Here is a 57,671-nt window from a genome sequence, read left to right as displayed (position 1 = left end):
CAAACGCTTTGAACCAACGATGGAAGCGGAAACAAGCGAAGAGCTATATGCTGGATGGAAAAAAGCAATTGAAGCAACAAAAGCTTTCAAATAATCATAAACAGTGTTATAATGGTGACAAGTTAATAATTCGGTAGGAGATTTGGAGAGACCACAACACGCTATAGAGGCGAAATCTATAGCGGAGTTTGTGGTCTCTTTTTTCGTTATCAAAGGGAGGAATTACCATGAAATTTTCAAGTAAACAACGTAAAGACGTATTAAACGGAGTAAATAAACAAGAATTAGATGTGATCGTAATTGGTGGAGGTATTACTGGTTCTGGTATTGCATTAGATGGAGCAACACGCGGGTTATCAACAATTGTGTTTGAAATGCAGGACTTTGCAGCAGGTACATCAAGTCGTTCAACGAAGCTTGTACACGGTGGTCTACGTTATTTAAAACAACTTGAAGTGAAAATGGTAGCAGAGGTGGGGAAAGAGCGTGCGATCGTATATGAGAACGGTCCCCATGTAACAACACCAGAGTGGATGTTACTTCCGTTCCATACAGGAGGTACGTTCGGATCATTCAGTACATCAATTGGTCTTCGTGTATACGACTTCTTAGCAGGTGTAAAACGAAGCGAGCGCAGAAAAATGTTTAACCGTGAAGAAACGCTGAAGAAAGAGCCTCTTGTAAAACAAGAAGGATTAAAAGGCGGCGGTTACTACGTAGAATATCGCACTGATGATGCGCGTCTTACAATTGAAGTAATGAAAGAAGCAATTGAGCACGGCGCAAAAGCTGTTAACTACGCAAAAGTAGATAGTTTCTTATATAAAGATGGAAAAGTATGTGGTGTACGTGTAATCGATTTACTAGACGGAGAAGTATACGAAGTTTACGGTAAGAAAATTGTAAACGCAGCTGGCCCTTGGGTAGATACACTTCGTGAAAAAGATAACTCGAAAAAAGGAAAAGTACTTCAGTTATCAAAAGGTGTTCACTTAGTAATTGACCAAAAACGTTTCCCATTAGGTCAAGCGATTTACTTCGATACACCAGATAAACGTATGGTATTCGCGATTCCGCGCGGCGGAAAAACATATGTAGGTACAACAGATACGTTCTATGATAAAGACGCAGCTGTACCACAAATGACAACAGAAGATCGCACATACATCATTAATGCGATTAACTACATGTTCCCAAGCGTAAAAATTACGGAAAAAGACATCGAATCAAGTTGGGCTGGTGTACGTCCGTTAATTTACGAAGAAGGTAAGAGTGCATCTGAAATTTCTCGTAAAGATGAAATTTGGACTTCTGAATCTGGTTTAATTACAATCGCAGGTGGTAAATTAACAGGATACCGCAAAATGGCTGAAATGGTAGTAGACTACGTAACGAACTTACTACAAAAAGAAGGCCATAGTGCATATCCGAAGAGCTCAACGAAACATATGCCAATCTCTGGTGGACATGTAGATGGCTCTAAAGGACTACCAGCATTTATCGCGAAAAAAGCAGGAGAAGGTACGAAATACGGTTTAACAACAGCACAAGCAGAAGAATTCGCGAAATTCTACGGCTCTAACGTTGACGTACTGTTCGAATTAGCGAAAAAACATAAAGACGAAGCGAAAGAATACAACATGCCGCTAGACGTTCTAATCCCACTTGTATACGCAATGGATTACGAAATGACAGCAAAACCAGTCGACTTCTTCGTACGCCGCAGAGGTGCTGTATTCTTCAACATCCACTGGGTATACGAGTGGAAAGAAGCAGTAATCAACTACATGGCTGCAAAACTAGGCTGGAGCAAAGAAGAGCAAATGAAATACACAGCAGAACTAGAAAAAGCATTAACAGACGCTGTCATTCCTGTAGATCAACAAGAACATGCAGCTGCATTAGCATAAAATAGAAAACCACCTGAAGGGGAGCCTTTAGGTGGTTTTTATTGTATCGCATTTTAATTTGTCTAGTTTTGAAGTTTATTTTTTCTTCTTAATAGACAACTTTGTAACAAATGGATGGTGATCTAGTTGAGCATTTGAAATGCATTTATTTAAGCAACTATCATTTTCAGAAACATATGTAGTGAATTTGGTTTCAGCATCAGTTAATTTATGGAGCCTATTAAATACAGTTTCTAATTTATATAATCTTTTATCTTTAATTGTATAGTCATTAATTCCGTGTTTATACTCAGATAAAATGGATATGAAAGAATTATCTATCTTATTCCGTTTTAAACGAGAAATGGTAAATGGATTTGGTCTTTTAGTGTAAGAGTCATGAAAAAACTTTTCAATGTATGCCACCCCGCGCCTACAGTCTTCGGTAGTTTCATTTTTAATATAATAATCTTTTTGAATTTTCTTGCCCTCTGGATTGATATAACAATAATCAATTCTAATAATATATGATTCTTTTCTATAGTGTTTGCTTCTGTTAATCCCGTTGTTGGAAAAATAAACCTGAAGATGGCAAGTGTTTACAGGGGGATCTTCTTTATCTATCTTTAATGAAATAGTATTAGGTTTGTCCTGTAAGGAAAAAGGTCTAAATTCACATATAGGAAAGATTAATTGATACCTTTTATGCAATAGTATTTTCTGTTCTGTGTTATAAGCTTTACGGTGGAACATCAACTCAGTTCTTTTTTGAGATACTATGTGCTCAAGTTTTTTTTCTTTTTGATTGAATAGGCCTATGTTTTTTAGGAAGCTCATAATAATTCCTGTAGGTCGTTGGTTTAATAAATCTTCATATTGTTCTTTGACCATTAGGTAATCTTTATGGCGTGCATCCAATTCTTGAACTGCATGTATTTCATTTTCGAGATTATAACGGCTGAATACTTGGTGAATATTAGAATTTACCTCTTTGCATTTTAATAGGGTTACATCATCTAATTCTTCTGTTCTCTTTAATAAGGGAATAATATCCCTATTAAATGCATGTTCAAAATTGAATTGTGTAAATCCATATTCATAATAAGAATATATATTATCTATATCCTTCTGACATAGGTCTAAAAAATTACTTATTTCTAATTTAGTTAATCTATCTCGTTTAAATTTAAACTTAATATTAGCAAGAAAAGAATTTAATTGATTAAAACCAAAAAATGAGGGTAATAACTTTTGGAAGTATTCTTGTTCCTTTCTTTCTAAATCCGTTTCATCAGCCTCTTCTAAAATAATCATACGAAAGTCTTGTAATGTACAGTTGTTTTCTAGCATATATTTGAAAATTTTACAGGTTTTAAATTTCCCTTCGTAGTATGATCCGAACTCGGAGAAGAAGTATTCATAATACTTTTCATAAGAAATTCTATTTAAAGAAAGTATTTCGCAGAGATGCTCTTTATATCTTCTTTGTATATCTTTCGACTGTCCTATGTATATCGGAACAAATTTATCACTATCGAAGTTATCTATATATATCATATATATGCCGGAAACTTTATACTTTGTTTCGGGTGTAACCTCTCTATATGCATTATCTTGTATGAGTTGTTTTACTCGTTCCTTTACATGATCTATTGTTATTGTGTTACTTGCCACGATGTACCTCCCAAATAAAGCATTAATAATTTTATTTATTAAGTTTACCAGTTTTTTAACAGGTAACGTATGTTTTATATTATTTGTTTTGAATTAATCCATATTATGAGTGGAAAATCTCGATAAAGTAGTGAGAAAGAGGAGAGTTTCTAAATATTTGAATTACCGCATCGGTATCTTACAAGCCTTTGGAAACCGCATATGGAAGAGGACTCAATTAAATAGGTTCTCTTTTTAATTTAGCGATGAGGGGAATCTTGAAGACAAAATCCGTATTACAAACCTAAAAAGCGCCTTGGGAGAAAGGCGCTCTTTCGGTGAATGTATTGTAACGACTATTCGGTTTATTATATGTAAGTAGCTGGAAAGTGTTTTATAAAACTTTTCCATACAGTGCGTCGTCTAATATATGGGAAGGAGGAAATGATGTGGATGAATTAACGGTAGAAGCGTTTGAAATAGAGGATAAGGAACTCCTTATCGATGAAATTATGAACAAGTATGGGCAAGAAGTCCTGCAACTTGTGTATTCATATGTAAACAATAAAGAGGTTGCTGAGGATGTAACGCAAGATATATTTGTGAAATGTTATAAATCTCTTCATACATACAAAGGGAAGTCGAATGTGAAAACGTGGTTATGGAGAATTGCGATTAATCAATGTAAGGACTATATAAAAAGTTGGTATAACAAAAAGGTCGTCGTGACAGAGGATGAATCTGCTTATATAGGGGTTCAAAATGATAGTGTCGAACAAACTGTTATGCAAAATGCGGAGGACCGTGAGCTCGCGTCTGCGGTAATGAATTTACCGATAAAATACCGAGAAGTCATTTATCTATTTTATTATGAAGAATTATCAATTAAAGAGATTGCGATTGTAATAGATGTGAAGGAAAACACGATAAAAACGAGGCTGAAAAAAGCGAAGGAACTTTTGAAGAAAGGATTGGAGGAATAATCACATGGAAGATCGATTAAAAGGTTTGCGAAAATCAATGGAGAACACAACGTTTAAACATTTGAGTTTTTCTGATCAGCACCAAAAGCGGGTGCGCGAAAAAATCAATCAATCGTCCGAAAAAGAAGAAGATATCCTTTTAGCAGTGTTGCAACTTCTTATGAATGAAAAAACAGGTTATGAATTGATGCAGCTGTTGCGGGGGAGAGGGATTCAAAAATTCGAAGGTGATGAAGGGTCTCTATACACTTTATTACATCGGCTAGAGCAGAATCGCTTTATCCAATCTAGCTGGGACCACGCGGGAGCTAAATATTATCAATTAAATGATAAAGGAAACAAGATGGTACGAAAGGCAGAGAAGAATGCTACGAAGGCACGATTTATATTAAAAGGATTAGTACAGGAGTGAGAACAAATTGAACAAAAAAGGGGAGCATTTTTTAAAAGAGGTTACGAACCATATTAAATCAAAAGAAGCGAAGGACTTGGTGGCAACGGAACTAGACTTTCACTTAAAACAGGCGAAGAATATGTGGATAGAAAAAGGGTTAAGTGAGGAAGTTGCTGAAGATAAGGCCGTTGAACAAATGGGGAGTCCGATTAAACTGGGGCAGGAACTTAACAAACTTCATAAGCCAAAGGTTGATTGGTTTTTAATTGGTTTATTAGTGGCTGCGATGGGGTTAGGGTTTTTGCCGGTTATAGCCTTTGGATACATGAATGATTTACTAATGGATAAGGTGATAGCTGTTGTTCTTGGTATTGCAACAGCGTTAGGGATGATGCTGATTGATTACCGAAAATTAGAAAGACTCGGATGGCTGTTTTATACAATTGGGGTACTGATCTTGTTAATGATATACTGTTTTCCGAACGCTTCGATACTTGGAGAACGGATAATAAAAGTTGGTCCTATTGCAATTGATCGTTTAATGTCAGTACCGTTCTTTTTTCTAGCTTGGGCTTCTTTTTTTCAATAACAATAGATTGAAAGTTAGGTATCTTGTAGTGTTGTATTTATTTTCTTTGTATCTATTCTTAATTGGCGCAGCTTTTTCAGTGATTTTTATTTATATCACGATGGTATTCGTTATGCTTTGGTGGAGTAAGTTAGGGAAGAAAAAGGCATTAATTATTACAATTGTACCAATCTGTTTATTGATTATAGGGGCCTATTTTTCCTGGGCCACAGTAAAAGGAGTTTATTTGGATAGATTTTTAGGGTATTTGAATCCAGAGCGTGATGCACAGGGCGCAGGATTTATGTATATACGTTTAAAAGAGGTAATGTCGTCAGCAGGGTGGTTTGGTACATCTGGAGATACAAAATTCATCCCTGCTCCGGATACTGATTTTGTATTTGCGAGTTTGACTTACTATTATGGGTATTGGCTTGCGTTAATTCTTGTCTTCGTTCTTTCTCTTTTTGTAGCAAGATTAATAGTCATCTCTTATAAAGTAAATGATCGGTACGGTAAATTGCTGCTCGTTGGTGGATTGACTCTTTTTGTATTCCAGTTCATTTATAATGTTGGGATGATACTAGGATTATTGCCGCTTGCTGCTATATCCTTACCTTTTATTAGTTATGGATTAACGCCGACTGTATTTCATGCGCTTATAATGGGGATTGTGCTGAGTGTGTATAGACGTAAGGGTGTTTCATTCAGAATGAGAAAAACACCTTGATACTTATATAAGTTGCATATAAAAGAATGCATTATTATGATCAAGTGCAAACGTAAATAGATAGCAAAAGGGGGGGGAAATAACCCTCTTTTCGTGTTTAAATAAGTGCACTTGCTTTTATAGAAGTGCATAATTCAGAACGAGATATCGATTCAGCTAGTTGTTGTAAATAAGTGTATTCTTCTTCATCTTTTTCGGAAGTGTCAGGATCTAATAAAGGTGAGGATAGAAGTACGTCAATCGTAAGAATGTCTGCATCGTGAGAAGTGATGTGATAACCTGCAAAAACAGGTTGTTTTAAGTCTTTTACTTTTTGAATCATCTGATGGAATTTCGTAACACTTATATGGATTTGTGCGAATGGAAAGCATTTTTGGGTAGGATTCCCGATGGTCTTTCTAATTTTATAATCGTATACATAGTAGTACTTTTCTTGCTGTTTGAGTGTTTGCAACTCTTTCGTTAATAAGTGGTATTTGTCTGTAAGTCCAGTTGTAAGTGCATCGTGTTCTTCGCCAACTAATAATGTGAAAGGTCTTGGTGAGGAGATTGCAATGGTGCGGACGTTTAGGTCAGTAAAAGTGTGCTTAGATTGTAAAATGGTATGTAATTTTTCGGTAGGAAACTCACCGTCATAAATAGCAATAAAATAGTGGTTCATCTTTTCACTCCTTAACTTTTTTCTAAACTGATATATTCTACTTTAAAGGTGTAAGTCCTGCATAAAAAAGAAAACACCTTGATTGTTATCAAGGTGTTGTAATAAGCTCAAAACTCTCCGAATCAGCCTCAAGAATAAAAGGACTAACCTCGCCAACGCTATAAAGTTGTAATTCATGCATTGCGCGCGTACAAGCAGTGTAGAATAATCTACGAACGCTCTCATCGCTGTATACATCTTTAGAAGCATTGTAAATAATAACGGCATCAAATTCGATACCTTTCGCTAAGTAAGCTGGGATCACGACGATGCCTTGCTCATACTCGGCTGAGTTACTCTTCACGAGTTTAATATTCTCGATATGATTAAGTGCTTCGTAAGCAGCGGCACTTTCAGCTGCAGATTTACATATAATTGCGATCGTATTGTGCTGCTCTGTTTGTAGTTCAGCAATTTTGGCAGTAATATGTTCGTGCAGTTCGCTCTCATTTAATACTTTCGTCACTGTAGGTTTCTCTCCGTCACGTTCAAAGGCGTGAATGTTCTTGCCTTCCGGTACGAGAGCACGTGTAAATTCAATAATTGGTTTTGTTGAGCGGTAGCTACGGGTTAAGTTAATGCCGTTCGTTTCGTCTGGTCCGTATAAGCTAGTAAGTGTATTGAAATTCACTGCTTCACTCGCATGGGCAAAGATCGCTTGGTTAAAGTCTCCGAGTACAGTCATTCTTGCAGCAGGGAAGAGACGTTTTAAAAACTCGAACTGAAACGGTGAATAATCTTGCGCTTCGTCTACGAGTACGTGTTTAATTGATCGGTTCGTTTGGAAGCCTTCAATTAACTCTTTTAAAAGTAAAAATGGAGTTGCATCCTCGTAATATAATTTTCCTTCATCGAGCATGTTCACCGTTACAGAACAAATGTCATCCCAGTCTTTCGGCTTTTCTCCCGTAACCCATGATGCATCTGTGAATAGCTGTTTATATATGCCTGTGAAATTGATAAAGCGCAATGTTTGAACACCTTTGCGAAGTGGTTTTAATTTTTTACGGACAATCATACGTCCAAGTACTTTCGCTTCTTTCTCAAAATCGTTAAAGGAGTTGTCGTCAAACTCACCTTTTTTCTGTAAATATTTATAAGCCTTTTGATATTCATCTTTACTAAGTAGTTCAATTTCTTCTTCTACCCAAGGCTTTTTCAGTTCTGCTTTTTCAAGTGCATCTATTTGCTTATTTAGCCAATCCGTTAACTTCTCAATACGGCTATGGAAGCGGAGGGAGGAGTCGGTATTGTAAAACTGCTCTGTAATTTCTTTAGCAGAGACAATTAACTTTCCTCTAAATTTCATTCCTCTAAATAGCATGCCTGATGATTCAAGAGATTGTCTGTACGCTCTAATCATCTCGAAAAATTGAGTAGATGCTTTAAATCGAATGCTCGCATTTCTCGTTTTATAGATAGGGCTATTCGTTTCAGTTAACATATATTCTAATTGTTCATAAGGATCTTCAATATCAAATGACTTGCTTAGTCTATGGTTTAAATATTCTTGGAACGTCACTTGCTGCATATTTTCTTCACCGAGTTCAGGTAGTACGTTAGAAACGTAGCTATTGAACATAGAGTTAGGGGAGAAGAGAATAATTTGATCCGCTTTTAACCATTCGCGATATTTATATAATAAGTAGGCGATTCGTTGCAGGGCAGCTGACGTTTTACCGCTACCAGCAGCTCCTTGCACGATAAGGAGTCGGCCTTCATCGTGACGAATAATTTCATTTTGCTCGCGCTGAATCGTAGCGACGATACTTTGCATATGTTTGTTTGTACCTTTTCCGAGCGCTTGTTGCAAGATTTCATCGCCAATTGTAAGGCTCGTATCGAACATAGAATCAATCTCGCCATTTTGAATAATGTATTGTAATTTTTTCTCCACATTACCGTGAATTATGCCTCCTGGTGTACTGTATTCAGCTGGTCCTGGTGGATAATCGTAGTACACACTTGAAATGGGTGCGCGCCAGTCATATATAAGAAAGTTTTCTCCGCTTGCATCAGTAAGCGTGGCTACACCGATATAAATTTGCTCCGCAGCAGATTCTCCTTCTTCTTTAAAATCAATTCGTCCAAAATAAGGTGCTTTATGCATGCGTCTTAATGCGGCAAGTCGATTAAAGGTGTGCTTATGAGTAATTTGTGTGACAGCTAGTGACTGAGCTTGTTGCCTTAAGTTGATAACTGTTTCAAGATAATCATCAAAAGTATCAGTATTCACTTTCACATCATCCCAAAAGTGTTTACGAATATTGATTACTTCTGCCCGGCGTCTGCCAGTTTCGTTTTCCAGTTTATCAATTTGCTCCGTAATCGTTTCTATTACGGTATCCAATCGTTTTTGCTCTAAATCAAGTTTTTTGTTCATACGGTAAGCACTCCTTTAAAAGTGAAAAATAGGGGTTGACTGAAGATGTATTTTGGTGTAAAATTAAGATACGGATAAATACGTACCTTCAATTTCGGAAAACGTGTTTCTGTACTAATTTAACATAGTTTTTTAATTTAATCAATGATAATAAGATAGACCTTGGTTCCGTGCGTGATGGAATCAAGGTTTTTTTGTGTTTCTTGAAGAGAGGGGCGCAATCATTGTCAGTTTTTGTCGGTAAGTCGATATATTTCGAGAATCGCCGATATAATTGGGGTTGCGCTGATATAATTGAAAAATCGCCGATATAATTAGAGTTGCGCTGATATAATTAAAAAATCGCTGATATAATTTCACTTGCCGAATCTGAACGTAGACCTAAAGTATCGAGAAGAGGGCAAACAAAAAAGCTCGGGCTAATCCCGAGCTTTTCATTATTTCTTTTCGTCTTTCTTAGCGTCAGCTTTTTTCTCTTCGAAAAGATCTTTTAAATCTTTATCTTCAACTTTTACGTCAGCTTTTTTGATTTCTTTCATCATAAGTTCGTTCATGAATTCGCCATCTTGTGCTTTCTTTTGAACGATTTCTTTTTTGATGTCAGCTTTAGATTGTTCGAATGATTTTTCCGGCTCTTTAATGTCTGTTACTTTAATGATATGGTAACCGAATTGTGATTTCACAGGTTCGCTTACTTCATCTTTTTTCAGTTTATAAGCAGCCTCTTCGAATTCTTTAACCATTTTACCAGGTCCGAAGAATCCTAAGTCGCCACCTTTTTCTTTTGAACCAGTGTCTTCAGAGTATTGTTTCGCTAACTCGTCGAAAGATTTACCTTGTCCAAGTTCTTCTTTAACTTTTTTAGCAGTTGCTTCATCTTTTACAAGAATGTGGCTTGCTTTAATTTCAGGCTTGTAGTTATCTTTTAATTCTTTATCAGTGATTGTTTTCTCGATAGCTTTTTCTTGCGCTAATTGAGCACGCACACCAGTTTTTAACGTTTCTTCTTTAATACCTTGTTGTTTTAATAGTGTATCGAATTGATCACCGTATTGTTTTTTCATTTCATCGAACTTTTTGTCTACTTCTTTGTCTTCAACTTTGTAGTTTTTAATAAGTACTTTTTCCATAACCATGTTATTTAGTACTTGTTTACCAGCTTGTGTCTTCATTTGCTCGTAGAATTCTTCTTTTGTAATGTCACCAGCTTTAGATGTAACGATTTTGTCTGATGATGATGTTCCACATGCTGATAATGCGATTACACTTGTTGCGGCTAAGGCAAGCATAGCTTTCTTCATTCGATAAACACTCCTACTATTATGTATTTTTAATTTATCCTATACCAATGAATTTTAGTTCATCAGAGCCCGGTTAAGTCTCACTGATACTTTTGCTTTTTATGTTGGTAAAGCGCGCTTAACAGGGCTTACCGTGGCTTAAGGATAAAGTTAAGATGCGTGTCATTTATTTCATAGTATAAGCAATATGTACAAAATTTAATATATCATATTTCGACGTGTTTTCATATTGATAAAGAAAAATTAACCAGTACGTGTCAGATTTTGAAGGTGTTCCATATTGGGCGTATGCCGCATATACAGAAAAGAGGAGGGGATGGGGATGAATTCTCAACTTATTTTATTACTTGTACTGTTTATTTTATTGGTTATAGTAGGTATAATTTGCTTATAGAGGAAAAAAGTGAGGAAGGGGCTTTCCTTCCTCACTTTCCATGAAATATAATTTCTATATAACTAGAAATTAATAAAATTGTTATACATACATTAATAACCCGAAAGACACCGGGTTGGCGGCTCGCAGATATTTGTTTTCGTTCACACAGTGTATGTGTCATGAAATTCGTGTAAAATATAACAAGAAGTGCGAATGCGACAAAAACAACTGTTATAAGTGTCATGAGGCGAGACCTCCTTTTGGCTAAAATACATATACTTTATATATTGTATCATACGATATTTTGTTCGTGTTATAAAATTCAGAAATAGAAGACTTTGTGTTAGAAAGTGAGGGAGAAAATGGACGTTGTTAGAAGATTAGAACAAGCTGAATACTATGTAGACCTACTATTTAAAATGATTGATGAAGAAAAGTGTCCATTTTATTCTTTGATCATAAAGAAAAAAGCTCGTAAAAAAGATATTGAACGTATACTAAATCTTTGTGAAATACTGAACGAGCAATATGTAGTGGAGAAAGCAGAAGGGCTTCTTTTGTTCGATGCGCTGTTGGATCAATTTGAAAAAGCGCTTCCACATCAGCTCGAAGTACACGAAACTGCGGAAGCGCTAGCAAAACAAGGTTTATTCAAACCGCTTATGAATGAATTCTTAAGCATGATTGCGAAAAAGTAAATAGATTACTTCTTAACTAACTTTTGATCGGATTCTGTAAAGTTCTCTTCAATATCTTCTAATGATTTCTCAAAAATATCGATGAAGTCTTGTCCGTAAATGTTACGCAAGATAGCAATCAGTTCGATATTTTCTGGGAACTTCCCATAAAAATTACGAAGTGCAAGAGCCCCATTAAACACTGAATTATTTTCAGGGTCATACTCCTCCATTAAGCGAAGTAGTAATTCTTCCCCTTTGTCTGTAATTTCGATGTACGTATTTCGTTTATCATCTTCTTTTTTCGAGAATACAAGATAGCCGCGTTCTTCTAACTTTTTCGAGAAGTTAAACGCCGTTGATACGTGCATAACTCCAAACTTAGCAATCTCAGAAATAGAAGCCCCTTTTAAATGATAAGCGATTGTTAAAATATGATGCTCATTAATGTTTAAATCATAAGGTTTAATCCACATCTGCCAATCTTTCTCTACACATTTCCATAACGCTTTCGATAATTGAGCAATGCGTTGGCTGAAAATCATCGCTTCTTTTACCGAGTAATCTTTTTCTCCACTTTTCATATACTCACCCACTTTAACATTCTTTTTCATTACTATCTATTATGCCAGTAAAATAAAAATTAATAAAGTCTTTTTGTGAGAATTGTGAAAATTTTTTAAAAAAATGACATTCTATACAAATCATGCATAACTATGGAAGCGGTTTATGAGTCGTGAATACATGTGTTGTCCATACATGTTAAGTGATAACATATATTGTAAATGCATAAAAACACGGCATATCTATGTGATATGCCGTATTAAGGTCAATTTATATAAAAAATATTTGTTATATGCAAAAAACTAAGCAGGAATTTGTTTACGCTTTTTCTGGAACAGCTTCTTGTAGTTTCTCAATTGATTTTTGAATGTCCAAAATCTCTTGCTCAATATGTCGTTTGTTTTGGGAAATATCTTGCTTCCAGTTAGAAAGTGTATCGTGCATGTCGTCTTTTAATTCTTGGAACACTTCTTTACCTTCTGAAGCAGTTTCAACGATTTGACGTTTTAATAATTTTGTATCAGCTGTAATATCAGCTAAAGTCTTTTTAATATCATTTCCTTTTTCTTTTAACTTACCGCGCATGTCTTTGCCAGAAGAAGGAGTTGAGAAAAGAACAGCTAGTCCAGCAACTGCTCCGCCGCAAATGACACCTGTAATAAAGGATTTAGCTTTTGACATAAAAGGAGACCTCCTTATTTTTTGTTCGTATTCATGATGTGAAAAAATATGCATATCTTTAAGAAGAGGGAAAGGAAAGTGTGCAGTCCCTGGCATCTTAAGTGGAGAAACAAGCCTTGCCATATTTAATCACTTTAGGAAAGTGGCTTGTTATGTATGACTACTTATTATAGTGTCACTATTTCACGCTATTTGCAATTGTACTTGCGATGTTTTGTAAATTTTCCATAGTGTATTCATTTTGATGTGATTTCCAAACAGCACCGAAACCATCGTTTTCACCGTAGCGTGGAATTAAATGAAGGTGGAAGTGGAACACAGTTTGTCCAGCTTTTTCACCGTTATTGTTAAGTAGGTTAAAGCCAACTGGATTAAACTCTGCTTTAATCGCATTTGCGATTTTTGGAACGACAGAAAAAATATGTGATGCGATTTCTGGCGTTAACGCAAAAATGTCTTGTTTGTGAACTTTTGGAATAACAAGAGTATGTCCTTTTGTTACTTGACTAATATCTAAAAATGCAAGCACATGTTCATCTTCGTATACTTTTGAGCAAGGGATTTGCCCGTCAATGATTTTGCAAAAAATACAATTATCCGCTGTATGATTCATTGATCTCATCCTTTCAAATATCCTTAGCCGTATTTTACCATAATTACATAAGAGAACAAACACGAAAAACAGGAAGCTGACTCAGCTTCCTGTTTTCTGAAGAGGGATTGAAAAAGCATTATCGTAATTTACGTTTCGCAGACACCTCATTTATTTTAAGAAATGCACGGTAAATCGGCTAAAGTTTCTGCCGTAGACACCCCATTTTCAAGTGAAATGAATTGCAATCTTTTTAAATGAAATTGTTTACTTTTTAAAACAGTATATGCTCTTTCGGAGACACCCCGTTTCGAAAATAAAACAAATAATCTGGTTATGTGTAAATTTCTTTGTCCAACATGGACACCCCATTTCATGATGACTTCACTATGTTGTTGTACTCATCAATAGGTGGTCGCTTTTTCAATGTGTTCCTTCTTCCTTAATTATGATGTCCGCTTTCGGGAAAATATATGCGAACAAATTTTAATTTTTTTTAAGCCATCGATACTATGTAGTATAGCGCCATTTTTGGTAAGATGAATATAGAATGAATACTAATGAAGAAAGTGGTGTCGTATGAGCGAGTTATTGTGTGTAGAAAATGTTACAGGAGGATATACGAAACGACCTGTATTAAAAGATGTTTCGTTCTCTGTGAATAAAGGTGAACTTGTCGGCTTAATCGGTTTAAATGGAGCAGGTAAAAGTACGACGATTAAACATATTATCGGTTTAATGGAACCGAAAAAAGGGAATGTCACAATTAATGGGAAAACAATTCGTGATGATATGACAGCGTACCGTTCTAGTTTTTCGTTCATCCCAGAAACACCTGTATTATATGACGAGCTAACGTTAGAAGAACATTTGAAGTTGACGGCGATGGCGTACGGCGTTGATGAAAAACAATATGAAGAACGTGTAGGACAACTATTACAAGAATTTCGCATGAAAAATCGTTTAAAATGGTTTCCGTCTCATTTCTCAAAAGGGATGAAACAAAAAGTAATGATTATGAGTGCGTTTTTAGTGGAGCCATCTCTTTACATTGTGGACGAACCCTTTGTTGGGCTAGATCCGTTAGCGATTCAATCACTCCTTCAAATGATGGATCAAATGAAAAAGAGTGGTGCAGGTATTTTAATGAGTACACATATTTTAGCGACGGCAGAGCGTTATTGTGATTCGTTCATAATTTTGCATCAAGGCGAAGTAAGAGCAAAGGGAACATTATCTGAGCTGCAATCACAGTTTCATATGCCAGGTGCAACGTTAGATGATATTTATATTGCATTAACGAAGGAAGAAGATTATGAATAGCACAGCGTTATGGAAAGAACGATTTCGTCACTTTCTACAAGAAGTTCGTACATATAGTAAATACGTATTTAATGATCATTTAAAATTTATTTTCGTATTCATCATCGGCGCAGGAGCGTATTATTACCAGCAATGGTTACAAACGTTAACACCTTCATTTCCGACTGCGCTCGTTATGGCAGTGTTACTTGGACTTGTATTAACGGCCGGATCTATTCAAACGTTATTAAAAGAAGCGGATCTCGTTTACTTACTGCCAGTTGAAGAAAAGTTAAAACCGTACTTCACAAAGGCATTTCTTTTTACGTTTATGATTCAGTTGTACATAATCGCAATCGTAGCAGCAGCGCTTGCCCCGTTATACTTCCAGCAAATGAAGCAAACAGGAGCGGCTTACATATGGGTTGTAATCGCGTTTATCATTGTAAAAGCGTGGAATTTATTCGTCGCGTGGGAAAAGTCATTTTTAACAGATCAAAATATACAAAGAGCCGATTGGTTCATTCGATTTATTTTAAACGCCTTATTTGTGTTTTTCCTTGTAGAACGTACTTCCGTTATGTTTATTGGTGGAATCGTCATTCTCATGGTGTTATACCTTGCGATACTGCATCAAATGGTGAAGGGGAAACCACTAAACTGGGAGTATTTAATTTCTGAAGAAGGTAAGAAGATGATGCTGCTGTACCGCATCGCGAACATGTTCGTTGATGTACCAGCACTAAAAGAAAGAGTAGCACGTAGAAAATGGCTTGATTTCATTCTGGCGATGATTGGTGAAAAGCGTACCTATTTATACTTATATACGAGAACGTTTCTACGATCTGGTAACTATTTCGGTTTATATGTGCGTTTGCTTGCACTTGGAGGAGTTATTTTGTACTTCATTCCGTTTTTATATGGACGATTTATCGTAAGCCTTATTTTCCTATACTTAATCGGTTATCAGCTCTTAACTTTATGGAAGCATCACCGCATGAAAATTTGGCTTGATTTGTATCCGGTTGGGGGAGAAGAGAAGAAGAAAGACTTTCTTACTTTATTAAATGCAATTCTTCTTACAGGCAGCGTTGTATTTACAGTTATATTTGCCCTTGCGACGAAAGATTTCATGATGACGGGAATTTTACTAGTCGTAAGCATAGTATTTAGTATCGGTTTCGTTTATCAATACGGGGCGAAACGTATTGAGCGTTTAAATTGAAGGGAATGAACCTATGATTACATATGAAGAGAAGGTTATAATAGAAGTAGAGCAGTGGAAAGCTACATTCATGAAAGATTCTTCTATGATGACACGGTTCTCAAAGAAAGTGCAGACGAAAGTACAACAGCTTATTCCGGCGAAAGTACAAAAAGTATTAACAGAAACGATTCGGATGATGGTGCAAACAATTAGTGCCGGATCAAACTTTATAAAGCCGAAATTAAAAGAGACGAACTGGTCGTTGCAAAGACGAGATGATGAAGTACGTAAAAAAATGGATGAGTATAAAAAAATAGCAGCGGCAGAAGGAGCGGGGACGGGAGCAGGCGGTATTCTCCTTGGCCTTGCTGACTTTCCGCTTTTACTCGGCATTAAAATTAAATTTTTATTTGATGCAGCAACGTTGTACGGGTTTGATACGAGTAACAAAGAAGAGCGCCTTTTTATCCTTCACGTTTTCCAACTTGCCTTTTCAAGTGACGACCACCGAAAAGAAATATGGAAAGCAATCGAAACGTGGGACACAGAAAAAGAAAATCATATGGACTGGGAAAAGTTCCAAACAGAGTACCGAGACTATATCGATTTAGCCAAAATGCTTCAGCTCGTACCAATAATCGGTGCCCCAGTCGGCGCATATGCGAACTATCAACTACTACAAAGGCTTGGCGAAGTGACGATGAATTGTTATCGTATGCGATTGTTGAATAGGGATTAAAAAGAAAGCATCCTAAATTTTGATTTAGGATGCTTTTTTGTTTTCATGATTAATGCTTGAAAAGAAGAAGGTATAATTCAGATTGTCTTTTCAGCGTTTTAGGCTGAAATTAGTGGTTAAGTAATTATTACTCTAGCCGATCTAATCCCCATCCAACAATTGAATAATTTTGACGTTTACTAATTGAAACAAAGAATTTTCTGTTTTTCTGGTCTTTTACATGACCAGAAACTCGAATCATACCACCACTAACGGCAGGCCTGATATCAACTTTAGTCACTATAACATCAATATTTTCTTTTTTCTTAATATGTTCTATGGCAGCTATAGTAGCTTTTTCATTTTCTACATTTCTATCATGCATAACTTTTAGTGTACATCCTATAGTTAAAGTTATAATTGTGATCATGATTAAAATTATGATGTTTTTCTTTTTTAATTCCCTCATACAATCCCTCCTGGAATTAACTTGTAATTAATACTATCAATTATTTTTAAGAAGAGGGAAATATAAGTAATGGGGTTAGTGGTGAATTTCTTGTTCGTTTATCAAGAATAAGTTTGGAATTATAAAGAAACTTGGGAAGCTATTGAAATAACTAGTTCTGTATCATTACATAATTTTGTAAATAGTTGCATCAAAATAAATTGTTATTGTCTTTCGTAGTTTGCTTTATGATGCGGACACATTTGATGTAATAGGTGCCCTTACGTTTTTTAATAGTTTGTATGTTTCTCGACTGTACTTAAGTGTTTTTGATGGTATGGATTTATTTAGGCGTTCATTATAATCTTGTCTCGCCCCAAATTCGTCTGGAGCATAGAAGTTAGGTGGGGACGAACAAAACCCCCACTGAATAAAGTTTCACTTTATTCGTCGCCCCAATATTCGACTTTATAGTTTTGGGACTTGTTTATTACAACGTAAAGTTTTTTTTGGTTATTGTTTTTATCATACCCTCTAACTCTAATAAAGCCCGCAAGTTCTAATTGCTGAATTTTTACATCGGTTACCACAAAATCTATTTTTTTTTCTTTTTTCATAGTTTTTATTGCAACTTCAGCAGCTCTTTCTTTAGTTATATTTCTATTGTGAATAAAGGATGTAGTACAGCCTATGGCTAAAACTATAATTGCTAAAATAATTAAAATTATAATATTCTTTTTTTTGGAATTACTCATATTTTTCCTCCTTGAATTGTTTATAATTTACTTATACTATAAATCTTTTTTGAGGAGATGGAAACTATGGGTAGTTCTGTTAGTGATCAAGTACTTTCTCGTTTATCAGGTGAGAGTTATGATGATACGGTTTCCGTTGAAGTAAAAGTTGGGAATCATTTAGAAACTTGGGAACGTATTAAAATACCTACTTCTGTATCGTTACATAATCCTAATAATAGTTTTGATGCAACCATTTATAAAAATGATGAAACGAAACAAATCGTTATTGCTTATCGTGGTTCTTGGGAAGCGCCTGATTTTTATGATGCGGATTTATTTGATGTTATGGGGGGACGTGTTAGAAAAAATCAAGATAGTTTAGATAATTTAAATAAAATTGATACTTCATCACTGCCTTTAACTGAGCAATTTAATTTTGCCACAGCTAAAGAAAGGGCTAAAAAAGCAGTAGAAGAAAGTCAATTTACGAATGCGGATGACTTAGCAAAAGACGTGAAAAATTATATAGCAGATCCTAAAAATGATTTAGATGGGTATCGTCTTACATTAACCGGTCATTCTTTAGGTGGTGGTTTAGGTGAATATGCAGGGGTTATGAATGATGTACCAGTTGTAAGTTTTGAAGCACCTAATGTAATAGACTTATTACATAAAGATAAAAAAGAGAAGGCTTTAAGAGGAGATTATAAAAATCTAATCACGACTTATGGAAACCCTAATGATACAGTGTTTACAGGGTTTAGAGGGAATGATAATAAAAATAGAGGCCGTATAGGACATTTGTATTATACAGATAAACCAGATGCGAAAAATGATTCTAAGTTGCACGATGTAAGTGGCTATATTCCATATTCGTCATTTTTGATAAATGGTTATAATGCTGTTCGTTTTTTTATGGGATTTATGGGACCAAGTTTTCATTCCATGAAAAACTTTAGTTATGATAAATATGGTTACTTGAATATGCCAAATATGTATGATGGGGAAACTGGTCAAAGGGTTGTATCTTCACCTCGCGCTGGGGAAATAACTATTCGTTTATCAGTGGAAGAGGTAAAACAAATTGCAAAAGATTTAAAAAGAGAAATTGATGATATTAATCAAAAATTAGTACAAGCGAGTAACAAAATTATTAATATTTTACAGCAATCACCAGCTAGCGTAGAAGGGAATTTAATTAATACAGTTACATATAGCGTATACGGATTCCAAAGGGGATATATGGAGCGTATTCGTTCAGAAGCCGATTTTATTGAACAACGAGCAGATAACTTTAAAAATGTGGATGAACAAAATTAAGTGAGGGATTTTTTGTGAAAAATTATGACGTTATTGCACATGCTGTTGATGTGATAGGCGCAAAAAATGATTTAGAATCATGTATTTCAGATTTGGAGAATCATAGAAAAAACGTGAACTCAATTAAAGTATTATTGACACATAACTGGGAAGGGAATACAGCAAAAGAAATTGAAAGAAGATTAAGTGAAGTGGATAAAGAACTAGTCTATAGAATTGATGAGTTTAGAAAAATACAAGATGATTTAGAGAGATATAGAAAAGCAATGGAAGCTTTCTCAAATCAATTTATGATGATGGGTCCTAAATATTAAATTAAAAGAAGCGCTTATAAAAGTGCTTCTTTTGCTAATAATCAATGGGGAGGAACAAAATCTCCACTGATTAAAGTTTCACTTTATTCGTCGCCCAAATATTCGACTTTATAGTTTTGGGATTGATTTATTACAATGTAATGTTTTTTTTGTTTATTGTTTTTGTCGAATCCTAAGACAGTAATAAAGCCTGCACGTGCTAAGTGTTCGATTTTGACATCGGTTACCACGAAATCAATATTTTCTTCTTTTTTCATGTGCTGTATTGCAACCTCAGTAGCTTTTTCTTTTGTAATATTTCTATTATGAATAAATGATGCGGTACAACCTATAGCTAAAAATATAATTGCTAAAATGATTAAAATTATAAACCTTTTCTTTTTTGATTTATCCATATGTATCTCCTGAAATTTTTTTATATTATTTTTTATAAAGAAATAATATAAAACAAATCGTTAACTAATCGTGTTTTAGTTCAAAATTTTTCGTGGTTGAAATGGTACTGATATGATAGTTATTAGCGTATTCAACTGAAGCAGTAAATTCTTTCATTTTATCATTAGTCACATAGCCTGATATAGAGATAGTTTGAAAGTCTTTTGGTCCAAATTCATGATCAGTAATTGTTACATCTAAGCCCTCTGTTTTTTTGAAATATTGAATGGTTTCTTCTGTTGCTTTATTAACGATTTGTTGTTCCTCATTCTTTTGATCTATAGTGCATCCTCCTAAAAGGATAAGTGTAAAAATAAAGAATAATCTTATACCGTATTTTTTCATGAATAATCACTCCATAAATGTTGCGTTATATTCCTATTCACTAAATTTTATATCCACAGAACATTGTGTGGTGGGGGATAAAGAAAGGGCTCTTTAAAAGAGTGCCTTTTCTTTATTATTTTAAATGTAAATTTTCACTTGTAGAGATAGAACCTATTGTATATTCATCTCCACCATATTCTATTGTAATATTAAATGTTTTGCTTTCATCATTTTTTATATAGCCGGAGATAAAGATACCTTGTAAATCACTTGGACCAAATCTATAATCAGTGATTACTACATCTAAGTCTTGTTTTTCTTTGAAGTATTGGATTGTCCTTTCTTCTGCCTGTTCAACTATTTGTTGTTCAGTATTTTTTTGATCTATAGTACATCCCCCTAAAATACTTGAAATAAATATAAAGAATAGAAAAAAACTAATTTTTTTGATTTTAATATCCATATTTATCCTCCATGAATGTTATCTTAATTATAAGAATATATCAAATGTTGTAGGAGAAAAATGTTTTGAGTAACAAAAATGAAATTTTAGATTCTACTTTCTATCAATTAGCAGACACAACGTATAAATCTGATAAAGATATTGAAGAAGAAGTTGTTATTACCAATAAAGAAGGTCGAAGTTTACAAGCATAGGAAAAGGGAGGAACATTCCACGATAAATTGGGATAGACGCAGTAGTCTTTGTACGAGATGTGAATGGGGAAAAGCATGTTATGGTAGATTTCCGAGGAACAGAAGGGGATAAAATTATAGAGAAAAACTCTTTAGGCATTCCGGTGAAGCCAGGGGAAGGTATGAAGGATTTAAAAACAGATACAAATCATTTTGTTAAGAAAAAAATTCATATGCTAAAATATTTTACGTAAAAAAGACACTCTAGTGAGTGTCTAATGATTATTCTTTTAATTTTAGATTTTTAGAGTATGATCTAGAACTTATATTATACTCTCCACCCCCATATTCTACACCTACCCCAAACGTTTTGCTTTTATCTCCTTTAACGTGTCCATCTATAAATACAGTTTGAAAATCATTGGGGGAGAACTCATGTCCTGTAATTACTACATCTAGCTCCTCTCTTTCTTTAAAATATTTAATGGTTACCTCTTCTGCCTTTGCTACTATTTCTTTTTCTTCATTTGTTTTATTATTCATACTGCATCCTCCTAAAAGGATAAGTGTAAGGATAATGAATAATCTTATACCATTTTTTTTCAATCAAAACCCCTCCATTAATGTTATTCTATATTTAGAATATATTAAATTATCTGGGAGTGGGATGTTTTGAAGGAAAATGATAAAGTTTTAGATTCTAGTTATTATTAGCTGTCAAGGTTTGCTTATCGTGGTGATGAAAAAGCATGTTGGGAAGCGATGATACAAAAGGAAAAAATCTTGTTAGAAGATGGTGCAGTAGCTCCTTTCTATCAAACGGGACGCTCATACTTATAACAATTGTCTATTAAAGTGCTTGTGACGAATGATTTTGGGGGAGAATTTAATTTTAAATGGACTGAAGTTAAATAATGAAATGACATTGCTGTATGATGGTAACTAAAAAGAGCCTCTAGTGAGTATCTAATGACCTAGTTTTTTCATTCTAGACTTTCAGAATATGTTCTAGAAGTGACTCTATAATCACTATCTCCATATTCGACATGCAATGTAAATGCTTGAGTTTTATCGTCTTTAACATGTCCTTTTATAAAAACAGTTTGAAAATCACTCGGAGCAAATTCATATCCAGTAATTACTACATCTAGATTTTCTTTTTCCTTAAAATATTTAATGGTTGTTTCATTTGCTTTTTCAACTATTGGTTGTTCAGTATTTTTTTGATCCATAGTACATCCCCCTAAAGTACCTAAAATAAGTATAAATAATAAATGAAAACTAAATTTTTCAATTTTAATATCCATATTTGTGCTCCAATAATGACATCTTGATTATATAAAATATCGTGATAGAAGGAATGTTTTTAGTGAAAAAAGCACTCACTTTTTCTGGTAGCAGGTGTTTTTTAGTTTTTCTTTCTTATAAGGGACACTCCTGAATGAAAGAAACAAACTTAACTAGTTATGTTGAAGTGAAACCGTTAGATTTATTGTTTTAAATCAAAACCTTCAGATGTGGAAATGGAACCGATGTGATAATCATTAGCGTATTCAACATCTGCCGAGAATTTTTTATTTTTATCATCTTTCACATGTCCTGAAACCCAAACACTTTGAAAGTCCTTCGGGGCAAATTGATGTTTAGTAATCACTACGTCTAGATTTTCTTTTTCTTTAAAATACTGAATGGTTGTTTCTGTTGCTTTATTAACTATTTGTTGTTCCTCATTCTTTTGATCTACCGTACATCCACCTAAAAGGATAAGTGTAAAGATAAAGAATAATCTTATAGCATGTTTTTTCACGAATAATCACTCCATTAATAGTGCGTTATATTCCTCTTTACTAAATTTTATATTCACTGAACATTGTGTGGTGAAGCATAAAGAAAAGGCACTCTAAAGTGCCCAGATTATTAGTTTTTAAGCTCTAAATTTTTGGAGTGAGACATAGAGCTTATATGATATTCTCCTCCATCATATTCTTCGTCCATAGAAAAAATCTTATTTTTGTTATCTTTAACATGTCCGTTTATAAAAACTATTTAAAAATCCTTGGGAGCATATAGGAATGATTTAGATGAAAATTATGGGAAGTTAGTATTTTAATTTTAAACTTTTACTTTTAGAAATTGAACCTATCGTGTATTTATCTCCGCTATATTGAATAGTTATATTAAATGTTTTGTCTTTATCATCTTTGACATGCCCAGAGATATAAATGGATTGTAGGTCTTTAGGACCAAACTCATGCCCAGTAATTACTACGTCCAAATCTTGCTTTTCCTTAAAGTATGTAATGGTTGTCGCTTTTGCTTCTTTTACTACTTTTTCTTCATTGTTTTTTTGATCCATAGTACATCCTCCTAAAGTACTTAAAATAAGTATAAATAATAAACAAAAACTAAATTTTTTAATAGTAATATCCATATTTATCCTCCATAAATGTTATCTTAATTATAAGAATATATCAAATGTTGTAGGAGGGAAATGTTTTGAGTAATAAAAATGAAGTTTTAGATTCTACTTTCTATCAATTAGCAGACACTGCGTATAAATCTGATAAAGATATTGATGAAGAAGTTGTTATTACCAATAAAGATGGTCGAAGTTTACAAACATGGGAAAAGGGAGAAACATTCCACGACAAACAAACCGGAATGGACGCAGTAGTCTTTGAACGAGATGTGGATGGGAAAAAGCAAGTTATGGTAGCTTTCCGAGGAACAGAAGGGGATAAAATTATAGAGAAAAACTCTTTAGGCATTCCGATGAAGCCAGGGGAAGGTATGAAGGATTTAAAAACGGATACGAATCATTTTGTATTACGAGAAGGTGTTCATGAACCAGCAGCACCTCCAGTAGCAGGGACTGAGAATGAAGGTTCAAAGAAATATTGGAATGAAGAGAATCAGCGCTGGGAAACACATAATCAATTCGAACAAGCTGAAAGGGTCATGAAACAAGTAACGGATACATACAAGGACAGGGATGATGTAGAGATATATACGACGGGTCATTCGTTAGGGGGAGCTTTAGCGGAATATGCAGCGGCATCTAATGATAATGTAAGATGTATGTCATGGAATGCACCGAGTGCAAAACATTTGTTACCGCCTGATTTACAAGAAAGAGCTAATAATGGAGAATTTAAAGGTAGAATTGTCTCGATTGTTCACGGATCAGATTCAATCGGTTATGGTCCTTTTGGTCCATATGATGGTCATATAGGTTCAACTTATGCTGTTACACCACCTGTTACGAAAGAAGACCTTTCTAAATTACCATTGGAACAAAGAATATTGTTTGAAGCTAATCGCTTTTTGGACTCCGTAAAAGATAAACCTGGATTTCATTATCAAAATAATAAGTATTTCAAGATGGGGAAAGATGGGAATTTGTCGAGTTCATATCTTTTGAATTTAGATACAGGGGAAAGAGTATATGATTCACCTGGTAAGTTATTAGGCGGGGGAGAAATTCGTGTAGTTGTAGAGAATCTAGAACAAGCTGTAAGAGATATGAAGCGAAACGCACAAGAATTTCAAGATAGAGTACCAAGGTTAATTTCTAATATGATGACATTATTAGAAACGGCTGAAAGTAGACGGGTAGAGGCTAAAGTAAATAATATACGTGCACATGTAGAGCATTTAAGTTTTTGGTACATACGAACAGCAACGGAAATTTCAGATTTTATTGAGAAGAAAGCCGATGATTATAAGAAGACGGATCAACAATATTAAGGGAGAAGATTAGGATGCCGAGAATCTACTTAAATGAAGAAGCATTGAACCAAGCTTTACAACAATTTGACCAGATGATTCAAGACTTAAACCATAATAAAAGGGTTGTAAGTAATGTACATAATTTACTCTTATCAAGCTGGTCTCAACTTGGAGTAGGGAAAAAAGCCATTAGCGATTTAGAATCTTTCAAAAAAGATATTGAAAGAAGAATGGAAGAATTAGAGTCTGATAAAAGAGAGTTAAAGGGTGCGATTGATTTATTAAAAGCGTTAGATCAAAGTTATGATTACATGGGGCCTAAATATTAGATTACAACAAGCACTGACAACGGTGCTTGTTGTAGTTTAATTGGATGAAAGATTACTGTAGTAATTATGGAGGAATATGATTCTGATTCATAAAGTAAATGGAGAAAGTAATATGTAGTTTTAAATCAAACTTGCAAACGATAATTTTTTATTTTACAATTTATTTACCGACCGGTAAGTAAAAATAAGTGAGGTACAGTATGACAAAGAATTTACAAACATCGCAAAACATTGTAGAGGCGTCATTTAAACTTATGGCAGAGCACGGTATTGAGAAAATGAGTCTTTCCATGATTGCGAAAGAGGTAGGTATTTCAAAACCGGCTATTTATTATCATTTTTCTTCTAAAGAAGCGTTAGTGGACTTTTTATTTGAAGAAATTTTTTCTGGGTATCATTTCGTGAGTTATTTTGATAAAGAGCAATATACGAAAGAAAATTTTGCAGAAAAGTTAATTTCAGATGGTTTACATATGCTTTCTGAGTATGAAGGACAAGAAGGAATATTACGCGTTATAAATGAATTCATCGTAACTGCATCGCGAAATGAAAAGTATCAGAAACGCTTATTTGAAATACAAGAAGAGTTTTTAAATGGTTTCCATGATTTATTGAAGAAAGGTGTGGGACTTGACGTTGTGTCACAACAGGCAACGGAAGAAAATGCTCATACGTTAGCGCTCGTGATCGATAATATGAGCAACTACATGCTCATGGGATTCCAGTTAAAGTATAAAGAAATTTGGATTCGGAATGTGAAAAACGTCATGAAGGAGGAGTAAAGATGAAAATGCAAAAAAACTGGTGGCTCGGTTTTCTTGGGTTTATTGGGGTGTATAAAATTCCAGGCATGATAGAAGCTTTTCAAGCGGATGGAAATTGGATGAAGTTAATCGGTTTCATTTGGCTACTTTGGTTCGGATATTTTATTCCTGAGAAGAAAGAAGATTAAATTTCAATTTTCTGTAAGGTTATGTAAAATATAGATTGAGACTATTTATATATTAGATTACTAGATTTGGAGTGGTTACATGGAGCCATTGAAAAATGAAATTCACCCTGACATGGTCAAGGTGTGGAAAATTCGGGCTTTAATTGAAGAAGGAATAGGTATACTCGTCATGTTAGCGTACCTTTTCCTCATGATAAAGTTTGATTGGTGGGCGTGGATTTTGTATGTGATGATTGGACTAACAGTTGTGTTCGCGCCATTTTCGTACTTCTTATTCCCGAAACTACGTCAGCGTTATTACAGCTACCAACTAAATGAAGAAGAACTTGAAATTCAACACGGTCTTTTCGTCGTAAAGCGCGTATTAGTACCGATGATTCGTGTACAGCACGTGACGATTGAACAAGGGCCGATTATGAGAAAATACGGTTTAGCAGAATTACAAATTTCAACAGCAGCAACTTCTCACAGCATCCCAGGCTTAACGATGTATGAAGCGGAAATGTTGAAAACGAAAATCGCAGAATTAGCGAAAGTGAGTGATGAGGATGTATAAGAGGCAGCATCCGATCACGATGTTATTAGAATTAAAAATAACAGACTTTATCCCACTCTTTATTTTCATGTTTAGTTTAAACGGAAAATTTCCGTTTTGGTATTTAATTCCCGCTGCATTCGGTTTATTCACCGTTTTTTCAGCGTTTGAAAAATGGTATTACACAACGTATTGGGTTGAAAATAACGTATTACATGTGAAACAAGGTCTCTTCGTGAAGAAGGAGAGCTACTTAAATAAAGAACGTGTTCAAACGATTAATACAAGTTCTAACGTGTTATATCAAATGCTTGGCTTAAAGAAAATCCAAATTGAAACAGCTGGCGGGGGCGATGATGCGGAGGTTAGCTTAGCCGGTATTACAGTAGAAGAGGCAACTGAGCTTATTGCTTTGCTAAATGAGCCAACTCCAGAAGTGAAAGCAGAAGGAACGCTAGACGAAAAAGCGGAACATGCAATAGAAAAAGAAATCGTTACAGAAGAAAAACAAACGACAGAATATAAATTGACTTGGAAAGAAATTTTACTAGCCTCTGTTACATCGGGTCAGTTTGGGCTATTATTCTCGTTAATCTTTTTCGTGTATCACCAAGTAGATGAGTATATTCCGAAATGGATAGAGAATAGCGTAAAGTCGTATGTAATGAAACATGATATATATGGCTGGATTTTCATGGTAGCTATTTTGCTTGTCCTTTCGTGGATTATATCTACAATCGGGTATGCGCTAAAACATGGAGATTTCACAGTAAATCGAAGAAATGACGAAGTCCGCATTTCACAAGGATTACTTGAGAAAAAAGAACTTGTCCTAAAGTTACATCGTATTCAAGGGATTACGATAAAAGAAAGTATTTTACGTCAGCCATTCGGTTATTGTGCTGTGCAAGTAGAAGTGATTCAAAGTAAGGGAACGGGTGACGAAAAAGAAAAAGTTACACTCCACCCAATCATTCGAAAAGATCGAGTACAACAGTTACTCGCGCATTTACAATTACCATACGAACTTCATACAAATATTATTTCATTACCAAAAACAGCATTACGTCGCTATCTCATTGATAGCTTCATCTTCTTCGCAATGATAGCTATCCCGCTTATTGGAATAAGTATATACTTTGAAAAGCACTTCATCATGTGGGCACTCATTCCGCTTGCGATCCTCATCTTTACACTTGGATACGCAACATTTAAAACAAATGGTTACGGTGTAAACGGAGAGCAAATTACGCTTGTATATCGCAGCGTTGGCAAATATACAGGACTTGTTAGAAGAAGACACGTCCAATCAATGGAGAAGACGCAATCCTATTTCCAGCGCCGCGCGGATTTATGTACGTATAAGTTCTCTAACGCATCATCGAATTATAAATTAGAGCATACGAGAGTAGAAGATGCGGAGAGAATGCAGGATTGGTATAAGAAGAGAATAATTGAGAATTAAGTGGAATGGCTCGTCTTTTGCGGAAGGCGGGCTGTTTTTTATGTGAAAATAATGAATAATATATTTTGACGATATAGCTGATTCCTTTTATAAACAGTATAGTTTCTAGGGAGCTAACATAGGATTTGAATTGATTTAAAGATGATGGAACAAAATAAGGTGAAACTTTAATCAGTGTGGGTTTTCTTCATCCGCACTGATTATTAGTTGAATTAATCGGACTTTAATGGGCAGTTGATCCCCACCTAAATTCTTTGCTCTCGCTGAATTTTGAGATGGGGGTCTTACTGCCCATTAAAATGGGATAAAACGAATTGAGCAAAAAAACTTGCAAAACTAAAAGAGGAGTTGTATATTAATTGATGCATCAAATATTGATATATCAATTAATGTTTTAATAAGTAAGAAGGAGGAATTTTCGAAAACGTGTTATTCAGACGATGTCGGATTTTTATATAAGCTATAAGATTAAAGCGAAGATAGAGGGGGCACAACACTGTGGAAATAATCGCAGCTATTTTAGTCGGGATCGTAGCATTAGAACATTTATTTATCATGATCCTCGAAATGTTTTTTATGAATTCAAAAGTGGCAAAACGTGCTTTTCAATTACCGGAGCATTTAGAAGGAGATCGAAACGTAGCCATTATGTTTGCAAACCAAGGTTTATATAATGGGTTTTTAGCCGTTGGTCTCATTTGGGGACTTATACTTGGTTTCAATTCAATTGGTTATATGGTTCAATTATTCTTTGTAATATGTGTGGTAGTAGCAGCTCTGTTCGGTGGTTTCACATCTAATAAATCAATTATTGTGAAACAAGGGCTTCCAGCTATATTAGCGTTGATTGCCCTTTTAATTGTGATATAGAACTAAAGCGTTTGTATAAAAGAACTCATTTTTGAAAAATACGTTATTCTTTCTTCCTATAGGCTCATAGGAAAGAATAGCGTATTTTTTCTTTTTAAGGGGGTATATCCTTCAATTTAATCAAAAATGTAAATTCTTTTTTTAGCGCGATTGTTATGAAAATACGTATTACATTAAGGATTAGAACCGGATTAACGCTTTAAAACATAGAAGGTGGGGAAAATAATGTAAAAAAAACTATTGTATGTTTAAAAATCATATGTTACATTTATGTTACAAAATAGTTACAAACTGTAACTTATGTTGCGGTTTGTTTTCTTTTGTTTTTCGGTATGTTACAAATCGGAGTGTGTATCGAATAGTCAGAAGATATATAAAGTTCGAAAAGTTTTTCTATGTGTATAAGAGTGTGTGTAGTAAAGAGCCTGGTGAGAGCTTTACGCACATGATTAAAATTCCTTTCTGTCTTTAAAAGAAGAAGAAAACCAACTACCAACTATTTAGGAGTTTTAAGTAATGATAGTAAATGAAATGTACTTCCTTTCCCACACACAAAGTACATCTTTATTTTCAGTCTAATTACTACACAGACTTTTATACATATGCTGTTATCGTTTTAGGGATATATAGGAGGAGAAAAAATGAAAAAGTTATTAATGGTAATTGGACTTACGTTTTTCATGTTAGCTGGATGTAGTAATGGAAATTTTGACAAAGCAATGGATGAAGGGAAGACAGCGTTAACGAATAAAGAATATAAAAATGCCCTATCATCATTTGAAAAAGCGCTAGATGAGAAAAAAGACGATTCAGATGCAAAGATGCTTGTGGAACAAACGAAAGTAATGATTGAAGCAGTGAAGTTAAAAGAAGAAACAAAGATAGAAGAATCAATCAAGTCATTTGAAAAAGTAGAGAACATGAAGAATGGAAATGCTACGCTTGTAAAACAAGCAAAGGAAGAACGCACAGCATTACTAGCTATCTTAGAGCAAAACAAGAAGTATAGTGAGCAACTGATGAAAAGTGAAGAGTTAATAAATAAGAAAAATTATGCAGAAGCGAAAGAAATCTTAAATAAGCTAGTTGCAGAAACAAAAGGTAACAAAAATCTTGAAGAATATAATAAAAAAGCGGTAGGATTAGTTACTAAAATGAATGAAGAAGAAAACACGGCAAAGAGTGAAGCAGCGAAAGCACAAAAAACAAATGTAGTAACGAATCAAAAGGTAGCAACAGAAAAGACTCAAAAAACTGAGGTAGAAAAAAATCAAAAAGTAGCAACAGAAAAGAACCAAAAACCTGAAACTGAAAAGAATCAGAAGGTAGTAACAGAAAAGAACCAAAAACCTGAGACTGACAAGAATCAAAAGGTAGAAGCAGAAAAGAACCAAAAAGTAGAGACAGGAAAGACTCAAGATGCATTTACTTTTGAGAAAGCGAAAGAATATATTAAAAATGAATATAAAGAAGACTATGATTACACGCTAGAAAATACGCAAGTAGAGAATGGAAAGAAATATTATCAAATTAGAGTGCGTACGACATATAAAATAGAAGGCGCAGCTGGATCAGGATTTACGGGCGTATTTAAAGTATTTGAAGATGGTACGATTGTTGAAGTGCACTAAATTGATGGAAAAGGTATCCTCAAAGTATATGAGGGTACCTTTTTTAGCATAAAAAAAAGCATCTAGCAAAAGTACTAGATGCAAATAAAAACACAAGGGAAGACAAAATTCTTCCCTTTTCCCGTAAGTAATTATATCAAAAAATTTATAAAAAACTAGCTTTATTTTTAATATAATTGATGTGTGAAGCTATGAAAGTATAAGATTACACTATTTTTGCAGTGTTTTGTTGAAAAAGGAGCCACGTATATGATTAATTTTAAACCAGAAAATTTGAACCAACTATTAAAAGTAATGTTAATTAGTGCCAATAAGTCTTATGATGCGATTAAAGAGTATGAATGTACGGGAGAAGCAGTCGTATTCTGTGTAGACTTCGAGTATATTGACGTTTCTCTTATGATTGTAGATATGCTAGGAAGATCGGCTTCTAGATTTAACATTTTGCCATTTGCTAAGCCAGATACGAATGAGATAGATTACATTCAGTTTCAAGTGTATTCCATTAATGAAGGGAATTTTAAAGAAGTTCTCGATACGATGTAAAAAAACTATAATTTTACAAAAATGTATATACCAACTAATATATAAGTAATACATTCATATAATTGGAGTGATGAGATGCAGCCGTTAGAAAGGGAGATTCATTCTAATATGCTGAAAGTGTGGCGAATTCATGCTTTAATTGGGGCGGCAGTTATACTAGCAGTCGTAATTGCGTATTTCTTTTTTATGATCAATTTTAATTGGTGGGGTTGGTTGTTTGGCTTGTTAGTCACAGGAGCTATTCTATTTATTCCGCTCGATTATTTTGTATTTCCAAATTTACGTCAGCGCTATTATAGTTACAGATTAAATGAAGAAGAGATTGAGATTCAAAAGGGAATGTTCGTTGTAAAACGTGTGCTTATTCCGATGATTCGTGTGCAGCACGTAACGATTGAACAGGGCCCGATTATGAGAAAGTACAATTTAGCAGAATTACATATTTCAACAGCAGCAACTTCTCATAGTATTCCAGGCTTAACGAAAGAAGAAGCAGAGCAGCTGAAAAGACAAATTGGAGAACTTGCGAAAGTGAGTGATGAGGATGTATAAGAGGCAACATCCGATCACGATCTTATTAGGTATTCGAATTGCGGGTTTATTGCCTTTTATTTTTCTTGTTTTATTTAAATCAGATGGTCAAGTAAAACCTTGGTATTTCTTTCATCTCGTTCTTTTAGCCATATTATTTATTATGGCAATTTTCTCAGCGATAAAATGGTATTTTAAAGTGTACTGGGTTGAAAATAATATTTTACATATAAAGCACGGTGTGTTCGTTAAGAAAGAAAGTTATTTAAATAAAGAACGTGTGCAAAATATTAGTACATCTTCTAACATCATTTATCAAGTGCTCGGACTGACGAAATTAAATATTGAAGTAGCCGGCGGCGGTACTGAGCCAGAAGTAATGTTAGCGGGGATTAGAGAAGATGAAGCGAAGGAACTGATTTCTTTATTACATAAAGAGAGAAGCATTGTGAGTGAAGAACCGCCTGCGGAAGAAGGAAGTAAGACGGTTTATCAGTTAACAGCGAAAGAAATTTTAGCAGCATCTATTACATCTGGTAGATTCGGATTAGTGTTTTCTATGTTAGTCATCCTTTACACAGAGTTTAATCAATTTCTACCAGAATGGCTTATCAATAAAGTAGAAGCGTATGTGATGGATAACGGTGTATATGAATTAATCGTTATGGCGGCGATTTTAATGGCAGTGTCGTGGGTCATTTCAACAGCAGGCTATGCGTTAAAATATGCGAACTTTAAAATTGAGCGAAACGGAAATGAAGTTCGCATCGTGCAAGGATTATTTGATAAGAAAGAGTTTGTGTTAAAATTACACCGTATTCAAGCGATTACGGTGAAAGAGGGAATTCTCCGCCAGCCTTTCGGTTATTGTTCTGTTGAAGTAGAAGTTATTCAAAGTATAGAAGCGGCTGGAAATGAAGTAATGCTACATCCCTTTATGAAAAAGAAAGGTGTCCAGCAGTTACTTACGTATTTGCAGTTACCGTATGAAATGGAAGAGGAAATCGTTCATTTACCGAAGGCTGCATTACGTCGTTACATCATAATGGGCTGGATTACAAGTGCAGTGCTTGCTGTGCCGATCGCCGGCGCGAGTATATACTTTAAGCAAAATATTGCGTTATTCACCTTGATACCACTATTTATCATATTTACGTTACTTTCATACGCCCGGTATAAAAGTGGCGGATATATGATACGAGGCGATCAGTTAATCATGGTGCACAGAGGTCTTGCGAAATATACAGGAATCATGAGAAGAAGGCATGTTCAAGCAGTAGGATACAATCAATCGTATTTTCAAAAGAAAGACGAGTTATGTACAGCTGTCGTATCAGTAGCGGGGCATGTATATAAAGTGAAGCATATGCAAAAAGAAGATGCGCTTCGTATATATAATTGGTATAAAGAAAAAGGCAACACCGGTGCGTAACGGTGTTGCCTTTTTTTGTGTCGTGATTTGTCGATAAGTCGATATATCTGAAAAATCGCTGATATAATTTGAGTTGCGCCGATATATTTCAAAAATCGCTGATATATTTCGAGTTGCGCCGATATATCCGGAAAATCGCTGATATTAATTTCATGTACCGACAACCGCGAACTCCAAACTCCAAAACTTAAACTAACACATCAAAAGTAGTCACAAATGACGGACGAGAGAAAATACTCTTTTGCTGTTCTGCATGTGGATGCGCTGGAGCTTGTCCTTCTGCTTGTGCGGGGCGTTTTTTATGAGCGTTTTCGAATGAACGTGATTCTGTCCAGTCTTTAAAGTTTTGCTCTGTTTCCCACATCGTTAAGATGACATATGTATCGTTACTTAATGGGCGTAGAACGCGGATCGCTTGGAATCCTGGTTCGTTTTCAATAAGGCCTGCGCGGTTTTTAAAACGGTTTTCAAATACTGGGCGACCTTCATCTGTTACAGAAATGTTGTTACAAACGATATAGCCAGGTTGTCCTTTAAATTCGCCAACAGCGTCTAGTACGTCATACTGAAGAGAACCTTCTACAGATTCTTCTGTATTTTCTTTATAAAACATATTTTTTTCATCATTTTTTGCAGTGAAATGTGCTTGTTCTAGAGGTGTTTCGTATGAAATAATAGCCTTCATTTTAATGCCCCCTTAATCGTTTGTTTCTATTATATCAACTCTCTTAAAAAACTTCGAAGATTATATACATAAAGATACTTCTTTTTCAAATAATAAATGTACCATCATTTGGAAAGAAGGCCGATGTATGAAGAAAGTAAAGTGGACTTTATTAGGTGGGTTAGCAACGCTTGTATTAGCGATTGTACTTTATAAACTTATCGTGTTAGCTGGTGGCTATATGATGGATGAAAAACAGCTCGTTTTCCACTCTTCATCACGTATCGTTGACCAGAAAGGGAAAGAAATTACGAAATTATACGTAGAAAATAGAGACCTCGTACCAATCGAACAAATTCCAAAATATGTGCAGCAGGCGTTTGTTGCGGTAGAGGATTCTCGTTTTTATGAGCATCAAGGAATCGATTATCCGTCTATATTCCGCGCTCTGTATAAAGACACGTTAGCTGGAGAGAAGGTCGAAGGCGGCAGTACGATTACGCAGCAACTTGCTAAAAACGTTTTTTTAACTCGTGAAAAAACAGTTGCGCGCAAGTTGAAGGAAGTCGCAATTTCTCTTCAATTAGAGCAAAAATATACGAAGCAACAAATTCTTGAAATGTATATGAATCATATTTATTTTGGCCATGGAGCTTACGGTATTCAAGCTGCAGCAAAGTTGTATTTTAATAAAAATGTAGAAGATTTAACAGTAGAAGAAGGAGCAATGCTTGCAGGTCTTCCGAAGTCGCCAAACGGTTATTCACCTTATTTTTCTCCAGAGAAGAGTAAGGAGCGTCGGGATCTCGTATTGTCACTTATGCATAAACAAGGCTATTTGACTGCCGAAGAAAGCGTACGTTATCAAGGAAAGACAATCGCTCTCTATAAAAACTTAGATGAGAATGAGCTCGCATATATGCCGTATATTGATATGGTCATAGATGAAGCAGCACGTTTATACGGATTGTCTCATCAAGAAGTACTTCGCGGAGGGTATACGTTTGTTGTACCGATGGATGAAAAGATTCAAAAGGTAGCATATAACCAGTTTCAAGATGCAAGGAATTTCCCTGGGAAAGAAGAGGGAGCGCAAGGTGCTTTTTTATTAATGGATAATCGTACAGGCGGCATTAAAGCGGCGATTGGCGGAAGAAAGTACGTTCCGAGAGGGTTCAATCGTGTTTTTGCAAAAAGACAGCCCGGTTCTGTGCTAAAACCACTTATCGTTTATGCGCCAGCACTCGAAACGAAAAAGTATAATCCGTATTCTTTATTAAAGAATGAAAGACATTCTTTTGAAGGGTATGAACCTCAAAATTATAACCATGAGTATTCGAAAGAAATGACGATGTACGATGCGATTGTAGAGTCAGCAAATGTACCGGCAGTTTCTTTATTAAATGAGTTAGGGGTAGAAGAAGGAAAGCAATATTTAGAGAAAGGAAATGTTCAGATTGCTGATGCAGGCTTAAGTACAGCGCTTGGCGGATTGAAAAATGGTGTTTCAACATTTGATCTTGTGAAAATGTATCGTGCGTTTTTAGCAAATGGCGCTATTATTGAGCCGCACGTGATTGACAAAGTGTTAAATAGACACGGCGCAGTTATTGGAGAATCGCCAAAAGTAGAAACGAAAATTTTCTCGAAACAAACGGCATGGTATATGACGAAAATGTTAGAAGGAGTTGTAAAGGAAGGGACAGCGAAAGCCGGTGTATATAACGGAGCGTTAGCTGGGAAAACAGGTACAACTTCCTTACCAAATGACGATAATGGGGCGAGGGATATGTGGTTCGTTGGCTATACGCCAAATTTAGTAGGCGCTGTTTGGATTGGTTATGACCGCATAGATAAAGAGCATCAGTTGCAAGGAGAAAGTGCATCAGCAACAAAATTGTTTAAGAAAATTTTAACGAAAGCAAATGTAGAACAGAAAGAGCAGTTTAGGAAACCGGAAGGTGTGGAAACAATCGGTGCTCCAATTCGGCTGCGCAAGATTGAAGATGTGAAAATGAAATTAGCATTTAGCCCTTTCGGTTTATTTAAAGCGAAATTAAGCTGGACACCACTTCCAGATGAAAGAATTATGTATCGTATTTATAGAGTGGAAAATGGAATTCATACGCATGTAGGTACTGTAAATGGTGCCGGGGAATATGAGGAAAAGTTCGTTAACATCTTTTCAAAACCGAGTTTTTACGTTGTACCATATAACACACAAACGAATCGCGAAGGAGAAAAGTCAAAAGTAGCTAAACCATAGTTTTTCTCTGTGTTATAATAAGAATGTTGTGAAAATAGTAAGCGTTTTTAAGAATGTTTGTGTCAATTTAATGAACAACGTACATAATATTATGCATTTTGTTTTTACAAGCTGTATAGTAAAAAAAGATAAATATCGAACGTATTCGAAGCATTGTGGTAAGGAAGGGAGCTAGGGTCTTGGTAAGAACTATAAATGAGACATTTTTAAAAGCATGTAGGGGGGAACGTACTGATTATGTACCAGCATGGTATATGCGTCAAGCAGGTCGTTCGCAGCCGGAATATAGAAAGATAAAAGAAAAGTATTCTTTATTTGAAATTACACATAATCCAGAGTTATGTGCTTACGTTACAAAACTGCCAGTTGATCAATATAACGTAGACGCAGCAATTCTTTATAAAGATATTATGTCACCACTACCTGCAATTGGTGTGGATGTAGAAATTAAATCAGGTATTGGCCCAGTTATTGATAATCCAATCCGTTCTTTACAAGATGTAGAAAAACTAGGGGAAATCAATCCAGAAGATGACGTACCGTACATATTAGATACAATTCGTTTATTAACGACAGAAATGTTAGACGTACCGTTAATCGGTTTTTCAGGAGCTCCATTTACATTAGCGAGCTATATGATTGAAGGCGGTCCATCTCGTAACTACCATAATACGAAAGCGTTCATGTATGCAGAGCCAAAAGCTTGGTTCGCATTAATGGATAAACTAGCAGATATGGTTATTACATATTTAAAAGCGCAAATTAACGCAGGAGCAAAAGCAGTTCAAATTTTCGATTCTTGGGTTGGAACAGTAAACGTAGCAGATTACCGCGTATTTATTAAACCAGCAATGGAGCGTATTTTTGCAGAAGTTCGCACGATGGGTGTACCGATGATTATGCACGGCGTAGGAGCTGCACACTTAGTAAATGAATGGCACGACTTACCGCTTGATGTAGTCGGTTTAGACTGGCGTTTACCAATTGAAGAAGCACGTGCACGCGGCGTTCACAAGGCAGTACAAGGTAATATGGACCCGTCATTCTTACTTGCGCCATGGTCTGTTATTGAAGAACATGTAAAAGGTATTTTAGATCAAGGGATGAAACAGCCGGGTTATATCTTTAACTTAGGACACGGTGTATTCCCAGAAGTAAATCCAGATACATTAAAACGTTTAACTACATTTATTCATGAATACTCTAAAGGGCAGTTAGCGAAGTAAAGGAGCATTGCTGTATGAAAAAGAAAATTGGTTTGCTTGTAATGGCATACGGAACGCCATATAAAGAAGAAGATATTGAACGTTACTATACACATATTCGCAGAGGAAGAAAGCCAAGTCCTGAAATGCTAGAAGATTTAACAGAGCGTTACCGTGCAATTGGTGGTATTTCTCCTTTAGCTACTATTACATTAGAGCAAGCTAAAAAGTTAGAGAAGCGTTTAAATGAAGTACAAGATGAAGTCGAGTACCATATGTATCTTGGCTTAAAACATATTGAACCGTTCATTGAAGATGCGGTGAAAGATATGCATAACGACGGTATACAAGATGCAATCGCACTTGTTCTTGCGCCGCACTATTCTACGTTTAGTGTAAAATCATACGTTGGACGAGCACAAGAAGAAGCTGAGAAACTTGGAAACTTAACAATTCATGGCATCGATAGCTGGTATAAAGAACCGAAATTTATCCAGTACTGGGTTGATGCAGTGAAAGGTATATATAATGGTATGTCAGACGCAGAACGTGAAAAAGCAGTATTAATCGTATCAGCTCACAGCTTACCAGAAAAGATTATTGCAATGGGCGATCCATATCCAGATCAATTAAATGAAACAGCTGACTATATTGCAAGAGGCGCTGAAGTAGCAAACTATGCAGTAGGCTGGCAAAGTGCAGGAAACACACCAGATCCTTGGATTGGTCCAGATGTACAAGATTTAACGAGAGAACTAAATGAAAAGCACGGTTATACTTCATTCGTATATGCACCAGTTGGATTTGTTGCGGAACATTTAGAAGTTTTATATGACAACGACTTTGAGTGTAAAGTTGTAACGGATGAAATTGGTGCGAAATATTATCGTCCAGAAATGCCAAATGCGTCGGACGCATTTATTGATTGTTTAACAGATGTTGTATTAAAGAAAAAAGAATCTGTACTGTAAGAAGAAAGGGGGAGCCTGCTTGAGGAAAAAAGTTGTGATCATCGGCGGAGGCATCACTGGATTAACAGCAATGTATAACTTACAAAAAAATATTCATGAAAAAAACTTGCCGATTGATACATTACTGATAGAAGCATCGGGTAAACTTGGCGGAAAAATTCAAACCGTTCGAAAAGATGGATTTACAATTGAGCGCGGACCGGATTCTTTCTTAGCACGAAAAGAAAGTGCAGCTAGATTAGCGAAAGAATTAGGTCTTGGCGATGAACTTGTAAATAATCAGGCCGGTCAATCATTTATCCTCGTAAACAATCGGTTACATAAAATGCCGAGCGGATCAATGATGGGAATTCCAACGCAAATTACGCCGTTTCTATTCTCCGGGCTGTTCTCCCCAATTGGTAAACTAAGAGCTAGTTTTGATCTATTAATGCCGAGGTCAAAGCCAGTATCTGACCAATCACTCGGACAATTTTTCAGACATCGTCTTGGAAACGAAGTGGTTGAAAACTTAATAGAACCGTTACTATCGGGTATTTATGCAGGGGATATTGATGAAATGAGCTTAATGTCAACATTCCCGCAAATGTATCAAATTGAGCAGAAACATCGCAGTATTTCACTCGGTATGCGCACGCTCGCTCCGAAAGAAGAGAAAGCTGAACCGAAAAAAGGAATCTTCCAAACAGTGAAAACAGGTTTAGAATCTATCGTAGAATCTCTCGAAGCAAAGATGCATGAAGGTACGATAATAAAGGGAACTCGCATTGAAAAAGTTGCAAAACAGGGTGATGGCTATACGATTACTCTTAGTAACGGAAAAGAAATAGAAGCGGACGCGGTCGTAGTGGCAAGTTCACATAAAGTATTGCCATCTATGTTTGCACAGTACAAGCAGTTTCGTTTCTTCCGCAACATTCCGTCCACATCAGTTGCGAATGTAGCAATGGCTTTCCCGAAATCAGCCATTCAGCGCGATATTGATGGTACAGGATTTGTTGTCTCTCGAAATAGTGATTATACAATTACAGCATGTACGTGGACGCATAAAAAGTGGCCACATACAACGCCAGAAGGAAAAACGCTTCTTCGATGTTACGTTGGACGACCTGGTGATGAAGCGGTTGTAGAACAAACAGAAGAGGAACTCGTGGAGCTTGTACTAGAAGACTTACGAAAGACGATGCATATTACAGAGAATCCAGAGTTTACAGTCGTAAGCCGCTGGAAAGAAGCAATGCCCCAATATACAGTAGGCCATAACGAGCGAATGAAGAAACTCACAACATTTATGGAAAAAGAGTTGCCAGGTATATACTTGGCAGGTAGTTCTTACGCTGGTTCTGGTCTTCCGGACTGTATTGATCAAGGTGAGAGGGCTGCAAAGCGTGTATTATCTCATTTGGAGAAAGTAATGCATGCTGAATTAATTGCACAATAAAATATAAAAAACGCCTTCAATCGTATTGAAGGCGTTTTGTTTGTTATATAAAATACTTATTCACCAATAAACATATATAAGTTATTTGGCTTTATAACGGCATCTCCTGCATAAATAACCCATTCTGTTAAGTCATCAAAATCTAAATGATAACTATTTCCTTCACTCATATCTTCTATAAAATATGGTTCATTAATGAGTATTCCTTGAATAAAGTCTTCTGTAATATGTTGCATTTCAAACCACATATGCTCGCTTTTACCCTCTTCATAGGAAACGCCAAACTTAGCGAGAAAACGAAACTCCTCATTTGATTGTTCAATTTGAAAAATGTTGCTGAAATACCCGAAAGTATTCTTCGCATTGTAAGCCATACGAGCCGTTTCACTATTTGTTTTATAAAACATGAGCCCTGTAGCTTCCTCGTGTTCTTTGAAAAAGCTTTCGATACATTCTTCTGAAGTATCAAATTTGAACAAGAGAACAGATGGCGATTGATGGTATTCATCTCGGTCATCCATCCCGCCTAAGAATGTGTTTTGTGCATCAATTGGCTGTAGCTTCACTTCTTCATCCTCAATTGAAGATAATTGATCCATCCTCGTTTTATGCCCAATATAAGATAAACCTTTTTCCCACGGCACAGCTACGGTATGTATAGAACCTTGCTGACTATGTGCGATAACGATAGGCTCATTCATAGGGACTTGTCCATTTTCAACGGCATTATTCGCAAATGTTTGAAAGAGGTCACCAATGCCATAGTAGGAAGAAATGCGATTTGGAATAATTAATTCTATTTCTGTTACGCCCGCTCTTAAAAGGCCGTGTGTATGAAACCAATATTGCGTAGGCTCACCTTCTTTATCGTCTTCATAAACAGAATGAATAACGTATAAGTCAGGAATGTCAGGTAATAATTCATTTTCAACGTGATATTCAATATAGCTTCTAGATATTACTTTCATTGCGGCACTTGAATCAATTACAAATAACAAATCTGGCGCAAGGTTCCATAAAAACTGTAACTGCTGGAAAAAGCAGTCCAGTACATCGCCTACAAATAGCGTACGGGTGAAAATTTCAGTACCGAAAGCCGCATCTTCAAAATTACGATCTACGATTGTAGAATCTTGTCTATTGTACATTTTATATTCTTCTGGGTCATTTGCCTCATCGATATGCAGTTCATACGGTATGACTTTATCGTCCATATGTAACTCCACGATAAGGCTTGTCTCATCACTATAAACAATTTTTAACTCATCAACTTTAGTAGCGATAGTTTCTAGCCGCTGTTTTAATTGCTCAATTGTAATTCTAGTCGGTATAACAGCAATCATATCTGAAAAATGACGTTCTAATGTTCCATTCATAGCTGCGCGGTATGTTTCTGTTTGCACTTCCATCCAATCACTCCTATTCAAATGAATTCATTTTCCATGCCAATAAAATTTCGATATTTTCTGTTTTTTGCTCTTTCATATTATAAAACGCATTCGTAGAAAGTGTAAAATTATTATTTTGTATGATAGTTTGAAAACGAGTAAATCAGATTAATTTTTTGTAAAACTTGTCGAAATACCATTCTATATAACGAATCATTTGTTATGATAGAAATGCTGAGAAAATATGAAATAGAGAGAGGAAAATGGCTGTGAAGAAATTGTTAAGTATCTTTTTATCATTCTTGCTATTGCTTTCATTTACTGGAACTTTAGCAAAGGCAGAAGAAACTACTTCTATGTCAGTAGAAAAAGCAATTCAAGTATTTAAGCAGCAAGGGAAAACAAAGGGGGTAGTGGGAGGATATATTGTCGGATATACGCAAAGTCCTTCTAAATACACGAAAGATCCAGCAAAGTTTGATGATACAAACGTAGCGATTGCGGATTCGCCAAATGAAACGAATCCAGACAAAATCATGCCTGTTCAGTTGCCAAAAGGCGATGTGAGGGCAGCAGTGAATGTAAAAGATCATCCTGAAAATATCGGAAAGAAAGTTAGTTTAACAGGGACGCTTGAATTATATTTTAGTAGCCCAGGTTTAAAATCAGTAACAGCTCATAAGTTTCAAGGAGAAGGACAAAACCGTGTTAGCGATGTAGTAGCTTCACCTAGTGGCGGAGAAGTTGCGAAAGGAACAGCGATAACGTTAACAACGAATACAGAAGGAGCAACAATCTATTACACGTTAGATGGTTCTAACCCTACAAATAAAAGTGTTCGTTATAATGGACAAATTATAGTGAATGAAAATAGTGTAGTGAAAGCAATTGCTGAAAAAGAAGGGCTTACTTCTTCAGCAGTTTCAACATTTTCATTTATTATCGTAAACAATGAGCCAGTTCGTATTCATGATATTCAAGGAAAATCACATATTTCTCCTTACAACGGGAAGAAAGTATACAATGTGGAAGGCGTTGTAACAGCACTTGATAAAAATGGTTTTTATATAGAAGATAATCAGCCAGATAATGATCCAGCTACTTCAGAAGGTATGTACGTATACAAAAAAGATGCAAATGTAGCAGTAGGAGATCTTATTCAAGTTGATGGAGTAGTAGAAGAATATGTTGGACCTGGATATGCAGAAAGGTTTGAAACAGACTTAACGACGACGGAAATTAAGGCGAGCCGCGTTGCTGTAATCGCAAACGATCAACCATTACCAGCACCGATTGTACTTGGAGAAAACGGTGTGAAAATCCCTGATCAAATTATCGATAATGATGCATTCGGTTTATTTGATCCAAATGAAGATGCAATCGATTTTTATGAAAGCATAGAAGGTATGCGTGTTACGATGCCAACGCCAAAAATTATTGCACCTCAGAAAAACGGAAATTTATATGTAACAGTAGAAAATGGCGGGAATAAAGTCGTAACGAAATATGGTACACCTGTATTAGATGAAAATCAATTAAACCCAGAGCGTCTTTCTGTAAAAGTACCTCGTGATTATGTAGCGAAAGTAGGAGATACTTTCACTGGAAATATAACAGGGGTAGTCGGATATGATTACGGTGCGTTCCGTATTTCACCAATAACGGAATTACCAACTGTAGTGGACGGTGGATTTAAGCAAGTAGGCGCAAATATTCAGCCTCGTCTTGATAAGTTAACAGTTGCTACATATAACATTGAAAACTTCTCGGCGAATAAAAAAGAAACAACAGATGAAAAAGTAAAGGCGTTAGCATATTCTATTAAATACAATTTAAAAATGCCAGATATTATCGGTGTAGAGGAAATGCAAGATAACAATGGATCAATTAATGACGGTACAACAGATGCTTCTTTAAGCGCAAAACGTATCATTGATGCAGTTTTAGAAATTCGCGGGCCAAAGTATGAGTATGTAGAAATTGCTCCACATAATAATCTAGACGGAGGAGCACCAGGAGCGAATATTCGCGTCGGTTTCTTCTACAATCCATCACGCGTGAAATTAGCAGCAGTACCGAAGTTACTTGATAAAAATGTCGTTCGCATTGGGGACGAAAACCCATTATTTGAAAGTACACGTAAACCGCTTGCGGCAGAATTTACGTTCCAAGGACAAAACGTTGTCGTCGTTGCAAATCACTTAAACTCAAAAATAGGAGATGCAACGCCATTTGGAAAAGTGCAGCCGCTCATATTAAAGAGTGAAGAAAAACGAGTTCAATTGGCACAAGAAGTAAATCAATTCGTACAAGGTATTCAGAAAAAGAATACGAATGCACCAGTTGTTGTGTTAGGGGATATGAACGATTTTGAGTTTGCTAAACCACTAAAAGCACTAGAAGGAACAAACTTAAAGAATATGTTAAACACAGTGCCGAAAGAGAACCGTTACACGTACATTCATGAAGGAAATGCGCAAGTGTTAGATCATATTTTAGTAACAAACAACATCGCACCACACACAATTGTAGATCCAGTACATTTAAACTCAAACATTATGAAAGAACATGGACGTGTAAGTGACCACGACCCAGTACTTGCTCAAATCGATTTGAAGAAAGCTTCTTAAATCGTTGTAAAAAACGCTTAGAAATATACTAAGCGTTTTTTACATTATTAGGGATTTTTATGGTAAAATAGATTGAATATTCACTTTTTAATGCTAGGAGGTGTAGACATATGGTAGCCCAACTAAACGGGAAATTCATGAATCAACTAGCGATTTTTTTAAGCATACTTATAATAATTAAGTTTCTAGCTGATGTAACAGGACTTACGCAATCGTTAGGTATGTATTATTCAGGCATGTTAAGCAATAACATCGCTTATACAGCATTCGGTCTATCAGTGATTTTTACTATATTGGGTATTAAAAAGGAATTAAGTAAATATGCAATTATTTCACTATGCTTGGCGATAGGAATTCAAATTATATATGCAGTAGTTTTTGTAGTTTTATGGATGTTGGCAGGGACACCGTAAATTTTATAAATAGAAAAGCCTGTATTTACTAAAGGTTTTTCTATTTTTTATTAATTAAAATTATAAGCAAGCCATTTTTATAAAATTCATGGCAAAGCCAATCGAATATTTCGTCTTTAGGGAGGCGACGATGCAAGTACAAACAAATGGAAAATTAATAAATCAGCTTGCGATTTTTTTTAGTACAATCGTCATGCTTCAATTTGTAGCTGAGGTAACAGGACTTACTCAAAATTTGGACATTACGTATAACTTAATCAATACAGCATTTTCTTACATAACGTTTAGTTTGGCAGTCATTTTTACATTAATAGGTGCAAGAAGAGAATTAAGTAAATATGCAATTATTTTATTATGTTCAGTTGTAGGTATTAAAGCGATTTATTTTGCGGTATTCGTTATTTTATGGGGATTGGCTGGTACGCCGTAAAGGGGAAGATAATAATAAGAGCGTAATTCCCTAAGTTATCTTAGGAAATTACGCTCTTATTCATTCAATGATTTAGTCTGAAATTGCTTGAAACGCTTTTCTGCATCGATCTCTTTTTTGCAGTCTTCTTCTATATTTTTTTCTATCTCGCTTTACTCCTTGTATATACATGAATAAGCTAACGAGAAGGAAGAAAGTACATTGCATCGTTAAAATGTACGGTGACATGCCTTGCAATGGTTGCTTTGGGTCATATAAATGAAAAGGTGCTCCGCCTATTGTAGGGAATATTGTATTTAGCAGGACGTACGGAATGGAGGCCACTGCAAATGGAAAGAGAATTGCCATATAGTCCTTTTGTGACCATACAGATGCAGCAAGTCCTAAAAGGGCCATTAAACCTGCAAATAAAAAATTAATTCCGATATATACAGTAATGTAAGTGAGAGGCGAATCTAAATATAGGTTTGCGAACATTCCATCATCATTGATGATACCTGAACCAGCCGTAGGTGTTCCGTCTGGAATGGTTAATTTGCAAAATAATAACGATAACATGAATGGAAGCGTATAAAGAAATCCTCCGCAAAAAAACGTAACGATATATTTCGCTACTGAATAAGGAAAGATAGAAATCCCCTTACTCACAAACGGTTTAAAACCATCTGACTTATCGGAATTGTAACTTGTACTAAAGGGGAAACTCGCAATAACGGGCATTAATAATAAATAAACATCCATTTCATTGTCGCGAAACCCAATCCATTTTAAATCTGTTGATATAGGACCATTCGCTGCGTCTCCTAAATAACGAATGACATAATAATAGTGATAAATGCAAATAAGAACAAATCCACTAAGCATCATAATTAAAGAAATACGACTACAAAAAGCTTGCTTTATATTTAAACGAAGCGCACGCATCATGACTGAAAAAGCCTCCACTGTTTTAATAAACTTGTCTATTTTCTATATTACTATTAAATGTAAAGATTTTCTTGTTTTTTTATCCTTTTTGGCAAGAAGGCTTCATTTGATTTGTGCTATGGGTGAAATCCAAAAATTCAGGTGGAGATGAATTGCCGGCAGCAGGTAGGCGAAACAATTTTGTTTCTTTTGTCTTACGATATAATCTGCCCTAGATAAGGAGGGAATATATCGTAGGACAACGAAATTGAATAATGATAATCATAATCATTTGGCTGCTTGAACCAAAAGGAATTATGATGAAGAACATGTTCGCATTTTGTTCCCAATATTGATTTGTCAAAAATAATTTTAATGAATGCTCTAAGAAAAGTGGTGAAAACAATGGCTAGAAAGAAAGCGGTAAAAGTATTACGGAAACAAAAGAAGAGAGAAAATATGCAACGCTTCACGCAGAAACAGAATATCGGACGAGCTTGCCTCACAGCTAAAGAATTTCGTTTACTTCAGCGCATGTCACATAGTTCAAAAGCGTTGCGAAATGTTGGATTGTACACGATGAAACAAAGTTACTTGAACAATAAAAAGGTGGCTACTGTCAAAGAAGTAGACACTGCCATGCAGGATGATATGAACTACTCGGGCATGCAATCGAACTCTGTTCAAGCGATTCGTAGAGCCTTATTTACAGAAGTGAAGAGCTTTTTTAAAGCATTGGAACAGTGGAAGAAAACTCCTGAGAAGTTCACAGGTCGTCCGAAGTTTCCAAATTATTCTCGTTCCACTGACAAACGAATTATTGAAATCTATCAAGTTCCAAAAGTGGATGAGAACGGGTATTGGATGATTCCGATGAATGTTGCATTTAGAAAAAAATTCGGTTCCATTAAAATATGCATGCCTAAAAACTTAAGAAATAAAAAAATCTCCTACATTGAAATTGTACCGAAGCAAAAAGGTCGGTTCTTTGAGGTGCATTATACATATGAAATGCACATTTCTCAAATGAAGAAACTATCCACGACTACGAGTAACGCTTTGAGTTGCGATTTAGGTGTAGATAGATTAGTGAGTTGCGCAACGAATACAGGTGATACGTTCTTAATTGATGGAAAAAAATTAAAATCTATTAACCAATACTTCAACAAAACGATACGTAATCTCCAGCAGAAAAATATAGAAAATGGGCTTTCGAAACGCGTTGTAACGAATCAAATGGCTGCACTTTGGCATAAACGAGAAAGGCAAATAAATGGTTACATTTCACAAACAGTAGGTCTGTTGTTCAAAAAAGTGAAAGCATACAATATAGATACGATTGTCGTAGGATATAACGCTGGTTGGAAACAAAAATCTGATATGGGAAAAAAGAATAATCAAAAGTTTGTTCAAATCCCCTTTTATAAACTGATGGCAGCGATTGAGAATAAATGTATAAAAGAAGGTATCCTATTTTTAAAACAAGAAGAAAGCTATACTTCAAAAGCTAGTTTTCTGGATAAAGATCCGGTTCCAGTTTGGTCTAAGGGCGATAAGACTCATTATCTTTTTAGTGGAAAACGAATCACTCGTGGTCTGTACCAAAGTAAAATAGGAACATGTATCCATGCTGATATTAATGGTGCGCTGAATACATTGCAAAAATCCAGAGTTGTAGAATTGGATGACAATCTTAAAGTGAAAACGCCGATTCTATTAGAAGTGCAAAAACGTAAGGCTGTTGCCTCGTGCATAGCTTAGTGGGTGCGTCAACCATCCATGTGTACCCGACTTGTCGGGGCTTGTAGCACACGCCAGATTCACCTGAGTGGTGGCTTCTTCTGCAAGGAAGAATTGCTCTTTTTCGAAAGGGTGGTGCAAGTGGGAAAACAATCGTTCGTTGCCAGTACCGACCAAAAACTTACTTGGGGTGTTACCATAAGGTGGCATGAATGCTAGAGCGTCAAACTGTCTAGCGATAGACGAAAAGACCTAGTGTTTGAACTCAAGCCCCCACTGAAACGCTTTATCTCAGTGGGGGTAGTTGACTTGATTATTTGAAAAAAAGGGAAATTTGTTGTTTGTAAGTAAGGTTTAGCTGTATATCTCAAGAACACCTTTTCCTTTTCTCTTTTCTTCTGATAAACTATGGACAGTATGATATAACTTGACTGGAATTTTTTATACTGGAAATAATAAAAAAGAGAACTTGTATACAATGTAAGCGTGTGGTAATATCAAAGATGTACTGATTGACTATATTATCCAATTGGTCATTTTTGGAGGTGAAGATGTGGCGATAGATCGAAAACGTTCTATTATTGAGGCTGCAACAAAGTCTTTTTCAGCATTCGGTTATAAAGCAACAACGATGGATCAAGTAGCGAAGTTAGCGAATGTAGGAAAAGGAACGATTTATACTTTTTTCAAAAATAAAGAAGAGCTATTTGGCGAGATTATTTCTAATTTAATTACAGAAATGAAGCAAGTTGCAGAAAATGCAATTCGTTCAGATGTTTCATTTTTTGAAAATGTACATAGAGCATTATATAGCATATTAGAATTCAGAAAAGAACATCAGCTCATGATTAAGTTAATTCAAGAAGAGCGCGATATGGGAACGAAAGAAGTACAAGAAGTGATGCAACAAGTAGATGTGGAAATCGTTTCTGTCATTCAATCGTATTTAAAGATTGCGATTGATAAAGGTGAAATTAGCAAATGTGATCCAGAAATTACAGCATTTATTATGCTTCGCTTATACGTATCGCTTATTTTTGATTGGGAAAAAAATCATGAACCGCTAGAAAAAGAAAAAATTGCAGAATTATTTGAACTTTATTTATTAAAAGGATTGTCAAACTAAGATAATCCTTTTATTATTATAAAAAGTGACCAATCGAACGAAATGGTCATACATTTGATTTAGGAGGGATAATAGAAATATTCACTTCATATTAAGAAACAGTTGCATAGTATAAATTCGGAGATAAGGCATATGTATGAATCAGTATAGCCTTTTTGTTTGGGTAAAAATGACCGATTGAACAATTTGGTCATTTTAAAAAGGGGGAGAAATGATGAAAGGAAATCAGTTACTTCGTAAAGAGTTCACACAAATTATAAAAAGTAAAAAAATATTAATTCCAATTATCGCGGTTCTATTCGTACCAATTTTATATGCAGGTATGTTTTTATGGGCCTTTTGGGATCCATATAAACAGTTAGATGATTTGCCAGTGGCGGTAGTCAATTTAGATAAAGGTGCAGTATTTGATGGGAAACCAATTGAGGTCGGAAAAGGGCTTGTTGATAATTTAAAAGATAATACCAGTTTTAAATGGGAGTTTGTAAGTGAAAAAGAAGCGAAAAAAGGAATGGAAGGCAGAAAGTATTACATGTTAGTACGCATTCCAGATGACTTCTCAAGTAACGCTACAACATTATTAAAAGATGAACCAAAACCATTAAACTTAGAATATATTCCAAACGAAAGCTTAAACTTCTTATCTTCACAAATTGGCGGAACAGCCATTGAAAAAATTAAAGGTGAAGTATCAAGTACGTTAACGAAAACATATGCAGAGAAAATGTTTGATTCTATTCAAGATGTCTCAAAAGGATTAGCAGATGGGGCGGAAGGGGCAAGCAAACTACACGACGGATCAAGTGAGCTGCATGATGGTTCAAGTAAAGTAACGGATGGCCTTCATACACTTCAAGGGAAGTCTGGAGAGATGAAGGATGGAGTTCAGAAATTAGCAGATGGATCTAATAAATTAGTAGATGGGTCAGGAAAAGTAACAAATGGTTTAAATACGCTAAATAGCAAGACAGGTGAAATGCAGATAGGTATCGGGAAATTAGTAGACGGATCGGGAAAAGTAACAGATGGTTTACATGTATTAAATAGCAATGCAGGTATCGGAAAATTAATAGACGGGTCTGGAAAAGTAACGAACGGTTTAAATACGTTAAATAGTAAAACCGGTGAGATGCAGACAGGTATCGGAAAATTAATAGATGGCTCTGGAAAAGTAACAGACGGTTTAAATACGTTAAATAGCAAAACAGGTGAAATGCAAAAAGGAATTGATGAATTGCATGATGGATCGGAGAAAGTGACCGGGGGTTTGAACAAATTAGTAAGTAAATCCGGTGAATTAAAAATAGGAACAACTGACCTATCAAATGGTATGGAAGCACTTGTTGAAGGGCAAAGACAATTAGAAAAATGGTCTCAAGAGATTCAAAAGGGATTGCAAGATTTAAGTAGTAACGTACAAAAATCTACTGCAGCTTTAGAGGAAATGCAGTCAAAAGACCCTGCTATATTGAGTACAGTAAATGAGAAAATAGATGGAGCTGGGGCGAATGTAAATCAGTTAAATGAACTTACGCAATCAACAGCAGGAGATGCAAAAAATGCAGCACAAGATGTAGCGAATTTACAAAAGCAAATTGAAAGTTTACCAAAAGAATATCAAGAGCAGTTACAACCATTCGTAACAAGTGCCATAAAAAATACAACAACAGTTCAGCAAAAAGCTGCCGGAGTAGCAGGCGGAACAAATAAATTAAATGAAGAAGTAAAACAATTAAAAGGTGAAATAAATCAAAAAACAGGTAATGGACAAAGCAAATTACCGAATCCAGCAGAATTACAATCTTTAACTGTTGGTATTGAGCGATTATCCAGTGCACAAACAGGGTTTGTTGAAAAATTCCAAGGGTTTGGTGTGAAATTAAATAATGCTAAAGAAGGGGCAAATACATTAAAAAACGAATCAGGTCACTTAATTGATGCGATAAATCAATTAGCAGATGGCTCGGATAAAGTAACGGGTGGATTAGGTGCATTATCTGCAGGAGCAAATCAAATGGCAGGTGGTGTAAATCAGTTAGCAAATGGCTCAAGCCAAGTAACAGGCGGTTTAGGAACATTATCTGCAGGGGCAAATCAAATGGCAGGTGGCGTAAATCAATTAGCAAATGGCTCAAGCCAAGTAACAGGTGGTTTAGGAACATTATCTGTAGGAGTATCCAAATTAGCAGATGGCTCAAAGCAAGTAACAGGAGGTTTAGGATCATTATCTGTAGGAGTAAACCAAATGGCAGGTGGAGTAACCCAATTAGCAGATGGCTCTGGTCAAGTAACAACTGGCATAGGTACGCTAAATGGTGGTCTAAATAAAATGTCAACTGGCTCAACCCAGCTAATCGACGGCGTAAATAAACTAGCAGACGGATCAGGAAAAGTAACGGATGGCCTTGTAAAAGTAAACGACGGTTCAGGTGAACTTGCTGAGAAACTTGGCGAAGGAGCAGAGAAAACTGGTGAAGTAAAAGGAACAGATAAAACGTATGATATGTTTGCAAGTCCTGTAAAAGTGAAGACGGAGAAAATGGCGGAAGTTCCTAACTACGGAACTGGATTTACACCGTACTTCTTATCACTCGGTTTATTCGTTGGGGCATTATTATTATCTATCGTATATCCATTACGTGATACAGTGGGCGTTCCAAAATCAGGATTTAGTTGGTTTATTAGTAAGTTCGGTGTGTTACTATCAGTCGGTATTATTCAAGCGGTAGTAGCGGATGTGATATTACTATTCGGATTAGGTGTAGAAGTACAAAGTATTCCGTATTTCATACTTTTTAGCATCGTTACAAGTTTAGCGTTTATCGCATTAATTCAATGTTTAGTAACAGCATTTGGTGATGCAGGGCGTTTCATCGCCATCATCACATTAATTATTCAGCTTACAACAAGTGCCGGAACATTCCCGCTAGAATTGATTCCGAAGTTTTTACAACCATTCAATGCTTGGTTACCGATGACATACTCTGTATCTGGATTGAAAGCAGTCGTATCAAGTGGAGACTTTAACTTCATGTGGCAAAACATAGGAATACTCATGATTTTCATCGTTGCATTATCACTTGGAACAATTGCCTCCTTAACTTGGATGCACAAACGACAATTTAGAAATATTGCGGAAAATCAATCGATTGAAGCGTAGAAAAAAGCACCTTTTCGGTGCTTTTTTATTGTAATGCAGGGCATTTTTTTGTAGTTCGGCTATGAATCTGTCTAAAAACTATAGAAACGAAAGAAAAGGAATTACAACAATTTAAAGAGAAAACTAGAATAGAGGAGCTGATATGATGAAAGGAAAGCTTACTTATTATTTTATCTTAAATCCGCTAATCATCTTTCTTGTTTACGCCCTTTCACCTATCTTGTTTCATAAAGAAATATATATAAATATGAAAGATGCACTAGGAATACTTGTAGTTTACTATGTGCTTATTAGTGGGTATTACTTTATGGATGTTGTAAGTGAAAGAATGAAGAAGAATAGTAAGGACAAACAATAAAGTCTTATTGTATAAAAATTAATGGAGGACAATAAAATGACTGACAGTGAAATGAAATTTAGGGATGCGACCATTCGTAACTTTTTTGATAAAGAGGACCGTTTAAAATCGATTCCAGGTCAAAAGAAGAAAAAACTAGTATTGTTAGAGTATTTAATTAGCAAGTTAAATGCGGAGAATCAGTATACGGAAAAAGAAATCAATGCATTCATCAAACAATATCATGACGATTTTTGTACGATTAGACGCGAGTTTATTGTACACGGGTTTATGGATCGTGAGGATAATATGTACCGTATAAATGGGAGAGAAGTTTGGACGAAGTGGGAGGAGTTAAAATAATGAATCAGAAGGGGAATCCTTACGTTATCTATTTTTCTTTGTAGCTTTTAGAAAAAGGTATGAGGTGATTCAGTGATACGCTTAGCAAAAGAGATTGATGCGGAATCAATTATAGATATTAGAAAAGAAATTATATTATCGAAAACTACTACAAAGTTTTTTATAGTATCTCCAAATAAATTACAAAATGATATTGATGCAGAAAAAGAAAAGATACGGAAAAGCAATGAAAAGGGTAATCTTTACATAGTTTATGAAGTAGATAAAAAAGTGGTTGGCTTTTTAATTTTCAATCGATATGAATTAGACCGCTTACGACATGCAGGTACAATGGGAATGGGGATTAAGGAGGCGTACTGTAATCAAGGCATTGGTACGAAGCTAATTGAATTTCTTATTCGTTGGGCTAAAGAGCAGAAAGGTTTAGAGAAAATTTGCTTAGGCGTAGTTTCTATTAATGATAGGGCGATTAAGGTGTATAAACGTATGGGATTTGTAGAGGAAGGAAGACAAAGGAATCAAATTAAATATGAAGATGGATCTTATGGAGATGATGTATTGATGGGGTTTTATATTGAGTGAAATTTAATAAAGGATATATTAATATGAAATCCAGCACCAATATATTATTTAATCTTGATGTTCTACAGGAAATCTTATATAGGATTATGGTCAATAGTAGCTAGGATAAGTATTACTTCTAGATGTTGTTTTATCAATTAGGTATGGTGCAGGGGATTATTTTTAATTTTGGTTATTATAGGGTACAGCAACCAGTCTGAATTGCACCATTTACTCAAGAAAAAATGCAGACTAGTTGCGTATGCCATTTATTGAATCATCTAGTAAAAGTCGAGTGAACCCTTTTAAAGAGTGGAAGAGGTACTACTTAGAAAATAAAGGTATAGAACAGATCTAGTAGGTACAGTTAATAGCGAGGAAATTAAAAGTAGTTTAGGAGTTTTCCCCTATTTTTTATAGGGTAATTATAAATAGAAAATATCATAATTTTTTTCAGGATTGTCGTCATCAATAACATTATACTTCCATCTAGGATCATTCTTATCAATACAAGTCACTTCATGGCTGTTTTTTTTACAATGATTTTTGTGTTTTTTGTTATTACAACAACGGAATGATTTTGTTTTTTTCTTTATCATATTTAATGTGGTCCCCTTTCTTTTTTAGTAGAACTAGTATTAGTTTTGTACTATTACAATGGTACTTTGTCTAGCAATATCACATTGTTCTGTTGCAATTTGAGTATTATTAGTTACAACGGGATACATTATGTTATTGGGATCCGCACTATGTCCGGGGGATTCGAATGTTACATCGCCTGTTATCGGATCAAATTCTCTATATGGACCTGTTGGATCACTATTATCAAAAATTTGATTATTGTTATTGTTAGGATCAGTTATAATGCGAGTTAGTAAATTATGCCCAGCTTCGTGTGCAAATACATTCGTTTGAAAACCACCATCTGTAATGACTATTTCTCCAATGATTTGATAATCATTCGGACTATTATAACGCAATAATTGAGGTCCACCATAACCAATAACATTTAATAAGTTACCATTGTTATCACGATCTGCAAAATGATCTCCACTTAGATAAACGATATATATTCCAATAGCACCGTTTCTCCTACTTCTCACCTGGTTGATTAAAGTGCGTGTAGAGGTGTTTGGTCCAAGTGCCGTTTCACTTAACATATCACTTGCATTAATGGTAATATGGTTTGCATTAAATGTTCCTGCTGCTACAAAGTTTATACAATTCTCCCCATTAATCCTCCAGATTTCATTAGCTCTATTGACGTCATCATTTAATCTAGTACGACGTTGCTCTCGGTTATTACTGGACGCAGATCCTAAGGTGAAAATACCATAAACATTAACTGTATAAGTTGTCATTTTTTTATGAACTCCTTTTCATTTCTAGCATATAAATCAGTTCAATTGGATTATTTTGTACTTTCTATATAAATATTCAAAAGACAAGTTTATGCTTGTCCTATTGCCTATAAACATAAAGAAATGTTCCAAATTTACATAGCGCTAATATTAATTAAACGGTATAAATTAGAAATCTTTTTTTAGAAGTATGATAGAAATTTGTTTTTGAGGTAAGTGAGGGCATGACGTGTGGTCAAACAAGAGTATGTAAGTTTAATTTTGAGTGAGAGGAAGGGGGAGTAATTTTTATTTATTGTGAAATTCTCAAAGTAGTATATATTCCTGTAAATAACAGACTTTTCCCTATGTATAATATTAATATAGTAAAATCATAACAACCCATATTGCAGTTTCCAATAATATACTATATAATCAATTTAAGAAAACGTTTTCATGCAAAGGGGGAGAATTTCGTGTCGACTATAGAGGACGTGGCGAAATTAGCGGGGTTATCAAGGACAACGGTTTCTAGGGTGATTAATAATCATCCATATGTTTCAGATGAGAAGAAAAAAAGGGTTCAATTAGCAATGAAGCATTTAGGCTTCGTTCCTAATTCTGCGGCGAGAAGGCTTCGTAAACAAAAGACGGAAACAATTGCGGTGCTAGTTCCAAGGATTACAAATCCTTTCTTCAGTAGATTTATTGAAGCGATCGAGATTGCTGCTTCTGAACATAAATATAAACTGATTATTTGTCAAACAAGATATTTACCGGAAAAAGAGATGGAGTATTTACAATTATTATCTACGAAACAAGTAGATGGGATTATTCTATGTTCACTAGAAAATCCGTGGGAAGATGTAGAGCCATACTTACAACACGGTCCAATCGTGTTATGTAATGAATATATTGAGGAAGCAAATATTCCAACAGTGAAGTTTGATCATGCGCAAGGAGCATACATAGCTGCTAAGCATGTGTTAGAACAAGGATATCGTAATCTTATTTTTTGCCGTGGTAACGAAACTAAAGTGGTTAGCCAACAGCGAAAAATGGGCTTTTTACGTGCAATAACGGAGAAGAGCCGCCAAGTAGAAGCGATTGATTTTCTTGAAAACGCTTTCTCTTGGGAAGATGGAAAACGAATATTCCATGAAGTATTAAAGGACAAAAAAAATCCTACCGCGATTTTGGCAGGAGGCGATGAGGTAGCAGCTGGAATTATTTCAGAGGCGAAACGCCATGACTGGAGCATTCCAGATGATCTCGCTGTTATCGGTTTTGATAATCAAATTTTATCACAGATTACAGAGCCAGGTATTACGACAATTGAACAGCCAATCGATGAGATGGCCCGAAAAGTTGTCGACCTGATGATGGATAAAATCCATACGAAAAATTATCGAAAAAAAGAATTGTATGAGTTTGAACTGGAGCTCTTGGTGAAAGGTTCAACGATGAAGGATACGATGTTATTAGCCTAGTAGACTATGTCTGCTAGGTTTTTTTCTGTTCACAAACTACTATTCTTCGTGAACGCAGTCATCACATTTGTTATGGTATGCTTCGTGTTGCTCATCAATTTCTTTCCCGCAGTGCGCACAAGTTTTCGTCGGTAAATTTCTGAAAAACTCCATTGGTTGATCGATCATGTCAATCCCTCCATTTCCATTTCTTACTATCATTGTATTAGTACAAAAAATAAAAGTCAATAACTGTTTTATAACAAAATTGAAAATTAATGAAAAAGTTTAGGAAATGGATTATAGTTAACAATGTAGAATGTAAGTGAAACATGCATTTCTACTCGGTTTTAGAAAGGATGGATACATATGAAAATGACTGTTGTCGGCTTTTGGGGCGGTTTTCCAGAAGCGGGAGAAGCAACGTCGGGGTATTTGTTTGAACACGATGGTTTTCGTTTACTTGTAGACTGTGGTAGTGGTGTACTAGCACAGCTTCAAAAATATATAACACCATCTGATATAGATGCAGTTGTACTTTCGCACTATCATCACGATCATGTTGCAGACATTGGGGTATTGCAATATGCGAGACTAATTACGAGTGCGACAAAGGGACAACTACCGGAACTACCAATATACGGTCATACGTTTGATGAGAGTGGATTTCATTCTTTAACGCATGAACCGCATACGAAAGGAATCGCGTACAATCCAGAAGAAACACTTCAAATTGGACCGTTCTCGATCTCATTCTTAAAAACTGTTCATCCTGTTACATGCTTTGCGATGCGTATTACAGCAGGTAATGACGCTGTAGTATATAGCGCTGATTCCAGTTATATTCCTGAATTTATTCCATTCACAAAAGATGCTGATCTTTTCATTTGTGAGTGTAATATGTATGCACATCAAGAGGCGGCGAAAGCAGGGCATATGAATAGTACAGAAGTAGCAAGTATTGCGAAAGATGCGAATGTAAAAGAACTTTTATTAACGCACTTACCGCATACAGGCACCCCATCTGATTTAGTAACAGAAGCAAAACAAATTTTCAGTGGCCATATTACGCTAGCGCATAGTGGCTACGTATGGAACTCATGAGGTGATACGATGTTATTTATTGATAATAAAGGAATTACAGATCCTAGAATAAACTTAGCAATTGAAGAATATTGTGTGAAGAATTTAGATATTAACGAAACGTATTTACTGTTCTACATTAACGAACCTTCTATTATTATTGGTAAAAACCAAAACACAGTAGAAGAAATTAATGCAGATTACGTAAAAGAAAAAGGGATTCATGTCGTTCGTCGTCTATCAGGCGGAGGCGCAGTATATCATGATTTAGGAAACTTAAACTTCAGCTTTATTACGAAAGATGATGGAGACAGTTTCAGCAACTTCAAAAAATTCACAGAGCCTGTAACGAAAGCGCTTGGTAAATTAGGCGTAAATGCGGAACTAAGTGGTCGTAACGACATTTTAGCTGAAGGTAGAAAAATTTCAGGTAACGCGCAGTTCTCAACGAAAGGTCGTATGTTCAGTCACGGTACGTTACTATTTGACTCTGAAATCGATCACGTCGTATCAGCGTTAAAAGTAAAAATGGATAAGATTCAATCAAAAGGTATTAAATCAATCCGTAGCCGCGTTGCGAACATTACAGAATTCTTAAACGAAAAAATGACGACAGAAGAGTTTAGACAACTTCTTCTAGAAACAATTTTCGAAGGGGAAACAGAAATTCCGACGTACGAATTAACAGAACATGATTGGAAAGAAATCCATAAACTATCTGAAGAACGTTACCAAAATTGGGACTGGAACTACGGAAAATCTCCGAAGTTCAACTTACAACATTCACACCGCTTCCCAGTTGGACAAGTTGATGTTCGTCTGGAAGTGAAAAAAGGAACAGTAACAGAATGTAAAATTTATGGTGACTTCTTCGGTTCATTAGATGTGCACGATATTGAAGAACGTCTAACAGGCGTACAATTTGATAAAGATGCATTCACTACAGCTTTAGAAGGCGTAGATATTAAACGCTACTTCGGTAATATTACAACAGAAGATTTCTTACATGTATTCTTCTAAAAATGAGAGAGGTTGTCATAAAAGGCAGCCTCTTTTTTTGGCGTAGATTGTCGCGTTTTGTCGGTAAGTCGATATATTCGGAAAATCGCTGATATATTTCGAGTTACGGTCGATATATTGGTTCCGTCAAGAAGTCTGTGTAATTTGATAAGGCCCAATACATTGGTTTATCCAGTATGAATTTATAATGATTTGGTATGTGA

Annotated in this window: 61 protein-coding genes and 3 pseudogenes (1 of these 64 running past the window's edge); 41 read left to right on the top strand and 23 right to left on the bottom strand. The window is 35.4% G+C overall.

Going from position 1 to position 57,671, the window contains the following annotated elements; translation table 11 throughout:
- Both glpK and glpD read left to right on the top strand, forming a co-directional pair.
- Positions 1–94 carry the final stretch of a glycerol kinase GlpK gene (gene glpK / locus FH036_RS09835; RefSeq protein ID WP_000759987.1) on the top strand. 1,397 nt of this gene lie to the left of the window's left edge, so 94 of the gene's 1,491 nt are visible here — the last part of the coding sequence; the start codon falls outside the window, past its left edge; its stop codon occupies positions 92–94.
- A gap of 133 nt (positions 95–227) precedes the next feature.
- Complete coding sequence (gene glpD, locus FH036_RS09830; protein WP_044792646.1) at positions 228–1,910, top strand: aerobic glycerol-3-phosphate dehydrogenase; 1,683 nt, start codon at positions 228–230, stop codon at positions 1,908–1,910.
- A 75-nt stretch (positions 1,911–1,985) separates the two neighbouring features.
- On the opposite strand, the gene FH036_RS09825 is transcribed toward glpD, so the two are convergent.
- A complete protein-coding gene (locus FH036_RS09825) occupies positions 1,986–3,563 on the bottom strand; it encodes an excinuclease ABC subunit C (RefSeq protein ID WP_139895645.1) in 1,578 nt (525 codons plus the stop codon).
- A 428-nt stretch (positions 3,564–3,991) separates the two neighbouring features.
- Here FH036_RS09825 and FH036_RS09820 point away from each other — a divergent pair, with 428 nt between their 5' ends.
- The 3 genes and pseudogenes from FH036_RS09820 to FH036_RS09810 all read left to right on the top strand — a co-directional run bounded on the left by FH036_RS09820 (position 3,992) and on the right by FH036_RS09810 (position 6,217).
- Complete coding sequence (locus FH036_RS09820) at positions 3,992–4,525, top strand: sigma-70 family RNA polymerase sigma factor (protein WP_098347357.1); 534 nt, start codon at positions 3,992–3,994, stop codon at positions 4,523–4,525.
- Positions 4,526–4,529: 4 nt separating this feature from the next.
- Positions 4,530–4,937 (top strand): PadR family transcriptional regulator, encoded by a 408-nt coding sequence (locus tag FH036_RS09815; RefSeq protein ID WP_042874536.1) that lies wholly within the window; start codon positions 4,530–4,532, stop codon positions 4,935–4,937.
- A gap of 7 nt (positions 4,938–4,944) precedes the next feature.
- Positions 4,945–6,217: pseudogene (locus FH036_RS09810) on the top strand (FtsW/RodA/SpoVE family cell cycle protein).
- Between the two features lie 97 nt (positions 6,218–6,314).
- Here FH036_RS09810 and FH036_RS09805 read toward each other — a convergent pair.
- The 4 genes from FH036_RS09805 to FH036_RS09790 form a co-directional block, all read right to left on the bottom strand.
- Complete coding sequence (locus FH036_RS09805) at positions 6,315–6,878, bottom strand: hypothetical protein (protein ID WP_138322364.1); 564 nt, start codon at positions 6,876–6,878, stop codon at positions 6,315–6,317.
- Positions 6,879–6,966: 88 nt separating this feature from the next.
- Positions 6,967–9,300, bottom strand: a complete 2,334-nt coding sequence (gene helD / locus FH036_RS09800) for an RNA polymerase recycling motor HelD (protein ID WP_139895644.1) — start codon at positions 9,298–9,300, stop codon at positions 6,967–6,969.
- Between the two features lie 437 nt (positions 9,301–9,737).
- The gene (prsA, locus tag FH036_RS09795) at positions 9,738–10,601 is read right to left on the bottom strand and encodes a peptidylprolyl isomerase PrsA (RefSeq protein ID WP_139895643.1); all 864 of its coding nucleotides are present in this window, start codon (positions 10,599–10,601) and stop codon (positions 9,738–9,740) included.
- Positions 10,602–11,026: 425 nt separating this feature from the next.
- A complete protein-coding gene (locus FH036_RS09790; RefSeq protein ID WP_000172692.1) occupies positions 11,027–11,221 on the bottom strand; it encodes a hypothetical protein in 195 nt (64 codons plus the stop codon).
- A 118-nt stretch (positions 11,222–11,339) separates the two neighbouring features.
- On the opposite strand from FH036_RS09790, the gene FH036_RS09785 reads away from it, so the two are divergent.
- Complete coding sequence (locus tag FH036_RS09785; protein WP_000383651.1) at positions 11,340–11,675, top strand: DUF1878 family protein; 336 nt, start codon at positions 11,340–11,342, stop codon at positions 11,673–11,675.
- Positions 11,676–11,680: 5 nt separating this feature from the next.
- Here the strand turns inward: FH036_RS09785 and FH036_RS09780 are convergent, their stop codons facing one another.
- The 3 genes from FH036_RS09780 to FH036_RS09770 form a co-directional block, all read right to left on the bottom strand.
- Positions 11,681–12,238, bottom strand: coding sequence for an HTH-type transcriptional regulator Hpr (locus FH036_RS09780; RefSeq protein ID WP_000834918.1), 558 nt, complete (start codon positions 12,236–12,238; stop codon positions 11,681–11,683).
- A gap of 298 nt (positions 12,239–12,536) precedes the next feature.
- The gene (locus tag FH036_RS09775; RefSeq protein WP_000030301.1) at positions 12,537–12,899 is read right to left on the bottom strand and encodes a YtxH domain-containing protein; all 363 of its coding nucleotides are present in this window, start codon (positions 12,897–12,899) and stop codon (positions 12,537–12,539) included.
- A 178-nt stretch (positions 12,900–13,077) separates the two neighbouring features.
- Complete coding sequence (locus tag FH036_RS09770) at positions 13,078–13,512, bottom strand: HIT family protein (RefSeq protein WP_001016840.1); 435 nt, start codon at positions 13,510–13,512, stop codon at positions 13,078–13,080.
- 558 nt (positions 13,513–14,070) lie between these two features.
- On the opposite strand from FH036_RS09770, the gene ecsA reads away from it, so the two are divergent.
- From ecsA to ecsC, 3 genes are read left to right on the top strand one after another with little or no spacing between them, the layout of a single operon-like run.
- Positions 14,071–14,814 (top strand): ABC transporter ATP-binding protein EcsA, encoded by a 744-nt coding sequence (gene ecsA / locus FH036_RS09765; RefSeq protein ID WP_139895642.1) that lies wholly within the window; start codon positions 14,071–14,073, stop codon positions 14,812–14,814.
- Positions 14,807–16,018, top strand: coding sequence for an ABC transporter permease EcsB (gene ecsB / locus FH036_RS09760; RefSeq protein ID WP_139895641.1), 1,212 nt, complete (start codon positions 14,807–14,809; stop codon positions 16,016–16,018). The genes ecsA and ecsB overlap by 8 nt, the downstream gene beginning before the upstream one ends.
- Before the next feature lie 13 nt (positions 16,019–16,031).
- Positions 16,032–16,739, top strand: coding sequence for an ecs operon protein EcsC (gene ecsC / locus FH036_RS09755; protein ID WP_139895640.1), 708 nt, complete (start codon positions 16,032–16,034; stop codon positions 16,737–16,739).
- Positions 16,740–16,866: 127 nt separating this feature from the next.
- Here the strand turns inward: ecsC and FH036_RS09750 are convergent, their stop codons facing one another.
- Complete coding sequence (locus tag FH036_RS09750; protein ID WP_001208677.1) at positions 16,867–17,187, bottom strand: hypothetical protein; 321 nt, start codon at positions 17,185–17,187, stop codon at positions 16,867–16,869.
- Between the two features lie 422 nt (positions 17,188–17,609).
- Positions 17,610–17,921 carry a hypothetical protein gene (locus FH036_RS09745; protein WP_000071631.1) on the bottom strand — a complete coding sequence of 104 codons (312 nt, stop codon included), beginning with the start codon at positions 17,919–17,921 and terminating at the stop codon, positions 17,610–17,612.
- A gap of 66 nt (positions 17,922–17,987) precedes the next feature.
- Between FH036_RS09745 and FH036_RS09740 the strand changes: the two genes are divergently transcribed.
- Positions 17,988–19,223 carry a hypothetical protein gene (locus FH036_RS09740; RefSeq protein ID WP_044792653.1) on the top strand — a complete coding sequence of 412 codons (1,236 nt, stop codon included), beginning with the start codon at positions 17,988–17,990 and terminating at the stop codon, positions 19,221–19,223.
- Positions 19,224–19,237: 14 nt separating this feature from the next.
- Positions 19,238–19,537, top strand: a complete 300-nt coding sequence (locus tag FH036_RS09735; RefSeq protein ID WP_000800686.1) for a hypothetical protein — start codon at positions 19,238–19,240, stop codon at positions 19,535–19,537.
- A gap of 83 nt (positions 19,538–19,620) precedes the next feature.
- On the opposite strand, the gene FH036_RS09730 is transcribed toward FH036_RS09735, so the two are convergent.
- From FH036_RS09730 to FH036_RS09720, 3 genes are all read right to left on the bottom strand, one after another.
- Positions 19,621–19,932, bottom strand: a complete 312-nt coding sequence (locus tag FH036_RS09730; protein ID WP_139895639.1) for a hypothetical protein — start codon at positions 19,930–19,932, stop codon at positions 19,621–19,623.
- Between the two features lie 64 nt (positions 19,933–19,996).
- Positions 19,997–20,317, bottom strand: coding sequence for a DUF1433 domain-containing protein (locus tag FH036_RS09725; protein ID WP_000759838.1), 321 nt, complete (start codon positions 20,315–20,317; stop codon positions 19,997–19,999).
- A gap of 115 nt (positions 20,318–20,432) precedes the next feature.
- On the bottom strand, positions 20,433–20,762 hold the full coding sequence (locus FH036_RS09720; protein WP_070805422.1) for a hypothetical protein: 330 nt from the start codon (positions 20,760–20,762) through the stop codon (positions 20,433–20,435).
- Between the two features lie 65 nt (positions 20,763–20,827).
- On the opposite strand from FH036_RS09720, the gene FH036_RS27625 reads away from it, so the two are divergent.
- Both FH036_RS27625 and FH036_RS27620 read left to right on the top strand, forming a co-directional pair.
- On the top strand, positions 20,828–20,956 hold the full coding sequence (locus FH036_RS27625) for a hypothetical protein (RefSeq protein ID WP_000066505.1): 129 nt from the start codon (positions 20,828–20,830) through the stop codon (positions 20,954–20,956).
- Between the two features lie 9 nt (positions 20,957–20,965).
- Positions 20,966–21,162: pseudogene (locus FH036_RS27620) on the top strand (lipase family protein); the annotation flags it as partial.
- Between the two features lie 55 nt (positions 21,163–21,217).
- Here the strand turns inward: FH036_RS27620 and FH036_RS09715 are convergent.
- Positions 21,218–21,541, bottom strand: a complete 324-nt coding sequence (locus tag FH036_RS09715; RefSeq protein ID WP_071729444.1) for a hypothetical protein — start codon at positions 21,539–21,541, stop codon at positions 21,218–21,220.
- 129 nt (positions 21,542–21,670) lie between these two features.
- Here FH036_RS09715 and FH036_RS27065 point away from each other — a divergent pair.
- A pseudogene (locus FH036_RS27065) lies at positions 21,671–21,850 on the top strand (peptide ABC transporter substrate-binding protein); the annotation flags it as partial.
- Between the two features lie 68 nt (positions 21,851–21,918).
- On the opposite strand, the gene FH036_RS09710 reads toward FH036_RS27065, so the two are convergent.
- The 3 genes from FH036_RS09710 to FH036_RS09700 form a co-directional block, all read right to left on the bottom strand.
- On the bottom strand, positions 21,919–22,242 hold the full coding sequence (locus tag FH036_RS09710) for a hypothetical protein (protein ID WP_014481601.1): 324 nt from the start codon (positions 22,240–22,242) through the stop codon (positions 21,919–21,921).
- A 182-nt stretch (positions 22,243–22,424) separates the two neighbouring features.
- Positions 22,425–22,742, bottom strand: a complete 318-nt coding sequence (locus tag FH036_RS09705; protein WP_000716031.1) for a hypothetical protein — start codon at positions 22,740–22,742, stop codon at positions 22,425–22,427.
- A gap of 291 nt (positions 22,743–23,033) precedes the next feature.
- Positions 23,034–23,291 carry a hypothetical protein gene (locus FH036_RS09700; protein ID WP_000372301.1) on the bottom strand — a complete coding sequence of 86 codons (258 nt, stop codon included), beginning with the start codon at positions 23,289–23,291 and terminating at the stop codon, positions 23,034–23,036.
- 140 nt (positions 23,292–23,431) lie between these two features.
- Between FH036_RS09700 and FH036_RS09695 the strand changes: the two genes are divergently transcribed.
- From FH036_RS09695 to FH036_RS09650, 11 genes are all read left to right on the top strand, one after another.
- The gene (locus FH036_RS09695) at positions 23,432–24,682 is read left to right on the top strand and encodes a lipase family protein (RefSeq protein WP_044792654.1); all 1,251 of its coding nucleotides are present in this window, start codon (positions 23,432–23,434) and stop codon (positions 24,680–24,682) included.
- Positions 24,683–24,696: 14 nt separating this feature from the next.
- Positions 24,697–24,993 (top strand): hypothetical protein, encoded by a 297-nt coding sequence (locus tag FH036_RS09690; protein ID WP_001137436.1) that lies wholly within the window; start codon positions 24,697–24,699, stop codon positions 24,991–24,993.
- Between the two features lie 200 nt (positions 24,994–25,193).
- Entirely contained in the window at positions 25,194–25,775 is a 582-nt protein-coding gene (locus FH036_RS09685) for a TetR/AcrR family transcriptional regulator (RefSeq protein WP_138322348.1), read from the top strand.
- A 2-nt stretch (positions 25,776–25,777) separates the two neighbouring features.
- Complete coding sequence (locus FH036_RS27060; RefSeq protein ID WP_000783813.1) at positions 25,778–25,945, top strand: hypothetical protein; 168 nt, start codon at positions 25,778–25,780, stop codon at positions 25,943–25,945.
- A gap of 79 nt (positions 25,946–26,024) precedes the next feature.
- Positions 26,025–26,501 (top strand): PH domain-containing protein, encoded by a 477-nt coding sequence (locus FH036_RS09680; protein ID WP_138322347.1) that lies wholly within the window; start codon positions 26,025–26,027, stop codon positions 26,499–26,501.
- Positions 26,494–27,945: a PH domain-containing protein gene (locus FH036_RS09675; protein ID WP_138322346.1), complete on the top strand. Its 1,452-nt coding sequence runs from the start codon at positions 26,494–26,496 to the stop codon at positions 27,943–27,945. Before FH036_RS09680 ends, FH036_RS09675 begins: the two co-directional genes overlap by 8 nt.
- Before the next feature lie 498 nt (positions 27,946–28,443).
- Entirely contained in the window at positions 28,444–28,815 is a 372-nt protein-coding gene (locus FH036_RS09670; protein ID WP_138322345.1) for a DUF1304 domain-containing protein, read from the top strand.
- A 641-nt stretch (positions 28,816–29,456) separates the two neighbouring features.
- Positions 29,457–30,446 carry a hypothetical protein gene (locus FH036_RS09665; RefSeq protein WP_139895638.1) on the top strand — a complete coding sequence of 330 codons (990 nt, stop codon included), beginning with the start codon at positions 29,457–29,459 and terminating at the stop codon, positions 30,444–30,446.
- Positions 30,447–30,695: 249 nt separating this feature from the next.
- A complete protein-coding gene (locus FH036_RS09660) occupies positions 30,696–30,992 on the top strand; it encodes a hypothetical protein (protein WP_000606816.1) in 297 nt (98 codons plus the stop codon).
- 75 nt (positions 30,993–31,067) lie between these two features.
- Entirely contained in the window at positions 31,068–31,544 is a 477-nt protein-coding gene (locus FH036_RS09655; protein ID WP_001182705.1) for a PH domain-containing protein, read from the top strand.
- Positions 31,537–32,955: a PH domain-containing protein gene (locus FH036_RS09650; protein ID WP_138322341.1), complete on the top strand. Its 1,419-nt coding sequence runs from the start codon at positions 31,537–31,539 to the stop codon at positions 32,953–32,955. Before FH036_RS09655 ends, FH036_RS09650 begins: the two co-directional genes overlap by 8 nt.
- A 187-nt stretch (positions 32,956–33,142) precedes the next feature.
- Here FH036_RS09650 and hmoB read toward each other — a convergent pair whose 3' ends face one another.
- The gene (hmoB, locus tag FH036_RS09645) at positions 33,143–33,640 is read right to left on the bottom strand and encodes a heme-degrading monooxygenase HmoB (RefSeq protein WP_000644059.1); all 498 of its coding nucleotides are present in this window, start codon (positions 33,638–33,640) and stop codon (positions 33,143–33,145) included.
- A 127-nt stretch (positions 33,641–33,767) separates the two neighbouring features.
- Here hmoB and FH036_RS09640 point away from each other — a divergent pair, with 127 nt between their 5' ends.
- The 4 genes from FH036_RS09640 (at position 33,768) to hemY (ending at position 39,502) form a co-directional block, all read left to right on the top strand.
- A complete protein-coding gene (locus tag FH036_RS09640; protein ID WP_139895637.1) occupies positions 33,768–35,885 on the top strand; it encodes a transglycosylase domain-containing protein in 2,118 nt (705 codons plus the stop codon).
- Between the two features lie 179 nt (positions 35,886–36,064).
- A complete protein-coding gene (hemE, locus tag FH036_RS09635; RefSeq protein WP_000252614.1) occupies positions 36,065–37,111 on the top strand; it encodes a uroporphyrinogen decarboxylase in 1,047 nt (348 codons plus the stop codon).
- A gap of 14 nt (positions 37,112–37,125) precedes the next feature.
- Entirely contained in the window at positions 37,126–38,061 is a 936-nt protein-coding gene (gene hemH, locus FH036_RS09630; RefSeq protein WP_000726775.1) for a ferrochelatase, read from the top strand.
- A 19-nt stretch (positions 38,062–38,080) separates the two neighbouring features.
- Positions 38,081–39,502: a protoporphyrinogen oxidase gene (gene hemY, locus FH036_RS09625; protein WP_139895636.1), complete on the top strand. Its 1,422-nt coding sequence runs from the start codon at positions 38,081–38,083 to the stop codon at positions 39,500–39,502.
- Between the two features lie 56 nt (positions 39,503–39,558).
- On the opposite strand, the gene FH036_RS09620 is transcribed toward hemY, so the two are convergent.
- On the bottom strand, positions 39,559–40,911 hold the full coding sequence (locus FH036_RS09620) for a DUF4026 domain-containing protein (protein WP_000453730.1): 1,353 nt from the start codon (positions 40,909–40,911) through the stop codon (positions 39,559–39,561).
- A 242-nt stretch (positions 40,912–41,153) separates the two neighbouring features.
- Here FH036_RS09620 and FH036_RS09615 point away from each other — a divergent pair, with 242 nt between their 5' ends.
- The 3 genes from FH036_RS09615 to FH036_RS09605 all read left to right on the top strand — a co-directional run bounded on the left by FH036_RS09615 (position 41,154) and on the right by FH036_RS09605 (position 44,363).
- On the top strand, positions 41,154–43,520 hold the full coding sequence (locus FH036_RS09615; protein ID WP_138322338.1) for a DUF6359 domain-containing protein: 2,367 nt from the start codon (positions 41,154–41,156) through the stop codon (positions 43,518–43,520).
- A gap of 110 nt (positions 43,521–43,630) precedes the next feature.
- Positions 43,631–43,933 carry a hypothetical protein gene (locus FH036_RS09610; protein WP_138322337.1) on the top strand — a complete coding sequence of 101 codons (303 nt, stop codon included), beginning with the start codon at positions 43,631–43,633 and terminating at the stop codon, positions 43,931–43,933.
- A 130-nt stretch (positions 43,934–44,063) separates the two neighbouring features.
- Entirely contained in the window at positions 44,064–44,363 is a 300-nt protein-coding gene (locus FH036_RS09605) for a hypothetical protein (protein ID WP_139895767.1), read from the top strand.
- Positions 44,364–44,435: 72 nt separating this feature from the next.
- Here FH036_RS09605 and FH036_RS09600 read toward each other — a convergent pair whose 3' ends face one another.
- Positions 44,436–45,290, bottom strand: coding sequence for a hypothetical protein (locus FH036_RS09600; RefSeq protein ID WP_139895635.1), 855 nt, complete (start codon positions 45,288–45,290; stop codon positions 44,436–44,438).
- Between the two features lie 384 nt (positions 45,291–45,674).
- On the opposite strand from FH036_RS09600, the gene FH036_RS09595 reads away from it, so the two are divergent.
- The 6 genes from FH036_RS09595 to FH036_RS09565 all read left to right on the top strand — a co-directional run bounded on the left by FH036_RS09595 (position 45,675) and on the right by FH036_RS09565 (position 52,577).
- Positions 45,675–47,030: an RNA-guided endonuclease TnpB family protein gene (locus FH036_RS09595; RefSeq protein ID WP_139895634.1), complete on the top strand. Its 1,356-nt coding sequence runs from the start codon at positions 45,675–45,677 to the stop codon at positions 47,028–47,030.
- 532 nt (positions 47,031–47,562) lie between these two features.
- Positions 47,563–48,135, top strand: a complete 573-nt coding sequence (locus tag FH036_RS09585; RefSeq protein ID WP_000963375.1) for a TetR/AcrR family transcriptional regulator — start codon at positions 47,563–47,565, stop codon at positions 48,133–48,135.
- Between the two features lie 214 nt (positions 48,136–48,349).
- Positions 48,350–51,295, top strand: a complete 2,946-nt coding sequence (locus FH036_RS09580; RefSeq protein ID WP_139895633.1) for a YhgE/Pip domain-containing protein — start codon at positions 48,350–48,352, stop codon at positions 51,293–51,295.
- A 142-nt stretch (positions 51,296–51,437) separates the two neighbouring features.
- Positions 51,438–51,653: a hypothetical protein gene (locus tag FH036_RS09575; RefSeq protein ID WP_139895632.1), complete on the top strand. Its 216-nt coding sequence runs from the start codon at positions 51,438–51,440 to the stop codon at positions 51,651–51,653.
- Positions 51,654–51,689: 36 nt separating this feature from the next.
- Positions 51,690–51,995: a DUF2087 domain-containing protein gene (locus tag FH036_RS09570; protein ID WP_044792668.1), complete on the top strand. Its 306-nt coding sequence runs from the start codon at positions 51,690–51,692 to the stop codon at positions 51,993–51,995.
- A 72-nt stretch (positions 51,996–52,067) separates the two neighbouring features.
- Positions 52,068–52,577 (top strand): GNAT family N-acetyltransferase, encoded by a 510-nt coding sequence (locus tag FH036_RS09565; RefSeq protein WP_139895631.1) that lies wholly within the window; start codon positions 52,068–52,070, stop codon positions 52,575–52,577.
- Positions 52,578–52,981: 404 nt separating this feature from the next.
- On the opposite strand, the gene FH036_RS27270 is transcribed toward FH036_RS09565, so the two are convergent.
- Positions 52,982–53,155, bottom strand: a complete 174-nt coding sequence (locus tag FH036_RS27270) for a hypothetical protein (protein WP_167495105.1) — start codon at positions 53,153–53,155, stop codon at positions 52,982–52,984.
- A gap of 39 nt (positions 53,156–53,194) precedes the next feature.
- On the bottom strand, positions 53,195–53,917 hold the full coding sequence (locus FH036_RS09560; protein ID WP_000214840.1) for a hypothetical protein: 723 nt from the start codon (positions 53,915–53,917) through the stop codon (positions 53,195–53,197).
- A 455-nt stretch (positions 53,918–54,372) separates the two neighbouring features.
- Here FH036_RS09560 and FH036_RS09555 point away from each other — a divergent pair, with 455 nt between their 5' ends.
- Positions 54,373–55,386 (top strand): LacI family DNA-binding transcriptional regulator, encoded by a 1,014-nt coding sequence (locus FH036_RS09555; RefSeq protein ID WP_000103718.1) that lies wholly within the window; start codon positions 54,373–54,375, stop codon positions 55,384–55,386.
- 39 nt (positions 55,387–55,425) lie between these two features.
- Here FH036_RS09555 and yhfH read toward each other — a convergent pair whose 3' ends face one another.
- Positions 55,426–55,554, bottom strand: a complete 129-nt coding sequence (gene yhfH / locus FH036_RS09550) for a protein YhfH (protein ID WP_000567010.1) — start codon at positions 55,552–55,554, stop codon at positions 55,426–55,428.
- 180 nt (positions 55,555–55,734) lie between these two features.
- On the opposite strand from yhfH, the gene FH036_RS09545 reads away from it, so the two are divergent.
- A complete protein-coding gene (locus FH036_RS09545) occupies positions 55,735–56,469 on the top strand; it encodes an MBL fold metallo-hydrolase (protein ID WP_139895630.1) in 735 nt (244 codons plus the stop codon).
- A gap of 9 nt (positions 56,470–56,478) precedes the next feature.
- Positions 56,479–57,468 carry a lipoate--protein ligase gene (gene lplA, locus FH036_RS09540; RefSeq protein WP_139895629.1) on the top strand — a complete coding sequence of 330 codons (990 nt, stop codon included), beginning with the start codon at positions 56,479–56,481 and terminating at the stop codon, positions 57,466–57,468.
- Positions 57,469–57,671: the final 203 nt, after the last annotated feature.

The organism is Bacillus sp. CD3-5 (assembly GCF_006349665.1).
GTDB lineage: Bacteria > Bacillota > Bacilli > Bacillales > Bacillaceae_G > Bacillus_A > Bacillus_A paranthracis.
Note: the sequence above shows the minus strand (reverse complement) of the source record. Positions and strands in the feature narration are given on the sequence as shown.

Excerpts from the sequence above, each read along its gene's own strand:
- FH036_RS09740 (WP_044792653.1), top strand. The coding sequence starts at position 17,988 with ATGGGTAGTTCTGTTAGTGATCAAGTACTTTCTCGTTTATCAGGTGAG.
- FH036_RS09745 (WP_000071631.1), bottom strand. The coding sequence starts at position 17,921 with ATGAGTAATTCCAAAAAAAAGAATATTATAATTTTAATTATTTTAGCA.
- FH036_RS09700 (WP_000372301.1), bottom strand. The coding sequence starts at position 23,291 with ATGGATCAAAAAAACAATGAAGAAAAAGTAGTAAAAGAAGCAAAAGCG.
- FH036_RS09640 (WP_139895637.1), top strand. The coding sequence starts at position 33,768 with ATGAAGAAAGTAAAGTGGACTTTATTAGGTGGGTTAGCAACGCTTGTA.
- FH036_RS09730 (WP_139895639.1), bottom strand. The coding sequence starts at position 19,932 with ATGGATAAATCAAAAAAGAAAAGGTTTATAATTTTAATCATTTTAGCA.
- FH036_RS09710 (WP_014481601.1), bottom strand. The coding sequence starts at position 22,242 with ATGGATATTAAAATTGAAAAATTTAGTTTTCATTTATTATTTATACTT.
- glpD (WP_044792646.1), top strand. The coding sequence starts at position 228 with ATGAAATTTTCAAGTAAACAACGTAAAGACGTATTAAACGGAGTAAAT.
- FH036_RS09580 (WP_139895633.1), top strand. The coding sequence starts at position 48,350 with ATGAAAGGAAATCAGTTACTTCGTAAAGAGTTCACACAAATTATAAAA.
- prsA (WP_139895643.1), bottom strand. The coding sequence starts at position 10,601 with ATGAAGAAAGCTATGCTTGCCTTAGCCGCAACAAGTGTAATCGCATTA.
- FH036_RS09805 (WP_138322364.1), bottom strand. The coding sequence starts at position 6,878 with ATGAACCACTATTTTATTGCTATTTATGACGGTGAGTTTCCTACCGAA.
- yhfH (WP_000567010.1), bottom strand. The coding sequence starts at position 55,554 with ATGATCGATCAACCAATGGAGTTTTTCAGAAATTTACCGACGAAAACT.
- hemH (WP_000726775.1), top strand. The coding sequence starts at position 37,126 with ATGAAAAAGAAAATTGGTTTGCTTGTAATGGCATACGGAACGCCATAT.
- FH036_RS09785 (WP_000383651.1), top strand. The coding sequence starts at position 11,340 with ATGGACGTTGTTAGAAGATTAGAACAAGCTGAATACTATGTAGACCTA.
- FH036_RS09650 (WP_138322341.1), top strand. The coding sequence starts at position 31,537 with ATGTATAAGAGGCAACATCCGATCACGATCTTATTAGGTATTCGAATT.
- FH036_RS09685 (WP_138322348.1), top strand. The coding sequence starts at position 25,194 with ATGACAAAGAATTTACAAACATCGCAAAACATTGTAGAGGCGTCATTT.
- FH036_RS09770 (WP_001016840.1), bottom strand. The coding sequence starts at position 13,512 with ATGAATCATACAGCGGATAATTGTATTTTTTGCAAAATCATTGACGGG.
- ecsA (WP_139895642.1), top strand. The coding sequence starts at position 14,071 with ATGAGCGAGTTATTGTGTGTAGAAAATGTTACAGGAGGATATACGAAA.
- lplA (WP_139895629.1), top strand. The coding sequence starts at position 56,479 with ATGTTATTTATTGATAATAAAGGAATTACAGATCCTAGAATAAACTTA.
- FH036_RS09675 (WP_138322346.1), top strand. The coding sequence starts at position 26,494 with ATGTATAAGAGGCAGCATCCGATCACGATGTTATTAGAATTAAAAATA.
- FH036_RS09815 (WP_042874536.1), top strand. The coding sequence starts at position 4,530 with ATGGAAGATCGATTAAAAGGTTTGCGAAAATCAATGGAGAACACAACG.
- ecsB (WP_139895641.1), top strand. The coding sequence starts at position 14,807 with ATGAATAGCACAGCGTTATGGAAAGAACGATTTCGTCACTTTCTACAA.
- FH036_RS27270 (WP_167495105.1), bottom strand. The coding sequence starts at position 53,155 with ATGATAAAGAAAAAAACAAAATCATTCCGTTGTTGTAATAACAAAAAA.
- FH036_RS09775 (WP_000030301.1), bottom strand. The coding sequence starts at position 12,899 with ATGTCAAAAGCTAAATCCTTTATTACAGGTGTCATTTGCGGCGGAGCA.
- FH036_RS09570 (WP_044792668.1), top strand. The coding sequence starts at position 51,690 with ATGACTGACAGTGAAATGAAATTTAGGGATGCGACCATTCGTAACTTT.
- FH036_RS09615 (WP_138322338.1), top strand. The coding sequence starts at position 41,154 with ATGGCTGTGAAGAAATTGTTAAGTATCTTTTTATCATTCTTGCTATTG.
- FH036_RS09790 (WP_000172692.1), bottom strand. The coding sequence starts at position 11,221 with ATGACACTTATAACAGTTGTTTTTGTCGCATTCGCACTTCTTGTTATA.
- FH036_RS09595 (WP_139895634.1), top strand. The coding sequence starts at position 45,675 with ATGGCTAGAAAGAAAGCGGTAAAAGTATTACGGAAACAAAAGAAGAGA.
- FH036_RS09545 (WP_139895630.1), top strand. The coding sequence starts at position 55,735 with ATGAAAATGACTGTTGTCGGCTTTTGGGGCGGTTTTCCAGAAGCGGGA.
- FH036_RS09720 (WP_070805422.1), bottom strand. The coding sequence starts at position 20,762 with ATGGATATTAAAATCAAAAAAATTAGTTTTTTTCTATTCTTTATATTT.
- FH036_RS09620 (WP_000453730.1), bottom strand. The coding sequence starts at position 40,911 with ATGGAAGTGCAAACAGAAACATACCGCGCAGCTATGAATGGAACATTA.
- FH036_RS09660 (WP_000606816.1), top strand. The coding sequence starts at position 30,696 with ATGATTAATTTTAAACCAGAAAATTTGAACCAACTATTAAAAGTAATG.
- FH036_RS09610 (WP_138322337.1), top strand. The coding sequence starts at position 43,631 with ATGGTAGCCCAACTAAACGGGAAATTCATGAATCAACTAGCGATTTTT.
- helD (WP_139895644.1), bottom strand. The coding sequence starts at position 9,300 with ATGAACAAAAAACTTGATTTAGAGCAAAAACGATTGGATACCGTAATA.
- FH036_RS09780 (WP_000834918.1), bottom strand. The coding sequence starts at position 12,238 with ATGAAAAGTGGAGAAAAAGATTACTCGGTAAAAGAAGCGATGATTTTC.
- hmoB (WP_000644059.1), bottom strand. The coding sequence starts at position 33,640 with ATGAAGGCTATTATTTCATACGAAACACCTCTAGAACAAGCACATTTC.
- FH036_RS09655 (WP_001182705.1), top strand. The coding sequence starts at position 31,068 with ATGCAGCCGTTAGAAAGGGAGATTCATTCTAATATGCTGAAAGTGTGG.
- FH036_RS27060 (WP_000783813.1), top strand. The coding sequence starts at position 25,778 with ATGAAAATGCAAAAAAACTGGTGGCTCGGTTTTCTTGGGTTTATTGGG.
- FH036_RS09560 (WP_000214840.1), bottom strand. The coding sequence starts at position 53,917 with ATGACAACTTATACAGTTAATGTTTATGGTATTTTCACCTTAGGATCT.
- FH036_RS09680 (WP_138322347.1), top strand. The coding sequence starts at position 26,025 with ATGGAGCCATTGAAAAATGAAATTCACCCTGACATGGTCAAGGTGTGG.
- FH036_RS09575 (WP_139895632.1), top strand. The coding sequence starts at position 51,438 with ATGATGAAAGGAAAGCTTACTTATTATTTTATCTTAAATCCGCTAATC.
- ecsC (WP_139895640.1), top strand. The coding sequence starts at position 16,032 with ATGATTACATATGAAGAGAAGGTTATAATAGAAGTAGAGCAGTGGAAA.
- FH036_RS09605 (WP_139895767.1), top strand. The coding sequence starts at position 44,064 with ATGCAAGTACAAACAAATGGAAAATTAATAAATCAGCTTGCGATTTTT.
- FH036_RS09750 (WP_001208677.1), bottom strand. The coding sequence starts at position 17,187 with ATGAGGGAATTAAAAAAGAAAAACATCATAATTTTAATCATGATCACA.
- FH036_RS09600 (WP_139895635.1), bottom strand. The coding sequence starts at position 45,290 with ATGATGCGTGCGCTTCGTTTAAATATAAAGCAAGCTTTTTGTAGTCGT.
- FH036_RS09690 (WP_001137436.1), top strand. The coding sequence starts at position 24,697 with ATGCCGAGAATCTACTTAAATGAAGAAGCATTGAACCAAGCTTTACAA.
- FH036_RS09665 (WP_139895638.1), top strand. The coding sequence starts at position 29,457 with ATGAAAAAGTTATTAATGGTAATTGGACTTACGTTTTTCATGTTAGCT.
- FH036_RS09725 (WP_000759838.1), bottom strand. The coding sequence starts at position 20,317 with ATGAAAAAATACGGTATAAGATTATTCTTTATTTTTACACTTATCCTT.